The following is a 57671-nucleotide window of genomic DNA, read 5'->3' as shown; positions in this document are numbered from 1 at the left end:
ATTAGTAATGCTAAAAACCAAGGTTTATCACCCCAAGAATTTGAGCGAGATCAACCTAATTATCGCGGACGGGTGATTGCCCAAGTATACAATTTATATCAAGATAAGTTAGCACAAAACAACGCTCTTGACTTTGACGATTTAATCCTTGTACCTACGAGATTATTTCAACAAAACGAGCAAGTATTGGGTTACTGGCATCGCAAGTTTCGTCATATACTCGTAGATGAATATCAGGATACAAACCGCACTCAGTATCAACTTATTAATTTATTAGTGACTAATGGCGAAACTAAAAAGAGCGAATGGGAATGGGAAAATCGCTCAGTTTTTGTTGTCGGCGATGCAGACCAATCAATTTACAGCTTTCGGATGGCAGATTTCACCATCTTGCTAGGATTTCAGGAAGACTTTGGCGATGGTTTGGTAGATGATGACACCCGGACGATGGTTAAGCTGGAGGAAAACTATCGTTCTTGTGAAAACATTTTGCAAGCGGCTAATGAACTGATTGAAAATAACACCCAACGGATTGATAAAGTCCTGAAAGCGACGCGGGGGACGGGCGAACAGATTACTTGTCACAAAGCCGATGAAGAACTTGCAGAAGCGGCATTTGTAATTAATCAAATTAGCACTTTAGAACAGCAAAATCCAGAGTTGAACTGGGGTAGTTTTGCCATACTTTATCGGACGAATGCCCAATCTCGTCCCTTTGAAGAATTGTTGGTGAAATATCAAATTCCTTACACAGTTGTGGGGGGAATGAGGTTTTACGATCGCAAAGAAATTAAAGATGTCGTTGCTTATTTAAGAGCGATAAATAATCCAGCTGATACAGTCAGTTTATTACGAGTTATTAATACTCCCCGGCGGGGAATTGGCAAAACCACTATTGACGCTTTGGTAAACGCCTCTCAGCAACTAGGGACAACTCTGTGGGAAATACTTAGTGATGAAACATCAGTTAATACATTAGCTGGACGGGCGACAAAAGCTGTAAATAGCTTTGCCGAAATGATTAGCCGTTGGCAAGGACAAGTCGCTACGCTTCCGGTAACTGAGGTTTTGCAAGGAATATTAGAAGACTCTGGTTACGTTCAAGACTTGATGAATCAAGGCACAGATGAAGCCACAGATCGGGTACAAAACGTCCAGGAACTTTATAACGCTGCACTGCAATTTCAAGAAGAAAACGAAGAGATTTCTCTGCGAGATTTTTTAAGTAGTGCCGCCCTTAGTTCCGATTTGGATAACTTAAAAGAAGGACAGACAGCCGTTTCTTTGATGACTTTGCACGCTTCCAAAGGTTTAGAATTTCCCGTAGTATTTTTGGTAGGATTAGAACAAGGGCTATTTCCCGGCTACCGTTCCCTAAGCGATCCGGCATCTTTGGAAGAAGAACGCCGCTTGTGTTATGTGGGGATTACTCGCGCCCAAGAGAGGTTGTATTTATCACACGCGCGGGAACGCCGTTTGTATGGTTCCCGCGAACCTGCTGTGCGATCGCAATTTCTCGACGAATTGCCAGAAGAATTATTAACTACTCAACGCCTGAGTCGTCAAAGTTATACTAAAAGTGCCTCTACTCCCAATGGAAAACAAGACACAAAGCAGAATTGGCAAGTAGGCGATCGAGTATTACATAAAACTTTTGGACTTGGTGAAATCACCCATGTCTTCGGAACGGGTAGTAAGATGTCTGTAGCTATTAAATTTGCTAGCTTAGGACAAAAAATTGTTGACCCCAGAGTAGCGCAGTTGCAACGAGTAGAGTAAGAGGTTATAAACGACCAAATAGACTACTATATTTTGATGGTGCGTTGCTACAGAACAAGCTGTGTCAACTACAGAAGAAGCATTTATAGTTCCAGAACATCCTGTAGTAACTAAAACTAGTTCATTTGTAACTCCAGAACCTGCTGGACTAACTAAAAACTTGTTCATTAATAAGTTAGGAAGAAGTTTTATTAACTGAAATTCCTATTTTACTTATCATTTTTGGACTTTTTATAATTAATCATTAAATTTATTAAATCCAACTTTAGTTTTACTTATCTAAAAACGAGTTATTTGTAACTAAAACACCAACATTTATAAGTTGAGCTTAGGTTGTATTAACTCTAGCTTTTTCTGAACTTATCAATTGTTTTTCATATTTCAATTTCTTCAAAGTGTTCAACAGTGGGAAATGGCTCATAAAAATGATGCAGAAGTTTTTTCCACTCTTGATACTCAGCAGAACTTCTAAATCCTACAGTATGAGATTCTAAAGTTTTCCATCTAACAAGTAATAAGTATTTACCTTGGACTTCTATGCATTTATGCAATTCATGGAATAAATATCCGTCCATTGAAGAAATAAAATTAGAAGCTTTTTTGAAACTAGCTTCAAAATCGGATTCTAGACCAGGTTTAACAAGAAGCATCACTGCCTCAAGAATCATAAAGTTTTACGGTGATAATTAAGCTGATGTTATTTAGTATAAAGTAAACGTGATGTCTAGGACGATTTGCTAGATTTTTCCAAACGGTAAAACTTTCTGGCTCCGCACCTTTTTTAATATATTTCACCGCTTCAAAATTTCTTTGCGTCTAATAGATATACTTGCTTTTACTAATTCTGGTTCATCTTGTCCAATAATATCAGCAATTTCCTGAGATAATTGCCTAGCACCATCAAGATTTCCTTGATCAATGAGCCTAAATAACTCATGTAGACGATCTTTAATTTCTTGTGGACGTGCTGGGACACCCATGAGGTCTTCTAAAATACGATTGCTATCTCTCCCAAAAGAACTCTCTGGTCTTTTAGCAACAACACCTTTGTCTGTTTTTTCTAAAATGTAAATTCCTTCAGGCTTGACTTGGCTGATTACTTGAGGCGAATGGGTAGTGACAATAAATTGGCAATTGGGGAATGTTCTTGTCAACGCCGGAATAATTTCTCGTTGCCATTTGGGGTGTAGGTGGAGTTCAATTTCATCAATTAAAACAACACCACTACCTTGGAGTGGATCTGGTAAACTGGGGTTAGTGATCGCCAATCGTCTTGCTAAATCTCCCACCATTGCCAACAAGCATTTCTCGCCATCAGATAGCTGATTGATTGTAAGTTCTTCACCTTGTTTTCGCACAGTCATTCGCAGGGGTGAACGCCGTACCCGTAAGTTAGAAAACCCTGGAATTAATGAATAAATAGATTGTCTTACTGCTTCTAGCTGGTGGGTTTTAAATTCAGGGTTATCCCGCCTTTCTTCATTTTCTAAATCTTCCAACGATCTAAACCATTGAAAGAATCTATGGAAACTAATTTGTACTCCGTTTAGTGCTTGAGCGTAAGCATCTATCTGTTTCAATAAATGCGTTTCTGTAATCTCCATGTCAATCCCAAGAACCGAACGTTTAACCGGGTAATAAACTGCTAGAGGCAAGTTAAACTTAGGATTTGCTTTCAACTGACGGTAAATATCTTGAGAAACTGCATTTAACTCTGCATTTTCTTTGTTTGGCTCTTCACTGCGTTCTTTACTAAAGTTTGTAAAAAACCAGCTTATTTCCCTTGATTGCAAAAAAACTTTAATCTCATTATGCGTCTCCTGATGTCCGTTTGTAATATCGTCTTCACTGAATGAACGCTCTTTTATATCCGGTTCTCCCGGAATAAATTTCTCGTATTCATTATGATTGTTAGAACGGGAATACAAGTTACTTATAAATAGCTGGGTTCCCTTTATTGATTTTGGATATGCAATCTCCTTTAGGAACTGTGACAAAAGAATAGCCAGACAGTCAAGAATACTAGATTTTCCCACGCCGTTAATACCAATCAGTGCCGTTGGAATCGTTTGATCGAACTCTAGCGTTAAATCGCCGATTCCACGGAAGGATTGCATTTTCAAGCGCTTGACTTTCATAGTTTTAACAACGCTGAATGTAATTTACTAAAGCTAATCAAAAGCAGACTTGACATAATCAACTGCAAAAGGGGTGATTTTTTCGACAAGATTATTAATCACAACTCGTTCATATTCAGTCCAAATTCTGGGATGACCAAAAATGCAGGGTTGTAAAATTCCCCAAAGTTGACTATCCTGGCGGATATGGGCATGAATAAGGGCGCGATGTCCAAAATTTTTCTGTTCAAATTCCCGATTCAATACTTGAGGTTCAGCAGTTTCTACATCTTCGACAAAGATTGAAGGTTCAGCACGTAGCGCAGCCGCAAACATCGGATCTTCATCTATTAAAGATGGGGGTTGTGCTTCCCATTTTTCATTATAAACAGTAGGTACATCTGGAGTACGAATCCAACAAAAGGCAACTCTACCAAGGTTATTCTGTGGATTGTGCAGGTAGATAAAACATCTATCAGATTGCAAAAAATCGCTTACAGCTGGTAAAAGCGCAGAAAATATAGCGTCTGGTTTTTGAGATGATTCTACAATATTTTTGAGTTCAGAAGGAAGTTCTTGCTGAGTCATATAACTAAGCTGATTTTAATTGAATAATACCTTTATCAAAAACACGATTATTAGTAGCGATCGCACTTATTTCTATTCTATCTTTATACACTTCATAAGAGGCAAAACTTAAGTCACTGGTAGAATATCCTGTCCACTCAGAACGCCCTACAGGACGATTACCAGCACCCGCACCACAAATTAAGTAAGTTGTACCATCAATAGCATGAGTGCGTTCATAACTATGTTCGTGACCATTGATGTAAAGTTGAACACCGTATTTTTGAAATAGAGGAGTGAAAGTTTTAATAAAATCTTGATTATTCCCATACTGACCCGATGAATAAATCGGATGATGACCAAACACTACTTTCCAAGGAGCATTACTCAGACTTAATTCTTTTTCTAACCAAGATAGCTGGTTTTTCCAATCAGCATTACTGTTAGTATCTAACGCAAAAAATTGCACAGTTCCACGGCGAAATGTATAGTAACGTCCCTTCATATTAAAGCCAGCATACTTGACTTGGGGATCGCCATTGTCAGTACGAATATCGTGATTACCTAAACAAGCCTGAAATTTCACACCTTGTTTCAGTAAAGGTTGATAAGGACGCTCAAAAACTGCATTAATTTTCTCAATTTCGCCGTTATTGTAAATGTTGTCTCCAGCTAAAACGACTAAATCATAAGGATTTTTCTGATGATACGCATTCATCGCTCTAGCTACAGCATACTGTCCTTTAGCCCCAGTTCCCGTATCTGCCACAGACACAAAACGTAATAACAAGTCTTTTTTGGCTGGGTTAGCGGCTATAGCTGTTGTTGAATCGCTAATATCAGCACTTTGATGATTTTGATGAGCAAACATCCAGCTTAAAAATCCTGTACTAATGGCGCTGATGCTACTTAAAAATACAAATTGACGGCGTTTGAGTTTCATAAATCACCAAATTTAATAAATAGTCAGTTTAGCGGAAACAATGAGCAATGAAGTGATACATTAAGGCAAAAGAAGGCAGCACCAGTAATAATGTACGTTGTTTGTCTTTGATTCGCTGCTTTTGGTGAAAGTTCCATGTCACAAGACAATCAGTCAAAACCGACGGATGAGCAGATAACTCAACCTCCCCAAAAACCTTACCAGAGAGTTCAGCCATTTTGGAAGACTAAAATTATCCAACTTCTCCAAGGAACGATTGGGGTTTTAGAAGTAACGGTGGAGAAACTGGAGACAGCACCCCCACCTGGTACTGAGGAAAAACCTGGTTTTTTTCAGCAGCTTCAGTTGTGGTGGGGTGGGCTGTTAAGGACAATCCGCTTGTTTTTACCATCAAATTTGTCAACAAAGTTATCAGATACAGCTTTGACGGGAATTGTTACTGGAATTGCTGTAATTCTCGTTTGGACAACTACGACTATCTTTACTGGTAAACCTACGGAAGTAGCAACTGTTCCTCCGGTTGAAGAGGTTCCGATACCAACACCAACGGTAACTACTCCACCGGAGTCAGTCGCACCAGAACCACAGCCACCAGAGGAAATTACGCCGCCGCCAGAAGTACAAACTACGCCACCAACGCCGGAACCGGAACCGGAACCAATTCCTACGCCAACGCCAATCCCGACACCAACGCCGACACCAATCATAGAATTGACACCTGAACAAGCCTTGATTGCGGCTATTGAAAATCAGGTAGTCGAAATTAGCGATCGCATTGCCTCTGGTCTGATAAAGTCAATTCAAGCTAACTTCCGTACAAGTAACTTGACTGTCAAAATTAGTGATGATTGGTACACTCTCAATGAATCTCAGCAAGACAAACTAGCTGCAAAGATATTACAACGCTCTCAAGAACTTGATTTTACTCATTTAGAAATTCTCGATTCCCAAAATAGGCTAATAGCTCGTAACCCGGTTGTTGGGACTGAGATAGTGATTTTTAAACGACAAACAGCAAGTTAAAATAATTCGTAATTCGTAATTTAGACGTTTTACTTTAAGGATTTATGTTAGACAACGTTTCGCTATTGCTCAAAGCTTGTGAAAGCTTAAACATCAGCTATGAAATTCTTCATCCATCTGAAAACTTAATCAAAATAAAATTGAATAGTAAACAGCATTATTTTTGTAACTATAGCACTCCGTTACTTAATCAAGCAGTAGCACACCTTATCAAAGACAAAGAATACACTTATCATGTTTTAAATAAAAAAGTTAACCTTCCTCGGACAGTAGGTTTTCTTTCCCCTTTTTGTGACAGCCAATATAAAATTTACTTAAAATTTCCAACTATTCAAGATATCGTATTAAAAATAAAAGAAAATTTTGAAACACCAGTGATTATTAAAAGAAATTCTGGTGCGAGCGGACATAATGTCTTTTTATGTGAAAATACAAATGAAATTGAAACTGCTTTAAAAGAAATTTTTAATATCAATAATAAGTATGATTACGTCGCTCTTGCTCAAGAATTTATTCACATCAAATCTGAATATAGAGCGGTTTTCTTAAATAAAGAGTTAGTTTTGCTTTATGAAAAAGATATAACTGACGCCAAATTTGTCGGTAATCTCAGTCCTCTACACTGGGATGGTGCGAAAGCCAAATATATCAACGAGCCACAAATACTATCAGAGATTGCTAATTTTGCTCAACCAGTTTTTGAAGAGTTAGACCTTGATTATGGTGGTTTTGATATCGTATTAGATCGAGATAATCAATATTGGTTAATTGAAATCAACTCTCACCCAAATTTTGGCATTTTTATTAGAGACAATGGAGAGGAGCCTGTGTTGAAAATTTTTGAAAAAATGCTCATTAGCCTAGCCTCAAACTGAGGAAAGAGACAAGGGGATAGGCAATACTATTCGGTTAAGGTTGTTTGATGAAAATTCTAGATCGCAAAGATACGATAAATCATCACAAATACGCGATAAACCGCCGTCTCTACGAAAGACTGATTATTGTAAAAACGGCGATTCATCGCGTCTCTTGCTTAACTCCTAACTCACCACTCTCACTGCCTGAGTTGGTATCCATACAGTAAAAATCGAGCCAATACTTACAGTTGATTCTACTTCAATTCGACCTCGATGGAGTTCTACAAGTTGTTTAGTTAAAGCTAGTCCCAGCCCTGTGCCTTCGTAGCGGCGGCGATAGGGTGTATCGAGTTGCTGAAATTTCTCAAACAGTAATGGTAATTGTTCTTCAGGAATGCCAATTCCAGTATCTTCCACTTGAAAAATAGCAGTATTATCTTCCACCCAAAGACGTAAGGTAACGCTGCCACTTTCAGGGGTAAATTTAATCGCATTAGTTAACAGATTCCAGAGAATTTGTTTTACTCGTTCAGCATCGGCGGTAAAGCGATCGCGCCTAGTATCGATTTGCAAATCAAGTTTCAGATTAATTTGTTCGCTTGTTGCTTTTTTTCGCAGTGACTTTATAGCATTTTCGGCAACATTCACCAAAGAAAATTCCGAAATATTTAAAGCTGTTTTACCAGCCTCGATTTGCGATAAATCAAGAATGTCATTAATCATTTCTAATAAATGTTCTCCACTGTCGTGGATTTTTTGCAGATAACTCCGTTGTCGTTGACTCAATTCACCCAAAGGCCAGCGTAATAACGTCGAAGACATCCCAATAACATAAGTTAAAGGCGTGAGCAATTCATGACTGATAGTAGCGAGAAACTCACTTCTGATTCGGCTAGCAGCTTCAGCAGCGAGGAGAGCATCGCGTAAGGCCAATGTGCGCTCAATAACTCGTTGTTCGAGATTTTGTTTTTCTTGGGTGAGGGTTTGCATTAATTCAGCTTGGTGAATAGCGATCGCTAATTGTTCTGCGATCGCAATCAGCAAGTTTTTTTCGCTATCATTCCACTGATGTGGGCGATCGCACTGATGAGCAATCAGCAATCCCCACAGTTTATCCTCAAACATAATCGGTGCAGCCAACTTAGCCCTAACTTGGCATTCCCTTAAAAAATTTAACAAACACTCTTCCAGAGCATAAGTTTTTTCGACATCATCCACAGCTAAAGTAAAGCCTTGGCGATACTTCTCCCAACACTGAGAGGTGCGGATAAAGCAATTTTTTTCCGTGTAATTCAACACCGATGTAATAGCATCTGTAGCACGGGCTTCATAGACAATATAACCTCCATTCTTTTGGCAGTCTCTTGGTAGAGGTTGATTATTGACTGATACAAAAGGTGAGTGTTTACCGTTGTTCTCGTGTATAGAAAAATAGATTTCAGCAGGTTCCCTAACTGATAGTTCCATATCTGTTGGTAGTGCTGTTTCATTGAGGGGAATAGTGTCAGACTGATATTGTTGAGCCTTAACTTGGGAACCTGCAAATTTATAGATTACTAATCTGTCTAATTCTAGAAACTCACGCACCTGTGTAATTGCCGTTGCCATAATCACGGGCAAATCCAAGCTTTTGCGGATCTGTGTTGTTACCTGATTTAATAGCCGCTCTTGGGAAATCTGTTTTTTTAAAGCATCTTCCACTGGCTGACAGATATAAACTGCCGGCCCAATTGGGCTTGGATCTGCTATTATTTCTTGGTTTGGCTGAGTTAGGAGATATTCTAATAACAACAGCGAGAATTGACTTTGAAGCGTAGCATCATTAGGTCTAATAATTTGCCGATAGCGTTCGAGATTTTGGTGAGTATAAGAATCGCACTCAAACAAATCTCTCAATTCGTAGATAAAAGAAGCGATCGCCTCCAAATTAAACGTCAACTGAGCATTGAGTGCTAAGTGAGTGCTGAGTGGGGAGTTAGGAGTGCTGAGTGGGGAGTAAATTCCTTGCTCCCCTATTCCCTGGCTCCCCTGCTCCTCCTCAAATCCTACCAAGAGCGCACTAAACTGCTCAGAAACCACTAGCGTAAACCTTTGCCTTTGCCACTCCACAGGTATGCAAATCCGCATCAGCACAGCTTCTGTCAGTACCACGGCACTTTCCACCCTTTGAGCCATCTGTTCTAACAATTCCCCAAGCTGATTAAATACAACAATAGGCAAGGTTCGAGAAAAGCTCAAATCAGGAGAACTAAGCATTTTCAATCATTTTGGTGAGAGGGGGCTGAATCCGGGGAAAAAAGTTTATTTTGATTATCTACTAACCAACAATTTTAAAACGGTAAGACAGGATTATGCATCGTACAAGTAGCACATCGGGTGGATGGAATCAGTCAGAGGGTTTAATTTTTCTAGAACAAACTCCAGCGCCTTTCGTATTGATTACGGCTGCTGATACCGACATTCAAACCTTGGCAGCTGCGGTTACAAAGTTACCTGTAAGCTTTCCGGCATTAAGAGTCGCCAACCTGTTGCAGTTACAGCAACAATTAAGTATAGATACCTATGGAGAGCAAGTTTTAGAACTTGCCCAAGTAATTATTTTGCGCCTAATAGGAGGACGCTCCTACTGGAGTTATGGCTTAGAAGTAGTACAAGAAATTGTGCAACGTAATGGTAGAACTCTTATTGTAATGCCAGGGGATGACGCTTTTGATCCCGATTTAATTTCCCAGTCTACTGTGCCCTTGGGTGTTGTTAACCAGGTATGGCAGTATTTTAGCGAAGGTGGCGTAGAAAATTTCGTTAATGCTTTGCAATTTATCTCTGACAGTTGCTTGTCAACTGCATACAATCCCCTGCCACCGCGGCCAATTCCGCGTGTGGGATTGTATGAATGGGGAGTGGGGAGTGGGGAGTGGGGACAAGGGAGACAAGGGGGACAAGGAGAATTAGAGACTTATTCATCCGCCTCGGAACTGGATTCATCCACCTCAGAATCTCAAATCTCTCAATCCCCAATCCCCAGTCCCCAGTCCCCAGTCCCCAAAATTGGCATCCTTTTCTACCGCGCTCATTATTTAGCGGGAAACACTAAAGTAATTGATGCTTTATGCGAAGCTTTGGTACAGAAAAATTTACAACCAGTGCCAGTGTTTGTTTCCTCATTGCGCGAACCAGATGTACAAGTTGAGTTGAGTGAATTTTTTCAACCCAAAGAAGCTGAATCAATCGCTGTGCTGCTAAATACCACCAGTTTTTCTCTAGCACGCTTAGAAAGCGAAACACCCCAAACCGACCTGTGGCAAAAATTAGATGTGCCTGTGTTGCAGGTAATCCTCAGTGGCGGATCAATTGAGCAGTGGGAATCACAGTTTCAAGGGCTTTCTCCCCGCGATATTGGGATGAATGTGGCGCTACCAGAAGTAGATGGGCGGATTATTACTCGTGCTGTGTCTTTTAAAGCATTGCAAACTCGTAATCCTCATTTAGAGACAGATGTGGTAATTTATGAACCAGTGAGCGATCGCATCGAATTCGTTGCTAAACTAGCAGCAAATTGGGCGCGTCTACGTTCCAAACCACCCCAAGAACGGCGAATTGCCCTGATTCTGGCAAACTACCCCAACCGCAATGGCCGCCTCGCCAATGGTGTGGGACTAGATACCCCAGCTAGTTGTGTAGAAATCCTGCAAGGTTTACATCAGGCTGGGTATGAAGTAGAAAATCCACCTGTCCAAGGAGACGAGTTGATTCAACGGCTGACAGATGGTGTAACTAACGATCCGGAAGGTAGAGAATGGCTTCCGGTACACCAAAGTGTTTCTTGGGAAGAATATCAAGAATATTTCGCTTCATTACCGCCAGCAGTGCAGCAGGGTATTAGTGAACGATGGGGACTGGGGCAGGGAGCTCTTAGCTGGGGAGAAGAGTTTTCACCTCTGCCCCCTGCACCCCGCCCCTCTGCCTCTTTCCCCGTTCCCGGAATTCAACTCGGCAACATCTTCGTGGGAATTCAGCCAGCAAGGGGTTATGATAATGACCCCAGTTTGAATTATCATGCGCCGGATTTAGAACCAACTCATGCTTATTTAGCTTTCTACTATTGGGTCAGAGAATGTTTTGGTGCTGATGCTGTAGTTCATGTGGGAAAACACGGAAATCTAGAATGGCTACCGGGTAAAAGTGTGGCTTTATCGAGTAATTGTTATCCAGAAGTAGCTTTCGGCGCGCTTCCCCATCTGTACCCGTTTATTGTCAACGATCCTGGTGAAGGTTCCCAAGCCAAACGTCGCGCTCAAGCGGTGATTATAGATCATCTCACGCCGCCGATGACTCGTGCGGAACTTTACGGTTCTTTGCAACAGTTAGAAAATTTAATTGATGAGTATTATGAAGCAGACAGTTTAGATCCTTCGCGTTTGCCAGTAATTCGCGATCGCATCCACGAACTGGTAATTAAAGAAAATTTACACCAGGATTTGGGGATTCAAAACGAAGAAATTTTGAATTTTGAATTTTTAATTTTGAATTCCATAGGTGGCTATCTTTGTGAATTGAAAGAAGCCCAAATCCGCGATGGATTGCACATTTTTGGGCAATGTCCCCAAGGACGGCAACTCCGAGACTTAATAGTAGCGATCGCTCGCATACCCAATCGCCATTCTTCAGGTATTACCCGTGCCATAGCTCAAGATTGGGGTCTAGACTTCGATCCCCTCACAGCAGATTTGTCAATGCCTAGTGGTGAATACTCAATAGTGAATGGCACAGAATGCCGTACCATCGGCGATATTGTCGAAGTCTTAGAAGAACACGCCGCCCTTTTAGTAGAAAAACTAATAAATCAGGACTCAGAATTCAGAATTCAGAATCCAGAATTTAGAAATCAGGAATCTTGTAGAGACGCGATTTATCGCGTCTCTACCTGGATACGCGATCGCCTACTTCCAGCTTTACAAAAAACCCACGAAGAAATCACCCATTTATTACACGGACTCGATGGCGGATATGTCCCCAGCGCTCCATCTGGCGCACCCACACGTGGCCGCCCAGAAGTTCTCCCAACAGGAAGAAACTTTTATTCTGTCGATATTCGCGCCATTCCCACAGAAACAGCTTGGGATATCGGGAGAAAAGCCGCTGAAACCTTGGTTGAATATTACACTCAAGAGCATGGTGAGTATCCCAAAACACTAGGTTTATCAATGTGGGGAACAGCCACCATGAGAACTGGGGGTGATGATATAGCCGAAGCCTTGGCTTTACTCGGAGTTCAACCTGTATGGGATGGTGCAGCACGGCGAGTAGTAGATTTTGAAATTTTGCCTTTAGCGATTTTGGGGCGTCCCCGTGTAGATGTCACCTTGCGAATTTCGGGATTCTTCCGCGATGCTTTTCCCAACTTAATTGACTTATTCGATCAAGCGGTATCAGCAGTGGCAGACTTGGATGAACCGCCAGAACAAAATCCCCTAGCGGATGCAGTTCGCCAAGAAACTGATTTGTGGACAAGCCAAGGTTTAACTTTAGAACAAGCCGTGGTGCGATCGCGCTATCGCATCTTTGGTTCTCGTCCAGGTGCTTACGGCGCCGGACTCCAAGGTTTAATCGAATCGCAAAACTGGACAGATGACCAAGATTTAGCCCGCGCCTACATTAACTGGAGTTCTTACGCCTACTCTTCGGGAGCAGGGGCAGGGGAAGTAGGGGGGGCAGGGGAAGTAGGGGGAGCAGGGGAGGATAAAATTTCCCCCCAGTCCCCAGTCCCCAGTCCCCAGTCCCCAATGCCCAATACCGAAGCCTTCAAACAACGCTTGGCCCAAATGCAAGTTGTCCTGCACAATCAAGATAACCGCGAACACGACCTACTTGATTCTGATGATTATTACCAATTTCAGGGTGGCTTAACAGCGGCGGTGCGTTCTCTACAGGGAAAAAATCCCCAAACTTATTTTGGTGATAATTCTATACCCGCCCAACCACGAGTCCGCCAACTGAAAGAAGAAATTGCACGGGTGTATCGTTCTCGCGTAGTTAATCCTAAGTGGATTGCGGGAGTCATGCGCCACGGTTACAAAGGTGCCTTTGAAATGGCGGCGACTGTAGATTTTTTATTCGCCTATGATGCAACAGCTAAATGTGTCGAAGATTATATGTATCAAGGCATAGTAGAAGCTTATTTACTCGATCCAGTTGTGTCAGAATTTATTCAGGAAAAGAACCCTTATGCTCTGCGTGATATTGCTGAAAAATTATTAGAAGCACACAAGCGCAATTTGTGGGAGGATGTAAATATAGGAACATTAGAAGCTTTGAGGAACCTAGTACATCAAGCTGAAGCAGTTATCGAAGAAAAATCAATGGTGTAGGAAAGAAATATGGAGAATCTTGCGTATTTGCACCTAGCTTTCGCCTACGAAGACAGCACACCCAGTGAATTGGTCTCCCTAAGTTCTTTGTTTAAGGACGCAGCTGCACCAGACTGGAAACGGCTTTCAGGTAGGGCTTGGAAGTATATGTTGCCCCTTGCTCTGTCTTTATCTATTCTTGGCGCTGTCAGCAGCGTCATGGCACTAGAAAAAGGCGATCAAGGCCCTTCTGTCAGAAATCTACAACAAAAGTTAAAAACAGCAGGTTTTTACCAAGCTTCTGTTACCCAAGTATATGACGTATCCACACAAGAAGCTGTGCGGCGCTTCCAAAAGGCCGCTGGTTTACCAGTGGACGGCGTTGTTGGAGCAAGCACCCTGCAAAAATTAGAAAGTTGGCAAGCGAAAAAGGCTACAACTGTGGCTACACAAGCTAAAAGAACTACTGCTGTAAGCGCACAAGCCAAAAATTCCAGCACTGCTAGTTCAGCCACCAGCAAGCGCCACAATCCCAACTACCTTGCTAAAGGAGATGAAGGTGAAGATGTCAGAGCTTTGCAAGAACGGTTAAGAGTCGCAGGCTTTTATTACGGAAACGCCACAGGCATATTTGGCCCAATTACCGAAGAATCTGTGAAGCGATTCCAAGATTCTTACAAATTAAGCGTTGATGGAATTGCAGGCCCAGCAACATTAAGTAAATTGCCGGGAATTGGCATCGGTGATGGAGAAGAGGCTCCCAAAAAGGTAGTCAATCGAGACAAACTTCGTGTAGGCGATCGCGGTGAGCCAGTTAGAATTGTTCAAGAACAATTGATCCAGGCAGGATATTTAGAGGGAGAGCCAAATGGCTACTATGGCCCCTATACTGCTGATGCTGTAAAGAGATTTCAGGCAGCTAACTTCTTGACAGCAAGTGGTGTTGCTGGCCCAACTACGCGAGCTAAGTTATATAGCTCAGTTAATACTACTAGTAAAAGCGAATTTAATACCTTAGAAATTCAAACCCGACTACGGGAGCGGGGATTTTATAAAGGCAAGCTCAATGGTGTGATGGCAGATGACACCAAAAAAGCGATTAAACAAGCCCAAGAATTCTACGGCATCAGTCTCAAGGATCTTAAAAGCGGACGCTTTTAACATCCGCTTTGGTGTCGTTAGTATCAGTTCCCAACTGGTTGCTTGCCTCCAATAACAGCAAATTACGAACTGCTCAGATTCCATTTATTTGGTTAATTTGAGTAGTTTCGTCTTATAGCAAAAGCCTTGGTGATTAGGACATCAACAGATGATAAAACTTAGACACAAAAAGACTTTTCACCCAGTCCCCAGTCCCCAGTTCCCAGTCCCTTGCTATATTTATTCACCCAAGTGCTAAAGCGGCATCAGCGCCCGTTGGCACTTGGGACACACTGCATGAATGGTCATTTGACAGTCCAGTAAGTGAAAACCTTCTTTTTGAGCGGTTTTTGACCCAATTTTTAAAATTGAGTCATTTTTAAACTCAATAGTTGAGTTGCATCGAACACAAATTAAGTGATGGTGATGGTGGGGATAGGGCTGGTTGATCTCATAATGCTTATGTCCCTCGCCCAATTCTAGTTCCCGTAAAATTCCCATCCTTGCCATCAACTTCAAAGTTCGATAAATAGTTGACAGACTGATCCCTTCACCATCAGTTTCTAGCCGATGATAAAGATCCTCCGCACTCAGATGTTCACCTTGCGGAAGTTCTTGAAAAATGTGTAAAATTGTTTCGCGCTGGGGAGTTAAACGCCAGCCTCGGTCGTTCAATTCTGCCTTAAGTGAAGTAGTTGTGTAGACAGTCATACTAATATTTCTCAACAAATATCGTTAATTGAGAATATAACAAATCTTTTGAGCAATTTGCAACAATCATTGCTTATTGACAATATTTACTAAATAATTAAGAATAATTTATAAAATCTTGCTCAAAATTCAAGTAATAAGCTGTAGTGCATTTAATTTGCATACAGCTAATAGTTAGGATGTTTGTAACGATTACATCCCTTGACTTTGAATTTTGAATGAGTGAATTTTGAATTGCTGAGTTTATCCCCACCTTTAAGATATCTGAGCAAAGGTTTAGGGAAACTCTTGTACAATTAAATACAAATTATTTGCTACAAGCTTCTAAGAGACTTTTGACCTGGGGATCAAATCAGCCCTTTGTCCTTAGTCATTTGTCAAGTGTAGTTTTATAATGACAAATGACTAATGACAAATGACTAACTTAAAGACTCCAAATAGTCGCGGATGAGGTTGCGGCGCTTGGGTTGACGTAGCTTTTGCAAAGCCTTGGATTCAATTTGGCGGACTCGTTCGCGCGATAAGTCAAGAGCGCGGCCAATTTCCGCTAAAGAATAAGGATGACCATCTGCTAAACCAAACCGCATCAGAATTACATCGCGCTCCCGGCTAGTCAAATCTGACAGAAGATGATGCAAATCTCTTTGTAAAGATTCTCGCATTAACATCTCTTCTGGAGTTACACTGTCAGTTTCGAGCAATTCGCCTAACTCAGTGTCTTTATCTTTTCCTACTTTGGTTTCCAAAGAAACGGAGCGAGGTACCCGCAACAAAACTTCTCGTACTTGGGTCGGTGTCATCTCTAACTCAGTTGCTAAATCTTCCAGAGTTGGGGTGCGACCTTTTTCTTGAGCAATTTTGCGTTGAGCTTTTTTGATTTTGTTTAACTTTTCGGTGATGTGAACTGGTAGGCGAATCGTGCGACTAGAAGTAGCGATCGCCCGTGTAATACCTTGACGAATCCACCAGTAAGCATAGGTACTGAAGCGATAACCCTTAGTTGGGTCAAATTTTTCTACAGCCCGCTCCAAACCTAATGTACCTTCTTGGACTAAATCCAACAATTCCAAACCACGATTTTGATACTTCTTAGCAACAGACACAACTAAGCGAAGATTCGCCTTAATCATGTGTTCTTTTGCTTGGAGTCCTTGGGACTGAACTTGCTCCAACTCTTCTACAGTCAACTTGGCGATTTCAGCCCAGCGACGTTTGCCATCTGCCAAAGTCGGCCTGAGATCGGATAAAACTATATCAGCAGTAGCAGCCCATCTTTCCAAAGATGGCCGATGTCCAAGTTCCGAGGTAAGACGTTCTTGAACTTCAATTAACCGAAGATAGGGCGTAATCACTGCATCCCCAAGCTTTGCGGCGTTAGCAAGTACTATCCGCATCCGCAAGTAGCGTTGGACTTTTTGAGCTTCTGAAACCTCTTCATCGCGCCCCAACAAGCGAACCCGACCAATTTCTTGAAGATATAGACGTACTAGGTCTGTACTCCGACGGTTAGTGCTAGCAGCAAAGTTAGCATTGTCAACAGAAGCCATCTCTAGCTCCTGTAGGTCATCTACCGATAACTCACTGTCATCAACCGTGAGATCCGAGTCCAAAGCCTGGCTAGACTTTTTGGTGTTGTAGGGGGCGTCTGCATAAAAAGATGTTGCTGGCATAAAGATCGTCTCAATGGCTCCAGGTAACAATAGATTTCGGTCAGCTTAGATTACGGTCAGCTATTCAACTGTTGCTATTGTTCCCGCGATTAACGATGAACTAACATGGTTGAACGTTCCCTTACAATTTTTTTAGAAATTAACTGTAAGGGTTTTATTGGATACAGGATTACTGAACTTAATCGGCTGCTAAACTTTTGATTAAACCAATAGCTATTTAAATCCACAGCTAGGTTTTCAATATTTCAACTACTTAGTTAATATTTCAACCTTGATGGTTTTTTGATAGTAACTTTTGTAACACAGTATAAACATCCTTCAGTGAATGTCATCTTTATAATTGGCATAGTCACATTTACATGGCTAAAAAGTAATATCCTGACGATTTACCAATTTTTTCTCAGGATTATTCAGGTATAAGTAGAACTAATAGAAATCACGGAAGTGATTAGCATTAACGGCAAAAATTCTCTCGACACGGAAATAGAAGATGCGGATAAATTATCAAATCCTCTCTCCGTGTCCCCGCATCCTCTTGTATGTCAGCTTTAACCTGCCAATTTCAATTTGACAGACTACTACAGCAAAGTGCTGAGTTGTGAGTTCTGTTAGCGGAAGCGGGGCGTTTAGCCCGTGCTGAGTTCTGAGTAACTAGTTGTTTCAAAACTTTGAGCAATCAACACTGTTTTAACCGATTGTGACTACAGCTATAACTAGTAGTTGTACTCTGGCTTGATATCTCGCAACATCAGTTCATCAAGTGCTTGTCCGGGTGTGATTTCGCCTTGAAGTAACCGATAAACTTGCTCGGTAATTGGGACTGCGATGTTTTGTTGCTTGGCTCGTTGCATCAAAACTCGGCAAGTGTTTACTCCTTCAGCAGTTCCTTGTAAATTTGCGAGAGTTTCTGTAAGTGACTTACCACCAGCTAGCTGGTAGCCGACTTGGTAATTGCGACTTAAGGGACTATTGCACGTTGCTAACAAATCTCCTAGACCCGATAAACCATAAAATGTTTCCGTCTTTGCACCCCAGTTGTTGCCGATGCGAACCATTTCTGTAAGTCCACGGGTAACTAAAGCAGCTTTGGCATTGGTTCCCAGTTGTAAACCATCGCACACACCAGCTGCGATCGCAATCACATTTTTCAGTGTTCCCCCCAGTTCCACGCCCAAGGGATCGGGATTGGTATATACTCGGAAACGATGAGAAGAAAATACTAACTGCACTACTTCCGCAGCCGTGGGAATATTACTGGCTACCACCGTGGCTGCTGGTAATTCCATTTGAATTTCTTTTGATAAATTAGGCCCAGACAAAACAACCACTGGATGGTTAGGGAATATTGTTTGCCAAATTTGTGACGGCGTGCAGGTGGTTTGGGGATCTAAGCCTTTCGTCGCTGTCACAAAAATTGTTTCTGGAGAAAGGGGGAAAGACTCAACTTGGGAAGCAACATCTCTCACACCAATCATTGAGATAGCGGACAGGACTATTTGGACATCTTTTAAAACTGCTTGGATTTGGGAACCTTGACGCGACCACACGCGCACCTGATGACCATTTGCAGCGGCGAGATTTGCCAGAGATGCACCCCAAGCACCTGCACCAAGAATTGCAACGGAAAGTTTTGTGTTGGAGTACATCTGCTCACTCATAATTCCTAATTCCTAACTCCTAACTTTTGAGCGTGGGTAACGTTCCATCAATTCCCTGACTTGTTCTGCATGATATGAGCTTCTTGTCAATGGTGAAGAAACAACTTGTAAAAATCCGATTTCTTCGCCGAATGCCTTCCAGTCAGCAAATTGTTCTGGATTGACAAATTCGTTTACCTGCAAGTGTTTTTGACTGGGTTGGAGATATTGCCCAATTGTCAAAATGTCGCAATCCACAGATCGTAAGTCTTGCATGACTTGGCGGATTTCGGCATCAGTTTCACCAAGTCCAACCATGATCCCGGATTTAGTGTATGTGCTAGGAGAAAGTTTGCGAGTGCGCTGCAATAATTCTAATGTGCGATCGTAGTTTCCTTGGGGACGCACCCGGCGATATAGGCGTGGAACAGTTTCGGTATTGTGGTTTAATACCTCTGGCGCCGCTTGTAGAATCGACTCTAGAGCATTCCAATTACCGCATAAGTCAGGAATTAGCACCTCAATTGTGGTGTTGGGTGAAACAGAGTTAACTGCATCAATACACGCCATAAACTGAGATGCACCACCATCAAGCAAGTCATCTCGGTTTACAGAAGTGATGACTACATGATTAAGGTTCATGCGGCGAACAGCTTGGGCTAGTCGTGTAGGTTCCGTAGGGTCTAGTGGTTTGGGTTTTTTCTCAAAATCAATATCGCAGTAGGGACAAGCGCGTGTACAAGCCGGACCCATAATCAAAAACGTGGCAGTACCAGCATTGAAGCATTCACCAATATTCGGACAGGACGCTTCCTCACAAACTGTATTGAGGGCTAAATCCTGCAAAATATCTTTAACGTTACCAATGCGCTCACGTCCAGGAGCTTTTACCCGCAACCAGTCTGGTTTTACAGTCACAATCCGCTTTTACCACTAGAGTTATACAAACTTAATCCTAGCAAGCAAAGTCTTTGATGAAGCGATCGTGTATGGATGTAATTCTGCTATTTGTCACAGGTTGTGATATTCTTAATTTACAATGCCGTTTTTATGGCGGGATGTGGCGCAGCTTGGTAGCGCACTTCGTTCGGGACGAAGGGGCCGCTGGTTCGAATCCAGTCATCCCGATTGTACATTTGTAGAGCGACAAATTATTTGACCGTGGCGACAAGTTATTTGTCAAATTCTCTCCTATGAACTTAAATATAGCTGATTTTATTTAAGTTTAAGCAGTACCGCCCAAAGTCGTGTACTTAAAGATTTCAATCCCTAATAGGGATTTTATTTGATTGCGATTTAAAGTAAATGGCATCTGTCAACCTCACAATTCAAGTTTCAATCCCTAATAGGGATTTTATTTGATTGCGATTCCACCCGATATAAGAGAATTTCCTGTTGATGTTTCAATCCCTAATAGGGATTTTATTTGATTGCGATAGTTACCGCCATTGGCAGTACGTATGCTAATTAGTTTCAATCCCTAATAGGGATTTTATTTGATTGCGATCTCCAACATCACCACCCATATTAGACAAAGAGATGTTTCAATCCCTAATAGGGATTTTATTTGATTGCGATTTGGGGCCTGCAATTCGATTTGTAACTGAACTAGTTTCAATCCCTAATAGGGATTTTATTTGATTGCGATTTAAGAAAGATGCTGGAAATGTACGGACACTTTTGTTTCAATCCCTAATAGGGATTTTATTTGATTGCGATGGAAAATCTACTCTCCAATCAGGCTTATTATTCTTCTGTTTCAATCCCTAATAGGGATTTTATTTGATTGCGACTTACCCTGAGCGGGTTTCGGCGCTTCCATTAGATGTTTCAATCCCTAATAGGGATTTTATTTGATTGCGATGTTATGGTTGATTGGTTAAATGTGTGGGGTTATCGGTTTCAATCCCTAATAGGGATTTTATTTGATTGCGATCCTGCCCCCCTGCCCCCCTGCTTCCTTTACTGGCACAGTTTCAATCCCTAATAGGGATTTTATTTGATTGCGATTCACGGTTTGCACAAAACAAAATTGGGCGGCAGGTGCGTTTCAATCCCTAATAGGGATTTTATTTGATTGCGATCATAAGTTTCCCACTTCAGAGTTTTAGCAAGTGGGTTTCAATCCCTAATAGGGATTTTATTTGATTGCGATGGTGCTTTTTCTCTATGTTCAAAAGGAATAAATGTTTCAATCCCTAATAGGGATTTTATTTGATTGCGATGCAAGCGTCTGAAAGCCCTGTATTATTTTGTTTTCAAGGTTCAATAGCGCGAATGCAAAATCATAACATAGGGACTGGCAATTGTGCTAACTGTAAATAGCTGAAAGTCAGTTTATATAAGGTGCGCGGATGGTTTCAAGTGCTAAAGCTCTCAAATTCTTGCAGATACGGCAATCTAGCCATTTTTGTAGTTACCCCTTCACCAACACCTACCCATTCGCGCACTTGGCAAAAAACTAGTCTAAATTACTTAAAATTTTTCCTTAGCAGCTAACATCTGTAAAATCTTTTCTACACGATCTAACTCTCCAACAATTCGCCGAATTGGGTGAGGCCAAACCTTGACAAGGGTAGGGGTTGCAGAAACCTGATTTAGTTCTGCTTGTTCTGGATGACTTAAAACATCAATCACCTTCAGAGTATAAGGGTGTCCGAGCGATCGCTCTAACAATTCGTGTAAATTTTGCAGAATGCGTTCAGTAGAACTGCTATGTCCTGCAACAAACAAGCGGAGAACATAGCCTTGGGTAATGGCTTCTTTTTTTTGTACTATTACTGGTTGGTGATATTTTGGCACAGGTTCAGAAAGGTCTAGACGGACAATTAAATCGTGATCCTCCCAAAGCTGCCCAAATGACGAATGATAGGTTGTTAACACCATGCGATCGCACAATCCCTCTTGCCAAGGAGCTGCTTGCCATACTAATTCCCCTGTGCCAAAAATAGCATTAAGCAAAGTTTGGTGTCTAATTACAGCCGGATAAGCTTCAGCAAAAGTTCGCACTTGTTGAGTACGCGGATCTAACCAATTGTCAATAGTTGCAGTATAACAAGGCACTAAAAAGTGCGGTGGCTCTGGTAAATCTAAGATTTCTTGCAAAGCCGAGCACAAATGCAAATGCCATCGACCTTGCTTGCTAGGGTCGATGCAGTAAATTAAATCTCCTCCAGGTGTAAATAGCGCAATGCCTTTAAACAGCTGGGGTGTAGATAGTTTATTTGTCGTCAATTTATTCACACAGGTTAGGGAACTAAAAGTAAAAATTCTCTCTTTTACCTTTTACCTTAGCTATAACCTCAACCAGGATCGCAAAGATATTTGGGATTAGATACTCGAAGATGAGGGAGCAGAGGGGGTAGAGGGGGTAGGGAAGCAGGGGAGCAGGGGGATAAGGGAGACAAGGGGGAATTATTGAATAAATCTTTCCCTTGTCTCCCTTGTCTCTTCTCAATGCCCAATGCCCTTCAGGAGTGCTGAGTGCTGAGTCCTGAGTGGGGAATCTCACTTCTTTACTCAGCACTCGGGAGAATCTAGAACAGTACAAGCGTACTCAACCTGAGTGGGGAATCTCACTTCTTTACTCAGCACTCGGAACTCGAAACTCGGAACTGTTTTGCCCCATGCCCAATGCCCAATCGTTAAACTCGACCTCGGAGAAACTGTGCCATTTCGTTAGGAGTTGGTGACATTTCCAAAGCAGTTTCTTCAGTGATTCGTCCGTCTTGATAGAGATTCAGCAATGACTGATTCATCGTAATCATGCCGTCAAAACCAGCTTGTTTCATCAGCTCGCCAATTTCATCATACTTACCGTCTTTGATCCATTCCTTAATCGCCTCAGTATTGATCAGCACATCATGGAAAGCAGCCCGCTTCCCGTCAGTTGTGCGACACAAACCTTGAGCAATTACTGCCACTAAAGACTCAGAAATTGCCACCCGCATTGCATCTTGTTCATCACCAGAATAAAGGTTGAGAATCCGCTCAATGGTTTTGACAGCGCTATTGGTGTGCAGGGTTCCCATGACTAAGTGACCGGTCTGAGCAGCTTTTAGGGCGGTGTTAACTGTTTCCTTGTCCCGCATTTCCCCCACCAGAATCAAATCTGGGTCTTCCCGCAAAGCTGCTTTCAAAGCGTTGTCAAATTTCCGGGTATGCATTCCCACTTCCCGCTGTTTGACTAAAGACTTGCGACTTTGATGGACAAATTCTATTGGGTCTTCAATGGTGATGATATGTTTGGCCATTTCCTTATTGATGTAGTCAATCATCGCTGCCATTGTGGTGGACTTACCAGAACCAGTGGGCCCCGTCACCAAAATTAAACCTTTATGGTGATGACAAATATCCCGAAAAATTGGAGGTAATCTTAACTGTTCCATAGTTAAGATTTTTAGCGGAATCAACCGCAACACCATTGCAGGCCCTTTGAGAGAGCCAAAAACATTAATCCGCACGCGAGCAAATTCGTATTGAGTTGCTCCGTCAAATTCTAAGGATTCTTCAAAGCGCTGAATTTCTCCCTCACTCATCACCTCCCGCAACCAACTCATAAAAGTTTCTTTATCTGTTTCTGGATAATCTCCTGATTGAATTTCTCCCCGGCTGCGAAAGCGGGGTGGTTCACCCACACCCAAGTGCAAGTCAGAATATCCTTGATCGTAAGCTTCTCTGATTAACTTCTCTAAAGTGAGTTCTGAACTGCTGTTTTGAGGGCGAACTGAATTAGGTATTGGCGGTGGACTACCCGGACGATGACCTGCAACAGGCAAATTAGTACCCCTATCCATTGACATATCGAGTGTTTGTGTCATCTGCCGCTGCGTACTAAAGGTTGGGGTTGGCGGTGGTGGTGGCGGCATTGGTGGTAGATTACGTCCGGCAGCAGAGTTAGAATTTAATGGAGACTGTGATTCTGTCATATATCTTCACATTTGGCAGTTAAAAAGTTGAATTAACGAGAAGTAAAGTCACTTGCTTTAATGACTTTTGGAGAATGCTTGTCTGCAAGCCTTAGCGGTGATAGAAGGCGATTGAAACTCTAGAACCACGGTCAATCTATCTCATCCACCTCAATTGGTATCTTTTATTTCCTAAGATTTCATACTCAGAATATTTAGATAGATTATTTAACCTGTGTAAACTGGTTTAACACATCTAAGGACTCAAAAGACCTCAGGAAATAAACGGAGATAAATGAGTATTTTTTAGCACTTTTATTTTTAAAGTAAATATTCTCGTGACTTAGATGAGAAATTTATCCCAGGCATGGGCACGAATTGCCAGCAATTAACAGCACAAATACTAGCAGATCATTTATTCAGCCTGTATAGGAATTATGAGAAAGACTACTATTTTTTATAAGAAATGTTAAGTTGAATAGGAGTGATATCGTGGGGATCAAGGTGAAAAGCTCATACCTTTTAGGTTCTATACCTGAAGGTAGATGCAGTAAACAAGTTTTTTTAATAAATAGAAAATTGATTTTATATCTATAATTACAAAAAATTTACTGTAAACTTTAGTAAACAAATGCTCATTTTTCCAATTAGTTTTTATATACTAAATTTCAACTGAAACAATTCAGTTTACTCGCAAAAAGTGAGATATTACTGAAATTAAAATTTGTTGTGTATTTTTGGGAGGAAAAGTCATGGTTTCTGCTCAAAGCTCTAATCAAGGAAAGACCTACTCCTTGTTGATGATTAAAAGCTTTTTAATATGGACTTTTACATTAGCAGTATGTTTGTTGGTTGTGGGTTTTCCACTAGTTGTCTTGATGGCTACGGTCGGATGTCTGTTGTCGATTATCTTGCAATCTGTGATGCCTGTTAGTGCGGTTTTGCTTGTAGCAGGCGCTCTAATAATGTTTAATGTTATGGCAGTTGTATTGGCTGCGGGTGTGCTAACTGTTAAGGGAGTTCATCCTAGTGAAGTTAAATGGTTAAGCTGGCTGCATGGAGAGGCAGACCAAATGCAGGCTACTGTTTATGCTGCTTGCCCTCTAACTTGTGAGATTAAATAGTTATTACAGGTTAATTAGACAAACAGTGCGTCTGCCCGGTTAAGCCGGGTTTTTTCATGGTTTTTATAATTTGAACTTTTAAATAGTCATTACAGGTTAATTAGATAAACAATGCATTTGCCCGGTTAAGCCGGGTTTTTTTATATCTTGTGTGATTTATCCATTAATATTTATGGTTTATGTGAGGATTGACCGCCGACTATTGACCATAGACCATTGACTGTAGACCATTGACTATAGATGGTAAATTACAGATGACTAATGACTAATCAAAAACGCGTTTGCATTATCTTAGGTACTCGCCCAGAAGCGATTAAACTCGCTCCAGTGATTCAAGTTTTCCAAAAGTCTTCAGAATTTCAGTTGCAAGTAATTCTAACTGGACAGCATCGGGAGATGGTTGAGCAAGTTATGCAACTGTTTAATATCAAGTCGGATTATAACTTGGAAATTATGCAGGTTCAGCAATCTCTAAATGATATTACCTGCCGTAGTTTACAAGGGTTAGAAAAATTATTTAAGGTAGAAAAGCCAGATTTAGTAATTGTGCAAGGAGACACTACCACAGCTTTTGCCGCAGCTTTAGCAGCTTTTTATCAAAAAATTCCTGTTGGTCATGTAGAAGCAGGGTTAAGAACTGATAATATCTTCAATCCTTATCCAGAAGAAGCTAATCGCCGATTGATTTCTCAAATTACTCAGTTGCACTTTGCGCCGACTCCTTGGGCTGTGGAAAATTTGCATCGTTCTGGTGTTTTGGGTGAAATTCACATGACGGGCAACACGGTAATTGATGCATTGTTAAATGTTGCTGCAACCCAAGTAGTTTGTGATGTCCCAGGCTTAGATTGGGAATCATATCGGGTTTTATTAGCAACAGTTCATCGTCGGGAGAATTGGGGAGAACCTCTGTTAGCGATCGCTCAAAGCTTTTTACAAATTTTAGACAAGTTTCCCGATACAGCTTTACTGCTACCATTGCACCGCAATCCGACAGTGCGAGTCCCATTGCAGGAACTTTTAGGGAATCATCCCCGAATTTTCTTGACAGATCCTCTAGATTATGGGGAATTGGTAGGAGCAATTGGGCGATCGCATCTTTTGCTCACTGACTCTGGTGGCTTACAAGAAGAAGCCCCCAGCTTGGGAAAACCAGTACTGGTTTTGAGAGACACCACCGAAAGACCAGAGGCTGTTGTCGCTGGTACAGCCAAACTTGTAGGCACTAACAGTGAGAATATTTTTGCAGCCGCTGCTGAGTTACTCAGTTACTCAGATGCTTATGAAACGATGGCAAACGCCATCAATCCCTTTGGGGATGGTCATGCAGCAGAGCGCATTTTGCAGATTGTACAAAATTACATTTATGGGTAAGGAAGTTCGTAGTAAGGGCTAAAGTCCTTATTTTCTAAGCACTAAAGTGCTTACTACAAACCCTCAAAACTAGGTTAGGCATTGTACTAGCCTTTACCAAACCACAAGATTTTCCAAGGGTAGCTTCTGGCTAAATACCCAGAGCGGATCGAGTTTCTTCCTCCTGCCTCCTGCCCTCTGCCTCCTGCCTTGTAGCTTCTGGCTAAATACCCAGAGCGGATCGAGTTTCGGGGCCCACAACACCATCTGCAAGTAGACCTTTACTTTGCTGAAAGCTTCGGACTCGGCTAACAGTTTCTTGACCGTAAATTCCATCAACTCTGAGATTACCTAAAGCTGTTTGAACGTCTCTGACGAGCAGACCTTTAGAACCAGGAGTAAGAATTATCGAACCGCCAACACCACCGGGTCTAGTCACAGGACGATTGTTAGGTCTATCACCAATCCATCGGGCAAAAATGTATCTACCCGTAGAAAGTCTGGCAAAACCGTTTTCATATCGTTCAATTGCTGGAAGTGTTGCGCCATTTGGTACGCAGTCCACATACGAGTAGTTGGTGCTTGGGCCTGAACGGACGCGTAAACAACTGCCGTTAGTCTTTACATAGGCAGCCGAACTCATTTGAATTTGGGTTACAGCAGCAAATAATACACCGACACCAGCTAAAGTTAACCAAGCCGAAGATTTAAGCAGTTTTTTCCAATTGAATTGAGGTTGAGGAAGATGATAATTAGTGTTTCCAGATGCCTCTTCTTGAGCAATAAACATGTGAGAATATGCAAGATATTCCATAATACGCTCCTTTATATGAAAAAATGAGTACTCGCAGAGAATTACTTGGTCGTTCTCTGTATTTATTCTTAGTATATTTTATATCACTATGTTTTCAAAGTTTTTTATTGATAGCGAAATTATAGCAAAGTGCTGAGTGCTGAGTGCTGAGTGCTGAGTGCTGAGTGCTGAGTGCTGAGTGCTGAGTGCTGAGTGCTGAGTAAAAACCCAGTTGCTTTAAAGCTTTGAGCAATCAACACTGTCCTAACCTATGTGGCTACGGCTATAATAAAAAATAAAATTAGTCAAACAATTCCTGAAAAAATGCGATGTCTACGACGGGTTAGCTCGTCGTAGACATCGCATTTTTAAAATAAATAAAATTTAGTTAAAACTTTTTTACTTAATGGCTTGTCTCTATTTACATCTAAATATGTCAAGCGTATTGTTTGAGTCCAACTAAACTAGCAACCATAGAAGTTAACTCGTCTAAGTCTATCGGCTTGGATTGATATATATCATAACCTGCTAATAATGCACGTTTGCGATCGCCCTCTAAAGTAGATGCTGTCAGAGCAATTGCTGGAATCTTTCTACCTCGCTTTGCTTGCAAATTTCTGATCTTCAAGAGCAGTGAGTAGCCATCTTCATCGGGTAAGCAAATGTCACTAATTAGGATATCTGGTTTAAAAAATGACATTATTTTTAGAGCCTCATCTGCTGAAGCTGCTGCGACCACCTCTCCTTCCTCTAATTCAAAGAGGAAGGTAAGTAATGTTCTCGTATCAGCGTCGTCATCAACAACAAGCAATCGCAGACCTTTAAAAGACATCGATTGATTAGACATTATTCTCACCACTATCAAGCTCAAAGAATTTAAGTAGCAGTTACATCAAAAGGCACGTATTTGTAAATACCATTTGATGCATACTTTACTAAATCTTAAAGGAATTTATTAGCAAGTGTCTGTCCGGTTTCGGACATAGTAACTGTAAAATGATTCATTGGCGATCGCGCTTTGGCTAACTCCCCAGCAACCGAGCAAATTCGTTTTGGATAACTCGATAACACTCGCAGGAAGTTGTTGACAAATCCTCTCGGTTCAGGATGTTAATTTGACCACGCTGATAGCGAATCATTCCGGCTCGGCTGAGGTTGTTAGCCGCTACTGTTACACCGGAGCGCCGTACACCCAGCATCTGGGCGATAAATTCTTGCGTGAGTGGGAATTCGTCTGATTCCAAACGGTCAGATACTGTCAGCAGCCAACGAGCCAGCCGTTCCTCTAGGGTATGAAGACGGTTGCAGGCACAGCTTTGTGTAAGTTCGGTATATATAGCTCGTACATAGCGCAGCAAGAGGTTTTGAATAGCTTTGGCCCGATTGAACTCGGTTCTTAGGACATCTGCATCCATCTGCATTCCAGCGCCCCCAATTTGGACAAACGCTTTTGTGGTTGTTGTATTGCCTCCTAAAATTACTGGGATACCCACCATGCCTTCATTACTCACTATCCCAACTTCCACCGTCGATCCATCTTTCATACAAGTGACTATAGAAATCACTGCATTTTGGGGAAAATAGACTTGTGTAATGGGTTCTCCTGGTTCGTAAATGACTTGCCGAGTGGAAAGCGAAACTAACTTCAGGTGCGGAACAAGGCGCTCATAATCATTAGTTGGCAAAGCCGCGAGTAACTTATTTACTTGCGGCTTAAGAGTGTTGTCGCTCACTGAACATTAAAAGAGAAATTTGATCCTAATACTTTAAATCAAGTTAATTTTGCCAGTCTGTCCGGTTTCGCACACATAGCTCAAAAAATTTTTTTGGCTCGGTTACTGGGCATGAAGCCCAGTAACCGAGCAAATTCGTTTTGTATGACTTGATGACACTCGCAGGAAGTTGCTTCTAAATCCTCTCGGTTCAGGATGCTAATATGACCACGTTGGTAGGTAATCATTCCGGCTCGACTCAGGGTGCTAGCCGCTACTGTCACACCGGAACGACGTACACCGAGCATCTGGGAGAGAAATTCTTGGGTGAGTGGAAAATGTTCTGATTCGAGACGGTCAGAAACTGTGAGTAACCAACGAGCCAGCCGTTCGTCTAGTGTATGGAGACGGTTGCAGGCAGCTCCTTGCGCTAGTTCAGAGTATACAGCTTGTACATAGCGCAGCAGCACGTTTTGAATAGCTCCGCTCCGATTGAACTCGGCTCTCAAGACATCTGCATTCATCTGCATACCAGCGCCCGCAATCTGCACAAAGGATGTTGTGGTTGTGGTGTTGTCTCCTAAAATTACTGGGATACCCACCATCCCTTCATTGCTTACTATCCCAACTTCCGCCGTTGAGCCATCTTCCATAGTGGTGACTATAGAAACCACTGCCTTATCAGGAAAATAGACGTGTGTAATCGGTTCGGCTGCTTCGTAAATGATTTTCTGAACTGGGAGCGGAACTAGCTTGAGATGGGGGACAAGACGTTCATAATCACTCGCTGGTAAAGCTGCGAGCAGCTTATTTGGTGGTTGCTGAAAGAGGCTTTTATCTAATGACATTAGAAGTCACTCTCCTTAAGGTAGGTGACTTTAGAAAAGCCAACTCAGGGCACAAGGAAAGAACTTCAGAATTTAATCCTAATGTCGAAAGGTGTATTCGCTAAAGAAACACGGGGACAATCTAAAAAGCTTAAATGAACAGACTTGTTAGAGTCTGTGCGGTTCCGTACATAAAAGCTTCAAAAAAATTATTTTTGCCGTTTATTGGGCAATAACCCCAATAAACGGACAAATTCATCTTCTATAATCTGATAACATTCGCAGGAGGTTTTTTCTAAAGCCTCTCGATTCAGAATGTTAATCTGACCACGGTGGTAGCTGATGATTCCGGCTTCGCTCAGGATGTTAGCTGCTTCAGTGACACCAGCGCGACGTACACCCAGCATCTGCGAGATAAATTCTTGCGTAAGCGGAAATTCGTCTGATTCCAGACGATCAGAAACTGTTAGTAGCCACCGAGCCAGCCGCCCCTCTAGTTTATGAAGACGATTACAGGCAGATCCTTGTGCTATTTGCGTGTATACAGCTTGTACGTAGCGAAGCAGCACGCTTTGAAGTGCTGTACCCCGATTGAACTCGCTGATGAATATATCCGCATCCATCTGCATTCCAACGCCTGGAATCTGCACAGATGCTGTTGTGGTTGTCGTGTTGTCTCCTAAAATTACGGGCATACCCACCATGCCTTCCTTACTGACTAAACCAACTTCCACAGTCGAGCCATCTTCCATTGTGGTGACTATAGAAACCACTGCCTTATTAGGAAAATATACCTGTGCGATCGGTTCGCCTGGATCATAAAGGATTTGCCGAGTGGAAAGCTGAACTAGCTTTAGGTGGGGAATAAGACGCTGATAATCACTGACTGGCAAAGCTGCAAGCAACTTATTTGCTGGTTGCTCAAGGGCATTTTTGTTTAATGACATTAAAATTCTCCTAAATATAGCTGTCTCTAGAAAAGACAACTCAAGGCATAAGGAGAAAATCAAGAGTCTAGCCCGAATGTCAGAAGGTGTATTTCCTAAAAAAGTTATAGTAATAAATTCAGGTTTTTATACTCATATTTATAATATAACAAAATGAGTTGTTTATAATCAAAAAAATCCAACTAAATTAACTTAATTACATTTGCGATCGCATAAGTAAATGAAATTATATTCGTTAGTCATATTGTTATAGACATGAGCATCGTTGTCAGCGATCGCAGCAAAAAATTCCTGGTTAGACAAGTCCTTAAAATCCCAAGTCTTTGTCATTCCTATCAACTATTGTAAGTCTTTCTAAGTACAACTGTATATTTTAATTAATCCAATAAATAAATTACTTAATATTTAATATAAACATTTATTAAGACTCAATTCCAGAAGAATCTTAATTTTTTGGAAATATTACTTTAACTGGACTGATTTACCGTAGTATTTACTCAGGCTAAAACAGTCTATTTCACAAAAACTCAATAAAAGCAAGTGTTTTCTATTACAATGTTAGATTTTTTATCTACTCAAAACTAGCTTACTTATCCGGTTCATCTATGCAATAATAAAAAACTGTATCCTTAAAATACAATTAATCTATCGATTTTTAGTGGTATAGCAAATTAATATTTGCTGAAAAATTTATATTGGCTTGGTACTAAATTCAGTGTTGTTTGAAGCTAATTTACTTAAAAAATAATAACGCCCTTGAGAAAATGCAAAATCTCCAACAAAAATATCACTGTTCGATTGACTAAATCACAACGTAGAAATATGAAGTATAACCAACTTGGCAAGAGTGACTTAAAAGTTTCGGAAATTTGTCTTGGTACTATGACCTATGGACAGCAAAATACTATTGAAGAAGCCCACGAGCAACTAGATTATTCTATTGCCCAAGGAGTCAATTTTATTGATGCAGCAGAGATGTATCCTGTTCCAACAAGTCATGAAACTTATGGATTAACTGAAACTTATATTGGGGAATGGTTAAAACGTCAACAAAGAGATCGAGTTATTATAGCTACTAAAATTGCTGGCCCTGGTCGAGGTTTTAAATGGGTACGTGGAGGAGCCAAAGCAATCGATCGTGATAATATCAAACAAGCTGTAGATGATAGTTTAAAAAGATTGCAGACAGACTATATCGATTTATATCAAATCCACTGGCCCGACCGCTACGTGCCACGATTTGGGCAAACGGTATTCGATCCAACTCAGGTGAAAGAGACAATTCCTATTGCTGAACAGCTAGCAGTTTTTAACGACGTAATTAAAGCAGGGAAAATTCGCTATCTTGGTTTGAGTAATGAAACCCCTTGGGGAGTCGCCCAATTTAGTAACGCTGCTAAACAATTAGGATTGCCCAAAGTTGTTTCGATTCAAAATGCTTACAACTTGTTGAATCGAGTATTTGATGGAGCTTTAGCAGAAGCAGTTTATTACGAAGAAATTGGGTTACTAGCTTATAGTCCTTTAGCATTTGGCTTCTTAACTGGCAAATATCTAAACGGCAAACCAGAAAAAGCAAGAGTAACTTTGTTTGAAAATTTCGGTCAGCGCTATCTGAAACCGAAAGTCAGTCAAGCCGTATCAGCTTATGTAGAAATTGCCAAGCGCCATCAACTAAGTCCAGCGCATCTAGCCTTAGCATTTGTGCGGAGTCGTTGGTTTGTGCCTAGTACAATTATTGGTGCTACGACATTAGAACAACTTAAAGAGAATTTAGAAAGTGTGAATGTAGTTCTCGACAAAGAAATTTTGGAAAAGTTGGATATAGTTCATATTCAGTCGCCAAACCCAGCACCATAAACAATTAAAAATTAAAAATTAAAAATTAGAGCGTGAATCTGTGAAAGCGATCGCTCACTCTAAAGAATTTTACATCGAGCGATATGCTAAATTCGCTGCGCCTACTCTCGCTGCTGTTTAAACGTAATTTATAATTATGTTTCAAGTGGGAATTTAAACCCCACTTGAAACATAAAATTAAACTTTTTAGGGATTTCCAAGAAATAAATTCTCCCAAAAAACGAACCACAGAGACGCAGAGAACACAGAGAGAGGAGAGATTAAGAGGATTTTTGCGTCAGTTTTGGAATATTTTTTTATTTGGAAGTCCCTTAAAATTACGAATTACGAATTACGACTTTACCGAAGTGAGCCGCACCTTTGAGATAATGATAAGCCTCTCGTGCTTCAGTAAAGGGAAAAACTCGATCGATAATTGGTTTGATTTGATGCTGTTGCATCGCCTGATTCATCGCCTCAAACATTTCTCGACTGCCAACATAAATTCCCTGAACTGTTAAACTCTTAAAAAGTATTGGCATGGGGTCGATCTCATTTCCTCTGCCAGATAAGACGCCAATCAAACTAATACGTCCCCCAATACGAACTGCTTGCAGTGATTTTGGCAGAGTACCTGCACCGCCTACCTCAACTACATGATCTACACCTGTGCGATTGGTTAATTGATAAACTTGCTTTTCCCAATCTGGTGTTGTTTTGTAATTGATTGTCTCGTCAGCACCAAGCTGTTTCGCTCGTGCCAACTTTTCATCACTGCTGGAAGTAATAATCGCTCTAGCACCATGTATTTTGGCAAACTGGAGAGCAAAAATTGAAACTCCTCCAGTACCGAGTAATAAAACACTATCACCTGCACCAATATTGCCTTTTGTCACTAGTCCGTGCCAAGCTGTGACTGCTGCACAGGTTAAAGTTGCGCCTTCGATGTAGGATAAGTGGTCAGGTAATATTATTAAACCATCTTGGTGTAATAAGACATATTCAGCCAGCATTCCATCGATACCACCTCCCAAATCGGATTTCATTTTCTCTTTGGTTAAAGAGGCATAAATCCAGTCTTGAAAGAAAATACCAGCGACGCGATCGCCTATTTTCACCCGTGTCACACCTTCCCCTATCGCCACAACTTCTCCCGCACCGTCAGACATGGGAATTAACGGATATTTCTGTCCAGCACCGTAAGCTCCTTGGGCGACAAGCAGATCGCGATAATTTAAAGATGTTGCCTTCACTTGAATCAGAACTTGTCCAGCTGCGGGTTTTGGTTCAGGGCGATCGACTAATGCCAGGGCATCAATTCCGGCGTTGCTTTGAATTTCGTAAGCTTTCATGGATGTACTTGTTCTAGCTACAACTTTGGTATTGTAGCTAGGGTAAAAAAGAATCTAGAGACGTAGCAAGTGCTACGTCTCTAGAGCATCGATTCAGTAATCAAAAACCTAACCCCCCAGCCCCCTTCCCTACTAGCGTTGGGCAGGGTGGTTTCATACGAAAAAAGAAAAATACATAAGTCTTGATTTCTCGTGAAAGTGGCATGGCTTTTTCCCTCACTTCCATTCCTCTCCCCCCGTGGGGGAGAGGCTTTGAAACCCAGTTTTAATTTTTCTTTGCTTGTATGAAACCACCCTGCTTCCCTACTAGCGTTGGGGGAGCTAAACTCCCCTCTCCTACGAGGAGAGGGGTAGGGGGAGAGGTTCTTCAAGGATTACTGAATTGGTGTCCTAGAAGGGTTTTGGATAACGCATATTTAATTTCACTAGTAGGGTTGCCCTCATCCCCTAACCCTTTCTCCCATATTGGGAGAAGGGGAACTGGATGCTACAGAGAATCTATGAACTGCTGTACTTTTTCTAAAAGTGGCTGATATTCAATTTGCTCTGCTAACTCTTGGGCATTTTGGTAGCACGATCGCGCCATTTTTTTGCGTTTCGTCGTGGCGTAAACGTTTCCCATATTTAGCAAAGTTGAAATTTCTCCGAGATTATCGCCCAGTTCTTGATAAATCACAATGCCTTGCTTGTAGAACTTCATTGCTCGGCGATGCTCTGCCAGGGTGCTGTAGGTAAAACCAATGTTGTGAAGGGTTGTTGCCTCACCAGAGCGATCGCTGATTGCTCGACGTGCCAAAAGAACTTGATTGTAGAGCAATAGCGCTTGTTTCGGTTTTCCTAAATCACCATAGATTGAGGCAATATTATTCAAAGTGGTTGCTTCTCCAACCAAATTCTTGACAGCTCGTTGAATTGGCAGTGCTGCTTGAAAAAATTCTAGAGCTTGCTCAAACTTGCCTAAGACATTGTAAGCAAACCCAATACCATTTAGTGTTGTTGCCTCACCAGAAAAGTCACCTAACAATCGCCGCATCCTCAAAATTTGCTGTTGTAGCAACAGTGCCCGTTTCGGTTCTCCTAAGCGGGTATAAATTAGGGCTATATCATTAAGAGTAGAAACTTCATTTCGGGTATCTTGCGATCGCCTAAAGATTGGCAGTGCTTTGTCAAAATATTCCAATGCTTGCGAAAAGCGTCCAAGACGGCTGTAGGTAGAACCCAGATTGCTAAGTGCAGCTGCTTGTGCTGGCGCGTTGCCAATTTCAACAGCAACCGAAAGCGCCTGATGAAAGCGTTCTAATGCTTTTTGAGGTTGCCAGCAACTGAGGTGAGTTAAACCGAGGTCGTTTAATGTATAACCTTCTCTGGCTCGGTCTGGAATTGCTCTAGCCAAGTCTAAATTCTTGGTTGCAATATCGAGAGACTCTTGAAATTTCCCCCGTTGGTAGTAGCGGTTTGCTTCGTCACGACGTTGTTCCCATTCTTTGACTTGATTTAAAGGTTGCGTCATCTGACCTCAGTTGCATTCTGCGATAAGTAGGTAGGACATCTCTTGGGAATGAACCCCTCTTAGGTTTCCCAAATTTTAACCTCGATCTTCTATCTTTAGATATAAGACGTAAACAGATAAGTATGCTATTTTTTCATATTTACAGGAATATTTATGAAGCAATTAATACAAATGCTGTAGGGGCGCATAGCAGTGCATACGTGTCAACTTAAGCCGAAAACTATATCAGACAGGCGTTTTGCAAATCCCTCACGCCCTCATCCCCTAACCCCTTCTCCCTTGTGAGAAGGGGAATTGAATGTCTAGCTCCCCTCTCTCTTGGGAGAGGGGCTGGGGGTGAGGGCAAAATGTTTTCACCAAGCGGGTTTAGCGTTAAATTGACACCAATGATAGCAGTGCGCCCTCAGATTCCCGGTTTATTTCAAAAGTCGGGAATCTTGTTGTTACATTGGTATTTTGAACTCAATCGTTGCCGCAACCACAAGGCCAGTAAAGGCAATGCCAGTTAATAACCTTGCTCGGCATTATAAATCAAGCCTTTGGGCTGTAACCCAGTTAGTGCAACCTGAAGACTTCCACCCCTTGAAAGTCCTTATGTTTAGCAGTTGGTTCGCCAATGATTCTGTAGGCTGCGGTTGTGAATCGTTTTGAGCCGCCAAATTAAATTAAACAGTGGCAAGATTTTTGGGTAGGAGACTGATAGTTTTAAGATTGCAAAATGTAAAGAGAATCATCCAAATCTTGAGGAATATAGAGTCTTAGTAGTAGTCTTGCAGTTTCTATCTCAGGCATGGTATCAGAGTAGGAAGATAAACGCTACTTTAAACAAGCGTGTTTTTTTCCAAACATTAATATAATGCTCTTACTATGAGCATCTACCAATCTCTGAAAAAATCTTATACACCAGATCGTCGGCGTGAAAATGACTGGCGGTTATTTTTGCGTTTGGTGCCTTATGCCCGTCGTAACGGGCGGCTACTGGCGCTGTCGATGTGCCTACTCGTACCGATCGCACTAGCTAATGCCTTACAACCTTTCTTGATTGGCCAAGTAATCTCCCTAATTCGTAACGAACCAAGCACTTACGAATTTTTCAGGAATCGTCCCTTCTCGCAAGGGCTAAATATCCTAGAGGGATCACTGGTAATTGCGATCGCCATCCAATTGCTGTTGACAGGTTTCCAAGGTTATATAGTCCAAAAGTTAGGGCAACAAATCACCGCAGCAATTCGCCAAGACTTATTTCAGCATGTAACATCTCTAGCAGTGCGCTTTTTTGACCGCACACCTGTAGGTAAATTAATTACCAGAATCACCAGCGATGTGGAAGTGTTAGGCGATGTCTTTTCTACTGGGGCAGTTGGCATTATATCTGATTTGTTTTTAATGCTGGTGACTTTGGGTTTAATGTTTTCCATCCAGTGGCAACTTTCTTGCTTGCTGTTATTGATGCTGTTACCAACTAGCTGGGTAATTGTTTACATTCAAAAACAGTACCGCAAAGCCAATTACAAAGGGCGAGAAGAACTTTCGATCCTGAATTCACAGCTACAAGAAAATGTGCTTGGTATTAACGTCGTGCAGTTGTTCCGTAGAGAAAAATTTAATGCCGAATTGTTTCGTGCTACGAACAGCAACTACACTGAGCAAATGGATAAAACCATCTTTTATGATTCATTTGTTTCAGCAACCTTAGAATGGATTGGACTGATTGCGATCGCAGGTGTTTTGTGCGTGGGTGGTTGGTTGCTGTTAGGAAAAAACTTGACTTTCGGGACTTTATCTACATTTGTATTGTATGCCCAGCGATTATTTGACCCTTTAAGGGCTTTTGCGGAAAAATTTACAGTAATTCAAGCTGGTTTCACTGCCATTGAACGCGTAGGCGATATATTAGATGAACCAATAGAAATTCGCGATCGCGCCAATGTCCGCTTCTCAATATTTGATGCTAAATTTGGCTACATCGACGAAATCCTGGCAAATCTAGAATCCCCAGACCTCACTTCCCCCCCAGAACTGGGAGAAATTCGTTTTGATCGCGTCTGGTTTGCTTACAAAAATGATGATTACGTAATTAAAGACTTAGATTTCATTATTCATCCTGGTGAAAAAATTGCATTAGTTGGTCCCACCGGTGCGGGTAAAACTTCGATTATCCGTCTTTTGTGCCGCCTCTACGAACCCACCCAAGGACGCATTCTCATAGATGGCGTAGACATTCGGGAAGTACCGCAAGCAGAACTGCGGCGTTACATGGCAGTAATTTTACAAGAAGGCTTTTTGTTTGCTGGCGATGTTAAAAGCAACATTTCTTTAGGAGATGGCTATACCATTGAACAGATTCAACAAGCAGCCGAAGAAACCAACATTGCTCAGTTTATAGAAGAATTACCCCAAGGTTATGATACTCAACTTCGAGAACGGGGCACAAATATTTCTAGCGGTCAAAAGCAACTTTTAGCCTTTGCGCGGGCTGCCATTCGCAATCCGCAAATTTTGGTATTAGATGAGGCTACCGCTAGTTTGGATGTTGGCACAGAAGCTTCAGTACAAGAGGCATTAAACCAGCTTTTGCTCAGACGTACCGCCATTATTATTGCTCACCGCTTGTCAACAATTCGCAATGTAGACCGGATTTTTGTTCTCAAGCGTGGCGAATTAATCGAACAAGGAAGTCACGATCAACTCCTGCAACAAGGAGGGCTTTATGCCACTTTACATAACTTGCAGATGTTGGGAAGTTAGACGAGAGATAGTCAAAAACTCACATTTACTACAAAAATGACTTAATTTTGCGGAATATGTAACAGAGTTTGTGTTGACAATAAAGAAAAGCCTTGTTGTGACGTAGTTAATGAAACTGGATTTACAGAAGTTTTATCAGGCTTGCAACCCTAGCAAGACTTTGGCTGTCGAAAATGCTGAGGATCGAAAGTACTATATTGATTTTTCCTCAGTGCGAGGTGGCAGGATTATTGAGGAGTTAAAGGAGAATATTACATTTTTCTCACCTGAAGGCCCTACCTGCGAATTATTTACAGGACACATCGGCTGCGGGAAATCTACAGAATTGCTCAGGCTGAAAGCAGAATTAGAGCAATCAGACTTTCATGTAGTATATTTTGAATCCAGTCAAGACCTAGAAATGGGTGATGTTGATATCAGTGATATTTTATTAAGCGTAGCTCGCCGAGTTAGTGAAAGTCTCAATAGCTTAGAAAAACTGGAAATTCCTGAACCCCAAGGTCTGAAAAAAATCCTTCAAGGAGCCGCTAAACTGTTGATGACAGAAGTTGAAGTTTCTGCCGAAGCATCAATTCCTGGCATTGGTAAAGTTTCTGCGAGTACTGAGGGTAAGTTTGCCGCCGAAGCGAAAATTCCAGGTATTGGAGAACTGAAAGCAAATGAGAAAGAAGGAGTATCAGTGGTGGCACTAGGCATTGGCAAAATTACAGCCAAAACCAAAAATAGCCCTGAACTTCGCAACAAGTTAAGAGAATACTTAGGGCCGCGTACAAAAGGCATTATAGATGTAATTAATGACGAACTACTCGAACCTGCCATCATTAAACTGAAGCAACACGGCAAAAAAGGACTAGTGGTAATTGTCGATAATCTCGATCGCGTTGAGACTGCTAACAAGTCTTGGGGACGACCTCAGCCTGAATATCTATTTGTAGATCGGGGAGAACAATTAACTCAACTCAAGTGCCACGTGGTTTACACCATGCCTTTAGAGTTGATGTTTTCCAACGACTTGAGCAGGTTAACACAGCGATTTATGGTCTATCCAAAAGTGTTACCGATGGTGCCAGTACAATTACGCGATGGCAGTGAATGCGCTGAAGGTATGGCACTATTGGCACAGATGATCCTAGCAAGAGCTTATCCTGATAATCAGCCAGAGGAGCGCCTCGGCTGGATTGCAGAGATTTTTGATACTCCAGAAACATTAGAAAGACTCTGCCGAATTAGTGGCGGTCATGTCCGCGAATTACTCAGACTGCTCAACGATTGGATCAAAAAGGAAAGAAAACTGCCTTTATCGCGTGTGGGGTTAGAAACTGTAATTAGAGCCTACTGCAATCAAATGACCTTAGCAATCACAGATGATGAGTGGAACTTGTTGCGCCAAGTACAACAGCGGAAATGGGTAAGCGGCGATGATGGATACCGAATTTTGGTACACAGTCGATTCGTCTATGAGTACCGAGACACTCAGGGGTCTTGGTTTGAAATTAATCCGATTTTGGCAGAAGCACCAGGGTTGCAGCTTTAAGTTAAAAGTTAGAAGTTAGGAGTGAGGAGTTAAGAGTTATTATTCTCCTCCTGCTCCGACTTTCCCCATCTATAAGCGAGGTCTAGTCATGAGTCATCCACAGCCACTCGCAACCAATAACGAAAATTCTTTACAGGAATTAATATGGGCGATCGCTACTTCTCAAGAAGAATTTTCCCTGATTTTAGCACTTTGTAATGGAGCTAGTTTGCGAAGGCGTTTGGTGCAAAGTCTGCAAGCGTCGAGCGATTTGAAAATTCGGGAGATAGTTTTAGATAAGTCGATTAAGACATTTTTCCAGACTATCCAAAATTTACTCGGTTCTGAGCATCCCCAGGCGCTGGTAGTATCTGGTTTAGAATCGGTCAGCAAGCTAGAACAAGTGCTGAGTGGTGCAAATCAGGTCAGGGAGGAGTTTAGAAAAAATTTTCACTTCCCGTTAGTGTTGTGGGTAACGGATGACGTGCTGCACAAACTCATGCGATTAGCACCAGATTTACACAGTTGGAGTACTATCGTTGAATTTGCGATCGCCACTGATGATTTAATTGATTTTATCCAGCAAACTGCTGATGAAGTCTTTGAAAAAGTTTTAGCGGCTGGTGCAGGCAGATATCTCGATAGTACGGCGCTGAATTTACAAGTTGGCTCTCCACGCCGAGTTGAGTTAGAGTCAGCATGGCATGATTTACAAAATCGTCGTTTGAGTTTGAATCCAGAACTGGAAGCGAGTTTAGAATTTATGCTCGGTCGAGCGAATTCTAGTTCACTGGAATTGTCAGGGCAATATTACGAGCGTAGTTTAGCACTTTTTGTCAACGATTCTCCATCACCCCGCTTTCTAGAACGACGCGCCTGTTTACTTTACTCTCTAGGACTTTGGTGGCGTACCTATGCAGTGTTACATCACCCCGAACGCGATCGTGCTACTGGTTTTGCTAAAAATTATTTTCAGGAATGTATTGAGGTATTTGAGCAAGCTAATCGCCAAGATTTGGTAGCAAAATTTATCAATGCTTTGGGTTCTGTACTGCAAGATTTGCAACAGTGGGAAGAGTTGGAGGCTGTTGCTAACAAAGCAATTGCGTTGCATCAAACCTATCCTAATCAGTTTAAACTAGCCAGAGCTTATAGCTTTCTGGCTGAGGTGCTAATTGCTAAATTCGCTTGGAATGAGGCAAAGCAAACAGCCGAACAAGCGCTTTCTCTGCTGGATAGCGTGCAAATAGATACATCTGCGCCAGTCTCAGAAGAGATGAAAGCAGATTTAGATTGGGAAAGGTCGTATCATCAGGGTTGGTATTTGTTTGCGTTAGCGCGATCGCAATCTGCACTCAATCAACCAGAAGCAGCACTGCAAACTTTAGAAACTGCCAGAACAGAAACCAAAGCACAATACGATCCAGAGCTTTATATTCAGATTTTGGCAGAGTTACGAGCAAACTACTTTAAAAAAGGTGAATATGGAACTGCATTTCATCTTAAACAAGAACAGCGATCGCTTGAACAGCAATATGGTTTCCGTGCTTTCATTGGTGCAGGTAGGTTACAAGCACAACAAACAGTAAATAACCCAGCTTTAGCATCCGTTGAACAACAAGAAACAGTAGCCACAGAAATTGCTGCTTCTGGAAGACAGCAAGATATTAATCGCCTGATCGAGCGCATGGGTCAACATGACCGCAAACTAACAATTATTCATGGGCAATCAGGTGTTGGTAAAAGTTCAATTTTACAGGCTGGATTAATCCCTGCATTGAAACAGAGATCCATTGGTGTTCGTGATGTTTTGCCTGTTTTACAGCAAGTTTATCCAGATTGGATTATAGAATTAGGCAACAGTTTACGAGATGCTATTTCTGATTTACCACGTATTCCTTATGAAGGCAGAAGCTATGAATACTCTCCTCCCTTAAGAGAAGACACAGCAGGGGAAAAGTCTATTCTCAAGCAATTAGAAAAACATGATGATTATAACCTGCTAACAGTTTTAATCTTCGATCAATTTGAAGAATTTTTCTTCATTTATAATGATCCAAGCAATAGACGAAAATTTTACGAGTTTTTACGTAACTGTCTAGATATTCCTTATATAAAGGTTATCTTGTCTTTACGCGAAGATTATCTCCATTATTTATTAGAATGTAATAATCGGCTGGCAAACTTTGATGTTATTAGTAACAATATTTTAGATAAAGATATTCTCTATTATTTGGATAACTTTTCATTAGAAGACGCTAAATTAATTATTCAAAACTTAACTCAAAAAAGCCAGTCAGTTTTAGAAGCACCATTAATTGATGAATTGGTAAAGGATTTAGCTAGAGACTTAGGCGAAGTACGCCCCATTGAATTGCAAGTAGTAGGAGCGCAATTACAAACAGAAAAAATAACGAAGCTAGAACAGTATCAGCAACATGGCCCTAAAGAAAAGTTTGTTGGGCGATTTTTAGAAGAAATTGTCCAAGACTGCGGTTCTGATAATGAACAGATAGCCAAACTAGTTTTATATTTGCTTACAGATGAAAAGAATACCCGCCCTTTAAAAACTCGTGCTGATTTGGAATTAGAGTTAGATGTAAAAACTGAAAAACTCGACTTAATTTTAGAAATTTTAGTGAAATCAGGATTAGTGTTAAGAGTGCCAGCATCACCTGCTGACCGCTATCAACTAGTACATGATTATTTAGTGCCATTTGTGCGCCAGCAACAATCAGCTAGCTTAATTGCTGAGTTGGAAAAAGAGAGAGAACAACGAAAGTTAACAGAAGCGAAGCTGAATGAAGTTCTTAAACAGCAACTTCTAGAAACACGTAGAGGCTTAGTCTGGAAAGTAGCATTAGGTGTAATTACTGGTGGATTAGCAATATTCTTACCACTTTTGTGGATAAATCAAAATAATGTCCAACTGATATCATTGAATAATGAAGCAAAAGGGCTGCTAAAATCGAACCAAGATTTAGAGGCACTGGTAAAAAGTTTAAAAGCAAGCAGACGATTGCAACAGTGGTGGTCAGTTGGGGTTAAGCCTGAAACCCAAATGCAAGTAGTTACGACACTACAAGATATAGTCTATACCATAAAACAACGTAATACTTTAGAGGGTTATAACGATAGTGTAACCTGCGTGAATTTTAGCCCTGACGGTGAGAAAGTAGTTTCTGGAAGTGAAGATGGGACAGTAAAACTGTGGAGTCGAGATGGCAAAGAAATTAAAACTTTCAAAGCACATGACAAGAAAATTACTAGTATCAGCTTCAGCCCTGATAGCCAGAAGTTTGTTTCAGGTAGTGAAGATAAAACTATAAAAATTTGGAGTTTAGACGGTAAAGAAATCAAAAAATTTGCAGGGCATACAGAAGAGATTACTAGCGTTAGTTTCAGTCCAGATGGGAAGAAAGCGATCTCTGGTAGTAAAGACTGGATGATCAAACTGTGGAGTCTAGATGGCAGAGAAATTCAAAACTTTGCTGGACATAAGGGGAGTATCACCAGTGTTAGTTTTAGTCCAGATGGCAAGCAAATTGTTTCTGCCAGTGAGGACAACACCATAAAACTATGGGGTCTGAATGGTAAAGAGATTAAAACAATTGATAATAATGTAAGAGTTACTAGCGTTAGTTTTGTCCCTAATGCTCAGGGTCTTCTCTCATTAAGTAATAGTTATTCAGTAAGTAAACTGTGGCGACGTGATGGAACTTTAGTGACTAACAAGGACATATATATACTAAATGGAAGGTATCCTACTTCTCCAAATTTGATAAATGTTAGTCCTAATGGTCAGATTTTTGCTTTAAGTTTTGAGAGTTTTGTACAAGTACAACCTTGGAATAAAGAAAATTGGTGGGACACAGAGAATATCTTAAAGCTTGAAGGGCATAAAAATAATATTACTAGCATGAGTTTCAGTTATGACAGCAAATGGCTCGCCTCTGCCAGTGAGGATAAAACCGTGAAACTTTGGAGTGTGGAAAACGGGGATTGGAAAACCCCTGATAATGGTACACTCAGAAAAGTCAGAAAAGTTAATTTTAGTCCAGATGGTAAGCTAATTGCCTCTATTAATGAAAACTATAAAGTCAAACTCAGGCAGCGTAATGGCACTCAGAAAATAACCTTGCTAGGCAGTAATTCCGCAATCGGTTTCAGCACTAACAGTCAAATTTTAGCCTCTGCCAGTCAGGACAGTACAGTGCAACTGTGGGGGCATGATGGTACTTTTATCATAACTCTCCAAGGTGAGCCTGTTAAAGGGAGTTATAGTCCTGATGGGCAAAAAATTGCTCTGGTCAGAAATGATAACACAGTACAACTATGGGCAAGTGATCGCAAAGCGATCGCAACTTTTAAAGGTCACAAAGATAGCATCTATGAAATCAGTTTCAGTGCAGATGGACAAACCCTTGCAACACGCAGTCAAGATAAAACTATTAAAATCTGGCGAGGGGATGGCAGTTTAATCACAACCATTAAAGATGATAGTCAAATTACTTTTTCTGATGATCAAGAGCAAAGAAAAAGTATGGATTTAAGTCCAAATGGCAAAAATTTAGCTATTTGGAACGCTGAGAATACAGTAAAATTTCTTCGACAAGACGGCAAAATAACAAGAACTATTAGGTCTGATAACCTTATGTCGGTTACTTTTAGCCCTAATGGTGAGATAGTAGCTATTTCAAAAAGAGATGATGATAATCAGAGAGTAGAACTGTGGCAGATTGATGGCAGTTTGCTCACAACCTTGAAAAAACAGAACAAAACAGACTACATAAATGTCACAGGTTTTACTTCTGACAGTCAAACAATAGTCACTAAAGAGCAAAATGAGAAAGTGACTCTCTGGAAGCTAGATGGCTCTGTACTTTCAACTTTTGATAAACAAGTAAATAGTTTCAGCCCTGATTACCAAACTTTAGTGACTTTTGAGGATAATAATAGGCTAAAACTTTTGCGGCGCGATGGCAAACTAATCAGCAATATTCAACTTAAAACAGAAAGGTTCAGTCCAGATATCTATAATCAATATCCAAAAATCAGTTTTAGCCCAGATGGACAAATATTAGCCATACAAACCAATGAACACACTTTAGAAATCTGGCGAGCTGACGGTACTTTCCTCAAAATTTTCCCTAGTCTAAGTAATCCAGAGATTGAGCGATTTAACTATTTTTCCCTTGAGCAGCACATGAGTTTTAGCTCAGATAGTCATACTATAGCTATCCGCACGGGTGAGAATGCCGTACAATTCTGGAAACTTGATCACAAGACAAGTACAAAATTATCCTTGCTAAATACTATCAACGGCAAAAACAATTGGGTTGAACAGGTAAAATATATCTCCAACAACCAGACAATAGCAATTGTCGGGGGTAATGACACAGTAAAACTTTGGCAGCTGACTCGTGAACTAAACAAAGAAGCACAATTGTTAAAGACTTTGTTAGGTCATAGTAATGAAATCACAAGTGTGAGTATTAGCCCCAATGGCCAGTTAATTGCCTCAGCCAGTAAGGATAAAACTGTAAAACTTTGGCAGCGTGATGGCAAGCTACTTTATACCTTTAAAGGGCATACCAAACAGGTTAACGATGTTAGTTTTAGCCTAGATGGTAAGCTGATTGCCTCAGTTAGTGATGATAAAACTGTTCTACTCTGGCGACCTGACGGTAAAGTAATTAAGACCTTTAACGAACACGGTAATGCAGTCACAAGTGTGAATTTCAGTCCCAACGGTGAGACAATAGCCTCTGCTAGTAAAGACAACACTGTGAAACTCTGGAGCGTGAACGGTAAAGAAACCAAAAGTTTGACAACTTTAACCAGCGATGAGCCTGTTACTAGTGTCAGCTTCAGCCCCGATGGCAAGATAATAGCCTCAGCTAGCGCTCAAAAAGTGAAACTCTGGAGTTTGGATGGCACTTTATTAACAACTTTTGAGCGCTTTGGCAGTCAGAATGTGACTTTTAGTCCAGATGGTAAGAGTATTGCAAGCGGGGGTGATAGAGCTTCAGTTTGGGATTTTGACTTAAATCAACTTCTCAAACGCGGTTGTGATGAGGCGCATGATTATCTGAAGAATAACCCAAAAGCGGGGAGCGATCGCTATCTTTGTGACGACATCTACAAAAAAAAGTGAAAGCTCAAGGTGTCTTATTTAGAGTCAAATAAAACACCTTTAAATTAATCTAAAATTGATTGACCTACCACTTTTGGCGCATCAACCCGCAAACTCAACTGCTCACAGCGCACATTTAACCAAGGCTGACCTAAGCCTATTCCAGAAAAAGGACTTTCGACAGGGATTTCTAACTTAGAACCAATCAAACCCAACATAGACTCAAATTCAGCAGGGAATATTAGCAAATCAGCACCCTTAGTGCTGAAACTAGAAGCACTTAATCGCTGTCTCCATGCCAAGCTTTGTTGATTATACTTAAGACTGCACAATTTCCGGTTTTCCTGATGCACAGTAACATACTTTCCTTGTTCCCATGTAAACTTGGCTAGTTCCTTTGGTAGTCCCCAAATTTCTCGACCACCAGCCACCGAATCAGCATTATCTACATAAATGTGAGAAATCCAAGCGCCGATTTTTCTCTGGTAATTAACCAAAGCTGGGACAACAATTAACTCGCTGTACTCCAGTACCGAGCCTGACTTGTAATTAGATAAATACACGCTAGCAAAGGTTTTACCAGGCCATACAGAAATAATTTCTAACTCTAAGGGAATCAAAGGGCGCACTTGGTCAATATTTACCAAATGTAGAGTTTGGATAGCATAACCTTGAAGTGTCCAAGGTGCTTGTGGATATGGCATAAGAGATTAACCGGACTTATATAACTACCTAATTCCTAACGCCTAACTTATTAAAAAAAATCCCCACTCAGGCATTTGTCTGAGTGGGTAATTATAAGGTGGGACAAGATAATCTTCCCAAAAGAACTAGAGGAATTATTTGCTCTCTGTAAAATCAGCGTCAATCACATCGTCGCCGTTACTAGAACTAGAGGAACTGCTACTATCTTGAGGTTCACCACCAGATGTAGCACCGGCACCAGCACCGGCACTGGCACTAGCACCAGCTTGTTGATAGATGTTGCTACCAACAGCGAATAACGCTTGTTGTAATTCTGGGGTGAGCTTCTTGATTTGCTCATCGTCTTCTTTAGCAACTGCTTCCCGCAGTTCTTTTACTAAACCTTCGACTTTAGTCTTGTCAGCATCAGGAACTTTATCGCCCAACTCTTGTAACTGCTTTTCAGCTTGGTATGCCAAAGAATCGGCTTGGTTCTTGCGTTCAATCTTTTCACGCCGCTCTTTGTCAGATGAAGCGTTCTGTTCAGCTTCTCTTACCATCCGGTCAACGTCATTTTTATCCAGGGTAGAAGCGCCAGTTATGCTGATGGACTGTTCTTTACTAGTACCTTTGTCCTTAGCGGTGACATTAAGGATACCGTTAGCGTCAATGTCGAACACCACTTCAATTTGAGGGACGCCACGTGGTGCAGGAGGAATACCATCGAGGCGGAAGGTTCCCAAGCTCTTGTTATCGTTAGAGAATTCGCGTTCACCTTGAAGGACGTGAATTTCTACGTTGGTTTGTCCATCCACAGCCGTGGAGAAAACTTCAGATTTTTTGGTGGGAATTGTGGTGTTGCGGGGGATAATTTTGGTCATCACGCCGCCCAATGTTTCCACACCCAAAGATAGAGGTGTCACGTCTAACAGCAAGATGCCAGTTACATCACCAGCCAGTACTCCGGCTTGAATAGCTGCACCAACTGCTACGACTTCATCAGGGTTAACGCTTTGATTGGGGTCTTTACCCAATACCTGCTTCACAATCTGTTGGACTGCGGGAATCCGCGTAGAACCACCAACTAACACCACTTCATCAATATCGCCTTTGTTTAACTTGGCATCCCGAAGGGCGTTTTCCACAGGAATACGGCAACGGTCGATTAAGTCAGAACAAAGTTCTTCAAACTGAGCGCGAGTTAGGGTTGTATCCAGGTGCTTGGGCCCATCCTGGGTTGCAGTGATAAATGGTAGGTTGATTTCTGCTTGGGTAACGCTAGAAAGCTCAATTTTGGCTTTTTCTCCAGCTTCCGTAAGACGTTGTAAAGCTTGTTTATCTTTCCGTAGGTCAATACCTTCAGCTTTCTTGAACTTCTCAGCTAAGAAGTCAACTATTTTTTTATCGAAGTCGTCACCACCAAGGTGGGTATCACCAGATGTGGCTAGTACTTCAAAAACTCCGTCTCCTACTTCCAGCACGGATACGTCGAAGGTACCACCACCAAGGTCAAATACGAGGATAGTTTCGTTACTCTTCTTGTCAAATCCATAAGCCAAAGAAGCAGCTGTAGGCTCGTTGATAATCCGTAGAACTTCAATCCCGGCAATTTTCCCAGCGTCTTTTGTCGCTTGCCGTTGCGAGTCGTTGAAGTATGCCGGAACGGTGATTACAGCTTGGGTTACAGTTTCACCCAGGTATTTGCTGGCATCTTCAACTAGTTTGCGAAGAACTTTTGCAGAAATTTCTTCAGGAGCAAACGGTTTACCAGCTATCGGACAATCTAATTTGACATTGCCATTGCTGCTAAGAACTTTGTAAGAAACTTCTGTAGCTTCGTTACCCACTTCATCGTAGCGGCGACCGATAAAGCGTTTGACTGAGTAAAACGTATTTTCGGGGTTCATCACCGCCTGACGTTTGGCGATTTGACCAACCAAGTTGTCGCCATTTTTCGCAAATGCGACTACTGATGGCGTTGTCCGAAAACCTTCAGCATTAGCAATTACCGTGGGTTTACCACCTTCCATCACTGCCACGCAGGAGTTCGTTGTTCCTAAGTCAATTCCAACTACTTTTGCCATTTTAGGTGCTGGCTCCGTATAACTACAAATGAATGAATGAGAATATAAAGCACTAAATTTTGAACCAACAGGGTCAAGAAATCAGCTAGTTCAGCATCAATACCTTTGGTTTGGCTTTCCTGGGGTTAGAACTCCAGATTATGCTGATATATATACTGAAGCTTAGTGATAGCCAGTCCATGAAGGGTGGTTTCCCGAACCTTGCTTGGGACGGTTAAACTAACTAAATTTTGTTTTTAGTTGGTTCATGGATTAATTTGTCTTCACTCTGTCTAATGTAGAAGAATTAATACTTTCAGTAATTAGGGTGAACCGTAACGTCTGAGTGGTGTTTGCCGTCTTTTAAGGCAATAAACTACAGAAGGACTGGAGATTGGGGATGGGGCATGGGGCATGAGGAGAGAATAATAACTCAGCACTCAGCACTCAGCACTTAGAAGTTACTCAATCCCAGAAAAAAGAGTTTCCCAGTCAATCACAGGTGGTCTTTGTCCTTGGTTGACTATTTCAAAAATTTTCCTAGAGCTATTTGGCTGAAAAAGGCATTCTACACAAGCGTTTGCGACATCAATCCGGCTGGCATCACCCGAAAGTGTATCCCCAGTGCCTATGACCACACCGTATTTACCCCCAGTTTTTGCCTTCAGGAGGGTGTTGAGGTCGTATGAGGTATAGGGGCCGTCAATGAGGCGTCCTGGGCGGATAATGGTGTAGGGTAATCCTGAATTAATAATGAACTCTTCGCCTTTTTGTTTGGCATCCAACACGCCAAAACCATTAAGAATACTAAAAGGAAACTGATTTTTACGGAGAATTCCACAAGAAGAGACAAAAACGAATCGCTTCAAATTCTGGGGTGCTGCTGCTACTAGATTGCTGACACCTTGAGCATCAATTTTTGCCGGACTATTCTTTGCTTTTGCTTCACTAGATTTGGGATTAAGGAAAATAATTCCCCATTCAATCAAGTTTGGGGGTTGCTCAAACTCCCATCGTGCAGAGGGAAAGGCAGTGGTTCCGGTACAATTTATAATGTGGGTAACACCTGGCATTGCAGCTGGCAGTGTAGCTGGCTGACGGATGTCACCAACGGCAATTTCCACTCTCTGGTTAAACATTTCTTCAGCTTTTGCAGAATTGCGTGTCAGGACACGAACTTTCACGCCCTTTTCTAGTAACTTGCCTACCACCAGTTGCCCCACTCCACCAGTGGCACCAGCAACTAGTACCAAATCTTCAACTGAATCAAAAGAAGTCATAAAGTGCTTTTAAGATAGTCTATTGCTAATCTACCGAAAAAAATGCGATCGCCTACCGAGATTAAAAATTTTGCTATTGTAATTACAATCCCGATTCGAGTAGCAAAATCAGCACAATCATTAATTTGCGATCGCCATACCTATTAATAAAAGTCAGCGCAAGTATTTTTCAACCGATCGCTGCGATCGCAGTTAGAGGGGAATTGCCCCTGAATTGTTCGGTTCTACCACTGTCACCAGTATACAAATAGCTATAACCTCTTAGATAGTAGTGAAATGTCTAACCTAGACGCTGTTAGTCGCTCTTGAGTTAAGGGGTGAAAGCCTGTGTACCAATGGATATTGCCAAGCCTAAGCGGAATCTTGGCTGAAAATCAATCAAGTGTGGCAGAATGTTCACCTGCTAAAGCAGAGCAGCAGTGGCGTATCAGCCTCGCAGCGACAGAACATTTGCTATTAAATACTTTAGCAGACCCTTCAGTTGACACAACCCAAGGATTAGTTTTAGCTGCACCAGCACCCTTGTTTAGTCAACCAAAATTGACTCAAAGTTTACAAACAGTAACTTTTACAGCAAAACCATTTAACCCTTTGGCGCTGATGCCATTTCAGATGCCAGGTACGATACCTGCGGTAGACTACGCCAACGCATCTGTAAATGAAGACATTGCTGCCCATGATTCGGTACTTCCTTTACTACCTGCCGATCCTCTAGGTGCAGAACAGTTTTGCTTGGTTTTTACAGATAAATTTAGATTAGTGCTGGTTTTAGCAACCCACAAAAACGGTAAAAAAACTTTTTCATTTTCTTTTGAGCCAGAGATAGTGCAGCAGGCTTGGCGATCGCTAGGGGCACGAGTAATGCTGGCTAATCCAGAATTTTTTGCCCGCTTGGACGCATTAGTAGAACAGTATTCTCCGGTAGCACCAGACTACCGTATGATGATTCACTTTAGTCAGTTATTGCTTCAGGAATTAACAGAACCAGAAGAGACTAGAGACTCTTTACTAGGGACTGGGGACGAAGTAGGGGAGCAGGGGAGCAGAGGAGCAGGGGAGCAGGGAAGAAGAGTTTTCCCCAATCCTCAATGCCCAATGCCCAATGCCCATTACTCCTTATCCCAAGAGGGGGCCTCACCTTCCCCAAATCCTGATGTAGAATTGCTCCAAGCCTTCGCTCACGAAGTTCGCACACCTTTAACAACTATTCGCACCATGACTCGTCTGCTGTTAAAGCGGCGAGACTTAGATGCTAGCGCGATCAATCGTTTAAAAATTATCGATCACGAGTGTACCGAGCAAATTGACCGCATGGAATTGCTGTTTAAGGCCGCAGAACTAGAAACTACTGCCTCAGCAAAATCGTCAAAAACTCAACTCACGCCGATGTCTTTAGATCAAGTGTTGCAGCAGAGCATTCCCCGTTGGGAACAAGCAGCGCATCGGCGGAACTTAACTTTAAATGTTGTTTTACCCCAGCAACTACCGACAGTGGTAAGTAATCCTACCATGCTGGATCAGGTTCTTACTGGTTTGATGGAAAATTTTACTCGCAGCTTACCCGCTGGTAGCCATATTCAAGTACAAGTAATCCCAGCTGGAGATCAACTCAAGTTACAATTATCGCCGCAATTCCGGTGCAAAGATTCAAATAAAGCCACCATACCTGCAACGCCACCAATTCGCAAAGCTCTAGGTCAACTGCTGATGTTCCAACCAGAAACAGGTACAATTAGTTTGAATATCGCTGCAACCAAGCATTTGTTTCAGGCGATCGGTGGCAAACTAATTGTGCGCCAGCGTCCACACTATGGGGAAGTGATGACGATTTTCCTGCCTTTAGAAGTTAGCAATAAACAGAAACCGACAGTCAAGAATTAGAGATATAGCAATCCTATTTAAGTTGTGAAAATTTTTGTTATGGTCGTCCTTGGTCATTCGTCCTTTGTCATTTGCGGCTACAACGGACTAATGACTAATGACTAATGATTAATGATATGAAACAAAGTACTTTTCCACGCATCTAACAAATATTTCCACACCCATCGCCAAGGCGGTTTCGTCAAAATCAAACCGGGGATGATGATGGGGATATGCTAAGTCTTTCGCGGGGTTAGCAGAACCCAGAAAGAAATAACAACCAGGAACCTCTTCTAAGAAAAATGACATATCTTCAGCAGCCATAGTTTGACATTCTGGCACAATCCCTAGAGGAGTTTCTACCACTTCTTCTGCCACAGATCGCACTAGTTCTGCTATTTTAATATCATTAATTACTGGTGGATAAAGTGACCAATATTCTAAGTCATAATTTGCACCATGACTCTGACAAATTCCAGCAATAATCTGCTCGACACGCTGGTTAAAAAAGCCTTTCAAACTAGGATTAAAATACCTAACAGTAGCACTCATTCTCGCTGTATCAGCAATTACATTGCGTTTGGTTCCAGCGTGAAGTTCTCCCACTGTCACTACTGCTGAATCAATCGGATTAACATTCCGAGCGACAATGGTTTGCAAAGCATTTACGATTTGGGCAGCAACAACAACGGAGTCAACAGTTTGATGGGGTAGTGCGCCGTGTCCACCTTTGCCCAAAATTGTGCAGTTAAAGCACTCCACAGCTGCCATCAACGCCCCAGCACGCACACCCACTGTTCCTAAAGGCAAATTATTCCACAAGTGCAAACCAATAATCGCGTCAACATCTGGATTTTTCAAAACTCCAGCTTCAATCATCGGCTTTGCGCCTCCTGGTGATTCTTCCGCTGGCTGAAAGATAATTTTTACGATACCAGAGAAGTCTTGGCGATGCTGCTGGAGATAGTAAGCTGTACCTAAAGCGATCGCTGTATGTCCATCATGTCCACAAGCGTGCATCACTCCATCATGCTGCGATTTGTACGGCACTTCGTTAAGTTCTTGGATTGGCAAAGCATCCATATCCGCACGAATCGCTAAAACTTTTGGATTTTGGATTGTTTCTGAATCTTCCCCTTTACCTTTGATGGTGGCAACAATGCCAGTGTGGGCAATGCCAGTTTTATGCTCAATTCCCCATTCTTGCAGCTTTTGTGATACAAACTCAGCAGTCAGTTTTTCTTGAAAACCCAACTCTGGTTGTTGATGCAAACGCCGCCGCCACTCTACTAATTGCGGTTGCAATGAGCGGATTGAAAGTCGCATGCGAGATAGATCAACAGAAGAGGGATTGGGAAAGGTGGAAACCATTATGAAGACAAACTAGTTTAAGTACAGCTAATACCATTTTTTGAATTGGTATAACTGAGATTATTTTCCTAGTTTAACGTGACTTGGATCAGTCTTCAGTAAGGAGGTACTCAGCACTGAGTGCGGTCAAAGAGCCTCTAGTTGATGGCTGTTAATTTTCTCTCTAGGTCAAATAAAAATCCGTGGATATACTCTTCAGTCCATTCCGCACCGTAGAAGCGTTTAAACATCCCTCGCGCTGGGTCTTTTTCAGCCCGATATCGCAGGTATCGCAGTTGGGCTTGCTCAATGGCTACTAAATTTTGGGAATCTGTTACAGCTTCTGCCTGCTCCACGAAATCTAGATAGGCTTTCAAATAGTCTTTGAAAGCGGCAAACACCTGAGTTTCTACAACAGCTGTTTCTTGAGGACGAGTCCATAGAAAAGCGGGAGAGAAAAAAGGCTGTGCTTCTTCTGGAAAATCTCCTCCCCAAGACAGATGTTGTTGGTGGGTGTGGAAAATAGGCAGAATTGGTTCAGTATATTTCGCCTGATATGCTACATCGTCCCGAAATAGGGGCTGCATATCCAAAGCAATTAGATGTCCTCCTGGCAATGTCACCAAATCTGCCCCAAAAAAGGGTAAATCGTAGTTGAGACGGGGAAAAATCACAAAATTCAGCACTTGCAGCGAATTGCCACCCTGGACGTGAGCTGCCCGAATTTGCCGCAATTTTGCAGTTTGAAAGGCATAACTGGTGGTGACAACCTCTTCTTGATTCTTTCCCTTGCCCACAACAGCACTCTTGGACTCAAACCCAGTGGGGATAGGATAGGGCTGTAAATCCAAGCGCGATCGCATATAGGTGATCGCATAATCGAGAAATGGCTGATAGAGTGTCACGTCGCTTTGCTCCGAATTCAAAATTCAAAATTCAAAATTTAAAATTAATAATCCCCAATGCCCAATGGTTATCTTTTGCTGCCACTAACTGCTAGGGGAACAGCATCTTCAAATAAGAATTCATGGAGAAAGCGCTCTGCCCATTCATGACCAAAGTAACTGCTAAACAAACCAGATGCTGGATCGCGGTCTGCACTATATTGGTCATAGTCTTTTTGGGCTTTGATAATCCGCTGGATATCTTCAGGGTCTTGCAGCGGTTTGGCATCTGCTAACATTTGCCAATACAAGTTTAAATAATCTTGAAACGCTTCAAAGACTCGCGTTGCCACTGTTTCGGGATCTGTTTTGGCAAACAATAGGTATTTAGAAAAATACTGGTTGGCATCGTAAAACTTCATTTCTAAGTTTTGCGCCAAATCCGGGTATTTATCATGGAGAGATTTTAGCGGAACTATATATTTTTTTTGATAATCTTCATCCTGAAATAAAGGTTGAAAGTCAAGCACAATCAGGTTTTTGACTTTGCCAAAGGATAAAAAGTCAATTCCTAACAGAGGTAGATCGTAGTGATGACTGGGATAAACCACACTGTTAAAAATTTGAGCGCTTTCCCCAGCATCAATGTAGGTATAGCGAATTTTCCGCAACTCTTGAGATTGGTAACACCAACTGCGAATAGTTGCTGGGTTTCTGCCGCGATCGCTAACTTTGAATTCCAAACCAGGGGGAATGACCCTACTTTGTAAATCAAACCGCTGAAATAGCTCTTTTTCTAAAAATTCCAGGAAAGGCTTATACATGGAGCATGATTTATTAACCCTTGCATGAAAATAATTGATGGCGATCGTGCACGTCTCATTTATGAGAAACAAAGCAACATTCCTTAATGGGGCATGGGGATTGGGGATTAGGGATTAGGAATTAAAAAGAGGTAGAGGGGAAAACTCTTCTCCCTTGCTCCCTGCTCCCTGCTCCCTGCTCCCTGCTCCCTGCTCCCTGCTCCCCAGTCCCCAGTCCCTATTAACGCCTAGCATGATTGCGACCGATCATTAGCTCCAGGACTTCTTGGGAAACACAGCGACGCTCAGAACAATAAGTCATCAAGTTGATTCCGTTCATCATTCGTACTGTACTGACTCTGACACGAAAATCATCCGTAACAAACCAACAACGTTCCTGACCTTGATTATTGTCATAGTCAGTATCAATCGTCAGCACTCCATCATCAGCAAACTGATATCGGCTCACAACTGGAATGCTCTCAACATAGCCTTGGTTGCGAATCAGTTTTCCAGAACGCCTCGTTTCGTCGGGAACATCAACCAAAATCGCAGCATTATCGGTATTCGGTAGTCTGGTATCTAGGTTAGCCTGCCATGCAAAGCTAGCACCGCCTGTTGCTTTAGTCGGGTCTATCCCTTGGGCTTTACAAACTTCTTGGACTTTCAGATCGTCCTTTTCCATGACTTTTATAATCAAATTCGACTCCCCCGACTCATCCGCCGCCGAGTCAAAATGATGAACGGAGCGTTCCGTAAACCATGTACCCTCACTTTTACGAAAGAAGTCGATCATTGTCAAAGGCGGTATTATATGCATCTGTTTTGAAACCTCGTTTGATCAAATTTTGGCTTTATTAATACTGAGTGATGAGATGAAGTCCCGATTTAGCTAAAGTGTAGAATAACTCCAAAAGTGATATTTTAATCAGCTGATGACAAATAGTGAAATTCAACTTATTACTAGCGATGCCTACGGCAACGGCTTTGCCGAACGCCCCAGTCCAACTCCAGAAATCTTAACAGCCCTCAAAGCTGGAATCCCTGTGGATTCGATAGATTTGTACCAATTCAATTTGAGGGAAGTCGATTTACGACAAGCTAACTTGAGTAAAGCCAAGCTACTAGGAGCCGATCTCAGTGAAGTGGTCTTGAGTAATGTCGATTTGAGTGGGGCTGATTTACGAGGCGCTAATCTGCGAGGAGCCGATTTGAGTGGGGCTAATTTACAGGGAGCCTATTTAAACCGTGCTGACCTCCAACAAGCAAATCTCAGTGGTGCAAATTTGCAGGGAGCCAAACTCCAAGTAGCGCGTTATGATTCACAAACGAAATGGCCCCAAGAATATAATTACAAAACTTCTGGAGCGGTAGGACCAGGTGCTAATCTCAATGGTGCTTTTCTCAATACAGCTTCTTTACGAAATGCAGATTTACAAGGTGCTAATCTGCGTGGAGCCTACCTAAGTGGCGCTGACTTGACAGGAGCCAATTTACAAGGTGCTTATTTGAGTGGTGCTGATTTGACAAAAGCTTATTTGACAGGAGCTTGCTTGCGAAATGCTCGATTGACAGGAGCCGATTTGCGGGATACAGACTTGCGAGCAACCGACCTGAGTGATGCACAGATGGAGAATCTTCTAAGTATCGCTGGGGCAGATTTTACTCTTGCTCAAGGACTCACAGAAACAACTAAAGCTATGCTTTCCAGCCGTCCACATTCAGAACTCGACGTTTGGAACGCCTATACCCGCGCAACAACTCGTGAAAGTTTGAGTGCTTGACCGTACCAATTTTAGATTTTAGATTTTAGATGCAAGCCGCGCTGCTTATAGGCGAAATAAATCCAAAATTGTTTGACCAATTGTTCTGTAGTGAGTTTATAACGGCTGCCAGTTCTTTTTCAGGAGTGCTAAAAATGTCGCGTATCCTTCGGAAAAACTGGGCGGATCGGGTAGGACATATTGTGGAAATTCTTTATACGATCGCCAAGGTTCCGAAGCATTATGCCGCAAATATAAAGCAGATTCTGAGGAACCTGGTAGTCGCCAAGTCATTTGACCAGCTTGTATATCAGTCACAAATGCCTCCTCATCTAGAAAAAGTTGATCTTTTCTTCCAGATTTTGGCAGATTAACCGGATATTTTAGTCAAGTTTAAGGTAAAATAAAATATTTACTATTTAACTATTTATCTGATAAGTTTTCTCACGATAATTGCATTGCGGGCAAATCCAAACCGCTATTGTGGCAATAGGTCTTCTAAAGCAGCTCCAACAACTCGGTGATCCTCATCCTGTCTGAGTTGGTTGAGGGCCGCTTTGGCTTCTGGTTCGTCAAATCGTTTGAGGGCATAGCTAACTCGCACGCGCATCCGCCAAGATTCATCATTCACCAACGTTAGTATCTGGGATAATGCCGCAGTATGTTGGCTAGAGTTAGCTAGTAAGCCAAGTGCATCAACAGAAGATTCCTGAACTGTGAAATCTTCATCTTTTAAACCCTGAACGCATATATCAAATAGTTCTTCAGGGCAATCCATTTCAGCGATCGCAGCCAAAATGCTCCGCCTAACTAGCCAGTGGTCATCCTGATAATATGCCAAAACTAGATGAGAAACTGCGACTCTGCCAAATAGCGATAAAGAATTTGCCGCCTCAGCCCGCACGTTGGGAGTATCATCAAATTTCATAATTTGCATCAAAGCCGCAAAAGATTCCGCTGATTGTTGATTACCCAAACCTCTAGCCACAAAAGAACGCACTAAAAATTCGGAGTCATGAAGTTTACTTGTGAGCAGAGGAACTGCAACTTCTGATTCATAATCATTAAGGGCAGCGATCGCCTTCAAACGATAGTGAAAATCTGGGTTCTTCAGTTCAGCTTGGATTTTATGGATTTCCATAAGTGCATTTGGTACAGCTATTCTTTATTTTAGGGCATTGGACATGGGGGATTGGGCATTGGAAAAGAAGAGGCAGGAGGCAGGAGGCAGAAGGCAGGAGGCAGATCGCTTTTAGCGTCTCCCCTTGGGAGAAGGCAGAAGTTCTTTAATTTTGAATTTTGAATTGATTTGTCCCCCTTGTCCCCATGCCCTTGAGGAGTGCTGAGTGCTGAGTGCTGAGTGGGGAATCTCACTTCTTTACTCAGCACGGGCTAAACGCCCCGCTTCCGCTAACGGAACTCGAAACTCGGA

The 57671-nt window shown here is 41.8% G+C and carries 42 protein-coding genes, 1 tRNA gene and 1 CRISPR repeat array (1 of these 44 running past the window's edge); of the genes, 15 read left to right on the top strand and 28 right to left on the bottom strand.

All coding sequences use genetic code 11. From position 1 onward, the window contains the following. Window positions 1-1779, top strand: the 3' portion of a protein-coding gene (gene pcrA, locus V7K41_RS23215) for a DNA helicase PcrA (protein WP_334852244.1). It extends 546 nt beyond the left edge of the window; 1779 of the gene's 2325 nt are visible here — the last part of the coding sequence; its start codon lies off the left edge, out of view; the stop codon is at window positions 1777-1779. A gap of 374 nt (window positions 1780-2153) precedes the next feature. Here pcrA and V7K41_RS23210 read toward each other — a convergent pair whose 3' ends face one another. From V7K41_RS23210 to V7K41_RS23195, 4 genes are all read right to left on the bottom strand, one after another. Further along, complete coding sequence (locus tag V7K41_RS23210) at window positions 2154-2447, bottom strand: antibiotic biosynthesis monooxygenase family protein (RefSeq protein ID WP_334852025.1); 294 nt, start codon at window positions 2445-2447, stop codon at window positions 2154-2156. A gap of 123 nt (window positions 2448-2570) precedes the next feature. After that, on the bottom strand, window positions 2571-3917 hold the full coding sequence (locus V7K41_RS23205) for an AAA family ATPase (RefSeq protein ID WP_334852023.1): 1347 nt from the start codon (window positions 3915-3917) through the stop codon (window positions 2571-2573). 33 nt (window positions 3918-3950) lie between these two features. Continuing rightward, on the bottom strand, window positions 3951-4484 hold the full coding sequence (locus V7K41_RS23200) for a GAF domain-containing protein (RefSeq protein WP_334852021.1): 534 nt from the start codon (window positions 4482-4484) through the stop codon (window positions 3951-3953). A 4-nt stretch (window positions 4485-4488) separates the two neighbouring features. Continuing rightward, on the bottom strand, window positions 4489-5406 hold the full coding sequence (locus V7K41_RS23195) for a metallophosphoesterase family protein (RefSeq protein ID WP_334852019.1): 918 nt from the start codon (window positions 5404-5406) through the stop codon (window positions 4489-4491). 135 nt (window positions 5407-5541) lie between these two features. On the opposite strand from V7K41_RS23195, the gene V7K41_RS23190 reads away from it, so the two are divergent. Both V7K41_RS23190 and V7K41_RS23185 read left to right on the top strand, forming a co-directional pair. Beyond that, the gene (locus V7K41_RS23190) at window positions 5542-6429 is read left to right on the top strand and encodes a hypothetical protein (protein WP_334852017.1); all 888 of its coding nucleotides are present in this window, start codon (window positions 5542-5544) and stop codon (window positions 6427-6429) included. Window positions 6430-6473: 44 nt separating this feature from the next. Continuing rightward, the gene (locus V7K41_RS23185) at window positions 6474-7304 is read left to right on the top strand and encodes an ATP-grasp domain-containing protein (RefSeq protein WP_334852016.1); all 831 of its coding nucleotides are present in this window, start codon (window positions 6474-6476) and stop codon (window positions 7302-7304) included. 165 nt (window positions 7305-7469) lie between these two features. Here the strand turns inward: V7K41_RS23185 and V7K41_RS23180 are convergent, their stop codons facing one another. Next, a complete protein-coding gene (locus tag V7K41_RS23180; RefSeq protein WP_334852014.1) occupies window positions 7470-9542 on the bottom strand; it encodes a GAF domain-containing sensor histidine kinase in 2073 nt (690 codons plus the stop codon). Window positions 9543-9637: 95 nt separating this feature from the next. Between V7K41_RS23180 and cobN the strand changes: the two genes are divergently transcribed. Both cobN and V7K41_RS23170 read left to right on the top strand, forming a co-directional pair. Next, a complete protein-coding gene (cobN, locus tag V7K41_RS23175) occupies window positions 9638-13654 on the top strand; it encodes a cobaltochelatase subunit CobN (RefSeq protein WP_334852012.1) in 4017 nt (1338 codons plus the stop codon). Between the two features lie 9 nt (window positions 13655-13663). Beyond that, entirely contained in the window at window positions 13664-14794 is a 1131-nt protein-coding gene (locus V7K41_RS23170; RefSeq protein WP_334852010.1) for a peptidoglycan-binding domain-containing protein, read from the top strand. A 234-nt stretch (window positions 14795-15028) separates the two neighbouring features. Here the strand turns inward: V7K41_RS23170 and V7K41_RS23165 are convergent, their stop codons facing one another. The 4 genes from V7K41_RS23165 to lipA all read right to left on the bottom strand — a co-directional run bounded on the left by V7K41_RS23165 (window position 15029) and on the right by lipA (window position 19709). After that, on the bottom strand, window positions 15029-15484 hold the full coding sequence (locus V7K41_RS23165) for a Fur family transcriptional regulator (protein ID WP_292844215.1): 456 nt from the start codon (window positions 15482-15484) through the stop codon (window positions 15029-15031). 419 nt (window positions 15485-15903) lie between these two features. Then, window positions 15904-17154 carry an RNA polymerase sigma factor SigC gene (gene sigC, locus V7K41_RS23160; RefSeq protein ID WP_334852009.1) on the bottom strand — a complete coding sequence of 417 codons (1251 nt, stop codon included), beginning with the start codon at window positions 17152-17154 and terminating at the stop codon, window positions 15904-15906. Window positions 17155-17867: 713 nt separating this feature from the next. Further along, complete coding sequence (locus V7K41_RS23155) at window positions 17868-18800, bottom strand: NAD(P)H-dependent glycerol-3-phosphate dehydrogenase (protein WP_334852243.1); 933 nt, start codon at window positions 18798-18800, stop codon at window positions 17868-17870. A 24-nt stretch (window positions 18801-18824) separates the two neighbouring features. Further along, window positions 18825-19709 (bottom strand): lipoyl synthase, encoded by an 885-nt coding sequence (lipA, locus tag V7K41_RS23150; protein WP_334852008.1) that lies wholly within the window; start codon window positions 19707-19709, stop codon window positions 18825-18827. Window positions 19710-19845: 136 nt separating this feature from the next. Between lipA and V7K41_RS23145 the strand changes: the two genes are divergently transcribed. Beyond that, window positions 19846-19919 (top strand) — tRNA-Pro (locus V7K41_RS23145). A 131-nt stretch (window positions 19920-20050) separates the two neighbouring features. Continuing rightward, window positions 20051-21016: a CRISPR direct-repeat array (repeat unit 37 nt; unit sequence GTTTCAATCCCTAATAGGGATTTTATTTGATTGCGAT). Between the two features lie 250 nt (window positions 21017-21266). Here the strand turns inward: V7K41_RS23145 and V7K41_RS23140 are convergent. Next, window positions 21267-22034, bottom strand: coding sequence for a circadian clock KaiB family protein (locus tag V7K41_RS23140; RefSeq protein WP_334852006.1), 768 nt, complete (start codon window positions 22032-22034; stop codon window positions 21267-21269). 401 nt (window positions 22035-22435) lie between these two features. Then, on the bottom strand, window positions 22436-23719 hold the full coding sequence (locus V7K41_RS23135) for a type IV pilus twitching motility protein PilT (protein ID WP_334852004.1): 1284 nt from the start codon (window positions 23717-23719) through the stop codon (window positions 22436-22438). 731 nt (window positions 23720-24450) lie between these two features. Between V7K41_RS23135 and V7K41_RS23130 the strand changes: the two genes are divergently transcribed. Beyond that, window positions 24451-24822, top strand: a complete 372-nt coding sequence (locus V7K41_RS23130; protein ID WP_094349008.1) for a hypothetical protein — start codon at window positions 24451-24453, stop codon at window positions 24820-24822. A gap of 261 nt (window positions 24823-25083) precedes the next feature. Next, window positions 25084-26196, top strand: coding sequence for a non-hydrolyzing UDP-N-acetylglucosamine 2-epimerase (gene wecB, locus V7K41_RS23125; protein ID WP_334852002.1), 1113 nt, complete (start codon window positions 25084-25086; stop codon window positions 26194-26196). A 202-nt stretch (window positions 26197-26398) separates the two neighbouring features. On the opposite strand, the gene V7K41_RS23120 is transcribed toward wecB, so the two are convergent. From V7K41_RS23120 to V7K41_RS23095, 6 genes are all read right to left on the bottom strand, one after another. Beyond that, window positions 26399-26989, bottom strand: a complete 591-nt coding sequence (locus V7K41_RS23120) for a peptidoglycan-binding protein (protein WP_334852000.1) — start codon at window positions 26987-26989, stop codon at window positions 26399-26401. A gap of 415 nt (window positions 26990-27404) precedes the next feature. Next, on the bottom strand, window positions 27405-27815 hold the full coding sequence (locus V7K41_RS23115) for a response regulator (RefSeq protein WP_334851998.1): 411 nt from the start codon (window positions 27813-27815) through the stop codon (window positions 27405-27407). 175 nt (window positions 27816-27990) lie between these two features. Further along, a complete protein-coding gene (locus V7K41_RS23110) occupies window positions 27991-28701 on the bottom strand; it encodes a Crp/Fnr family transcriptional regulator (protein ID WP_334851996.1) in 711 nt (236 codons plus the stop codon). Window positions 28702-28781: 80 nt separating this feature from the next. Further along, a complete protein-coding gene (locus V7K41_RS23105) occupies window positions 28782-29528 on the bottom strand; it encodes a Crp/Fnr family transcriptional regulator (RefSeq protein ID WP_334851994.1) in 747 nt (248 codons plus the stop codon). A 188-nt stretch (window positions 29529-29716) separates the two neighbouring features. Further along, the gene (locus tag V7K41_RS23100; protein ID WP_334851992.1) at window positions 29717-30454 is read right to left on the bottom strand and encodes a Crp/Fnr family transcriptional regulator; all 738 of its coding nucleotides are present in this window, start codon (window positions 30452-30454) and stop codon (window positions 29717-29719) included. 192 nt (window positions 30455-30646) lie between these two features. Then, on the bottom strand, window positions 30647-30784 hold the full coding sequence (locus V7K41_RS23095; RefSeq protein WP_334851990.1) for a hypothetical protein: 138 nt from the start codon (window positions 30782-30784) through the stop codon (window positions 30647-30649). 492 nt (window positions 30785-31276) lie between these two features. Here V7K41_RS23095 and V7K41_RS23090 point away from each other — a divergent pair, with 492 nt between their 5' ends. After that, a complete protein-coding gene (locus V7K41_RS23090; protein ID WP_334851988.1) occupies window positions 31277-32314 on the top strand; it encodes an NADP(H)-dependent aldo-keto reductase in 1038 nt (345 codons plus the stop codon). Window positions 32315-32631: 317 nt separating this feature from the next. On the opposite strand, the gene V7K41_RS23085 is transcribed toward V7K41_RS23090, so the two are convergent. After that, on the bottom strand, window positions 32632-33645 hold the full coding sequence (locus tag V7K41_RS23085; RefSeq protein ID WP_334851986.1) for a zinc-dependent alcohol dehydrogenase family protein: 1014 nt from the start codon (window positions 33643-33645) through the stop codon (window positions 32632-32634). A 487-nt stretch (window positions 33646-34132) separates the two neighbouring features. After that, window positions 34133-35155 carry a tetratricopeptide repeat protein gene (locus tag V7K41_RS23080; protein ID WP_334851984.1) on the bottom strand — a complete coding sequence of 341 codons (1023 nt, stop codon included), beginning with the start codon at window positions 35153-35155 and terminating at the stop codon, window positions 34133-34135. A gap of 347 nt (window positions 35156-35502) precedes the next feature. Between V7K41_RS23080 and V7K41_RS23075 the strand changes: the two genes are divergently transcribed. The 4 genes from V7K41_RS23075 (at window position 35503) to V7K41_RS23060 (ending at window position 45573) form a co-directional block, all read left to right on the top strand. After that, the gene (locus V7K41_RS23075) at window positions 35503-35664 is read left to right on the top strand and encodes a hypothetical protein (RefSeq protein ID WP_334851982.1); all 162 of its coding nucleotides are present in this window, start codon (window positions 35503-35505) and stop codon (window positions 35662-35664) included. Between the two features lie 358 nt (window positions 35665-36022). After that, window positions 36023-37903, top strand: a complete 1881-nt coding sequence (locus V7K41_RS23070; RefSeq protein WP_334851980.1) for an ABC transporter ATP-binding protein — start codon at window positions 36023-36025, stop codon at window positions 37901-37903. A gap of 109 nt (window positions 37904-38012) precedes the next feature. Then, window positions 38013-39437 (top strand): ATP-binding protein, encoded by a 1425-nt coding sequence (locus V7K41_RS23065; protein ID WP_334851978.1) that lies wholly within the window; start codon window positions 38013-38015, stop codon window positions 39435-39437. A gap of 88 nt (window positions 39438-39525) precedes the next feature. Continuing rightward, window positions 39526-45573 (top strand): nSTAND1 domain-containing NTPase, encoded by a 6048-nt coding sequence (locus V7K41_RS23060; RefSeq protein WP_334851976.1) that lies wholly within the window; start codon window positions 39526-39528, stop codon window positions 45571-45573. A 44-nt stretch (window positions 45574-45617) separates the two neighbouring features. Here V7K41_RS23060 and V7K41_RS23055 read toward each other — a convergent pair whose 3' ends face one another. The 3 genes from V7K41_RS23055 to V7K41_RS23045 all read right to left on the bottom strand — a co-directional run bounded on the left by V7K41_RS23055 (window position 45618) and on the right by V7K41_RS23045 (window position 49579). Continuing rightward, on the bottom strand, window positions 45618-46256 hold the full coding sequence (locus V7K41_RS23055; RefSeq protein WP_334851974.1) for an acetoacetate decarboxylase family protein: 639 nt from the start codon (window positions 46254-46256) through the stop codon (window positions 45618-45620). Window positions 46257-46391: 135 nt separating this feature from the next. Continuing rightward, on the bottom strand, window positions 46392-48320 hold the full coding sequence (dnaK, locus tag V7K41_RS23050) for a molecular chaperone DnaK (RefSeq protein ID WP_334851972.1): 1929 nt from the start codon (window positions 48318-48320) through the stop codon (window positions 46392-46394). Window positions 48321-48760: 440 nt separating this feature from the next. After that, complete coding sequence (locus tag V7K41_RS23045; RefSeq protein WP_334851970.1) at window positions 48761-49579, bottom strand: SDR family oxidoreductase; 819 nt, start codon at window positions 49577-49579, stop codon at window positions 48761-48763. Window positions 49580-49906: 327 nt separating this feature from the next. Between V7K41_RS23045 and V7K41_RS23040 the strand changes: the two genes are divergently transcribed. Further along, on the top strand, window positions 49907-51460 hold the full coding sequence (locus V7K41_RS23040; RefSeq protein ID WP_334851968.1) for a sensor histidine kinase: 1554 nt from the start codon (window positions 49907-49909) through the stop codon (window positions 51458-51460). Between the two features lie 108 nt (window positions 51461-51568). On the opposite strand, the gene V7K41_RS23035 is transcribed toward V7K41_RS23040, so the two are convergent. The 4 genes from V7K41_RS23035 to V7K41_RS23020 form a co-directional block, all read right to left on the bottom strand. Further along, window positions 51569-52810: a M20 family metallopeptidase gene (locus V7K41_RS23035; protein WP_334851966.1), complete on the bottom strand. Its 1242-nt coding sequence runs from the start codon at window positions 52808-52810 to the stop codon at window positions 51569-51571. Between the two features lie 137 nt (window positions 52811-52947). Further along, window positions 52948-53694 (bottom strand): phycoerythrobilin:ferredoxin oxidoreductase, encoded by a 747-nt coding sequence (locus V7K41_RS23030; RefSeq protein WP_334851964.1) that lies wholly within the window; start codon window positions 53692-53694, stop codon window positions 52948-52950. Between the two features lie 68 nt (window positions 53695-53762). Then, window positions 53763-54497, bottom strand: coding sequence for a 15,16-dihydrobiliverdin:ferredoxin oxidoreductase (locus V7K41_RS23025; protein ID WP_334851962.1), 735 nt, complete (start codon window positions 54495-54497; stop codon window positions 53763-53765). 220 nt (window positions 54498-54717) lie between these two features. After that, complete coding sequence (locus V7K41_RS23020) at window positions 54718-55296, bottom strand: phycobiliprotein lyase (protein ID WP_334851961.1); 579 nt, start codon at window positions 55294-55296, stop codon at window positions 54718-54720. Between the two features lie 115 nt (window positions 55297-55411). On the opposite strand from V7K41_RS23020, the gene V7K41_RS23015 reads away from it, so the two are divergent. Then, complete coding sequence (locus tag V7K41_RS23015; protein WP_334851959.1) at window positions 55412-56260, top strand: pentapeptide repeat-containing protein; 849 nt, start codon at window positions 55412-55414, stop codon at window positions 56258-56260. A 96-nt stretch (window positions 56261-56356) separates the two neighbouring features. On the opposite strand, the gene V7K41_RS23010 is transcribed toward V7K41_RS23015, so the two are convergent. Next, on the bottom strand, window positions 56357-56557 hold the full coding sequence (locus V7K41_RS23010) for a hypothetical protein (protein ID WP_334851957.1): 201 nt from the start codon (window positions 56555-56557) through the stop codon (window positions 56357-56359). 160 nt (window positions 56558-56717) lie between these two features. Beyond that, window positions 56718-57380 carry a HEAT repeat domain-containing protein gene (locus V7K41_RS23005; protein ID WP_322709565.1) on the bottom strand — a complete coding sequence of 221 codons (663 nt, stop codon included), beginning with the start codon at window positions 57378-57380 and terminating at the stop codon, window positions 56718-56720. Window positions 57381-57671: the final 291 nt, after the last annotated feature.

Source organism: Nostoc sp. (genome assembly GCF_036917415.1).
Classification (GTDB): Bacteria; Cyanobacteriota; Cyanobacteriia; order Cyanobacteriales; family Nostocaceae; genus Nostoc.
The sequence above is the reverse complement of the archived record's forward strand: the minus strand, read 5'-3'. Positions and strand labels throughout refer to the sequence as shown.

What these genes read in the sequence shown, in the direction of transcription:
- V7K41_RS23100 (WP_334851992.1), bottom strand. Translation starts at nt 30,454, where the DNA reads ATGTCATTAAACAAAAATGCCCTTGAGCAACCAGCAAATAAGTTGCTT.
- cobN (WP_334852012.1), top strand. Translation starts at nt 9,638, where the DNA reads ATGCATCGTACAAGTAGCACATCGGGTGGATGGAATCAGTCAGAGGGT.
- V7K41_RS23035 (WP_334851966.1), bottom strand. Translation starts at nt 52,810, where the DNA reads ATGGTTTCCACCTTTCCCAATCCCTCTTCTGTTGATCTATCTCGCATG.
- V7K41_RS23095 (WP_334851990.1), bottom strand. Translation starts at nt 30,784, where the DNA reads ATGACAAAGACTTGGGATTTTAAGGACTTGTCTAACCAGGAATTTTTT.
- V7K41_RS23055 (WP_334851974.1), bottom strand. Translation starts at nt 46,256, where the DNA reads ATGCCATATCCACAAGCACCTTGGACACTTCAAGGTTATGCTATCCAA.
- V7K41_RS23070 (WP_334851980.1), top strand. Translation starts at nt 36,023, where the DNA reads ATGAGCATCTACCAATCTCTGAAAAAATCTTATACACCAGATCGTCGG.
- V7K41_RS23155 (WP_334852243.1), bottom strand. Translation starts at nt 18,800, where the DNA reads ATGTACTCCAACACAAAACTTTCCGTTGCAATTCTTGGTGCAGGTGCT.
- V7K41_RS23135 (WP_334852004.1), bottom strand. Translation starts at nt 23,719, where the DNA reads ATGACAGAATCACAGTCTCCATTAAATTCTAACTCTGCTGCCGGACGT.
- V7K41_RS23115 (WP_334851998.1), bottom strand. Translation starts at nt 27,815, where the DNA reads ATGTCTAATCAATCGATGTCTTTTAAAGGTCTGCGATTGCTTGTTGTT.
- V7K41_RS23190 (WP_334852017.1), top strand. Translation starts at nt 5,542, where the DNA reads ATGTCACAAGACAATCAGTCAAAACCGACGGATGAGCAGATAACTCAA.
- V7K41_RS23120 (WP_334852000.1), bottom strand. Translation starts at nt 26,989, where the DNA reads ATGGAATATCTTGCATATTCTCACATGTTTATTGCTCAAGAAGAGGCA.
- V7K41_RS23105 (WP_334851994.1), bottom strand. Translation starts at nt 29,528, where the DNA reads ATGTCATTAGATAAAAGCCTCTTTCAGCAACCACCAAATAAGCTGCTC.
- V7K41_RS23090 (WP_334851988.1), top strand. Translation starts at nt 31,277, where the DNA reads ATGAAGTATAACCAACTTGGCAAGAGTGACTTAAAAGTTTCGGAAATT.
- V7K41_RS23210 (WP_334852025.1), bottom strand. Translation starts at nt 2,447, where the DNA reads ATGATTCTTGAGGCAGTGATGCTTCTTGTTAAACCTGGTCTAGAATCC.
- dnaK (WP_334851972.1), bottom strand. Translation starts at nt 48,320, where the DNA reads ATGGCAAAAGTAGTTGGAATTGACTTAGGAACAACGAACTCCTGCGTG.
- V7K41_RS23200 (WP_334852021.1), bottom strand. Translation starts at nt 4,484, where the DNA reads ATGACTCAGCAAGAACTTCCTTCTGAACTCAAAAATATTGTAGAATCA.
- V7K41_RS23085 (WP_334851986.1), bottom strand. Translation starts at nt 33,645, where the DNA reads ATGAAAGCTTACGAAATTCAAAGCAACGCCGGAATTGATGCCCTGGCA.
- V7K41_RS23045 (WP_334851970.1), bottom strand. Translation starts at nt 49,579, where the DNA reads ATGACTTCTTTTGATTCAGTTGAAGATTTGGTACTAGTTGCTGGTGCC.
- V7K41_RS23005 (WP_322709565.1), bottom strand. Translation starts at nt 57,380, where the DNA reads ATGGAAATCCATAAAATCCAAGCTGAACTGAAGAACCCAGATTTTCAC.
- sigC (WP_334852009.1), bottom strand. Translation starts at nt 17,154, where the DNA reads ATGCCAGCAACATCTTTTTATGCAGACGCCCCCTACAACACCAAAAAG.
- V7K41_RS23205 (WP_334852023.1), bottom strand. Translation starts at nt 3,917, where the DNA reads ATGAAAGTCAAGCGCTTGAAAATGCAATCCTTCCGTGGAATCGGCGAT.
- V7K41_RS23015 (WP_334851959.1), top strand. Translation starts at nt 55,412, where the DNA reads ATGACAAATAGTGAAATTCAACTTATTACTAGCGATGCCTACGGCAAC.
- V7K41_RS23185 (WP_334852016.1), top strand. Translation starts at nt 6,474, where the DNA reads ATGTTAGACAACGTTTCGCTATTGCTCAAAGCTTGTGAAAGCTTAAAC.
- V7K41_RS23080 (WP_334851984.1), bottom strand. Translation starts at nt 35,155, where the DNA reads ATGACGCAACCTTTAAATCAAGTCAAAGAATGGGAACAACGTCGTGAC.
- wecB (WP_334852002.1), top strand. Translation starts at nt 25,084, where the DNA reads ATGACTAATCAAAAACGCGTTTGCATTATCTTAGGTACTCGCCCAGAA.
- V7K41_RS23025 (WP_334851962.1), bottom strand. Translation starts at nt 54,497, where the DNA reads ATGTATAAGCCTTTCCTGGAATTTTTAGAAAAAGAGCTATTTCAGCGG.
- V7K41_RS23065 (WP_334851978.1), top strand. Translation starts at nt 38,013, where the DNA reads ATGAAACTGGATTTACAGAAGTTTTATCAGGCTTGCAACCCTAGCAAG.
- V7K41_RS23180 (WP_334852014.1), bottom strand. Translation starts at nt 9,542, where the DNA reads ATGCTTAGTTCTCCTGATTTGAGCTTTTCTCGAACCTTGCCTATTGTT.
- V7K41_RS23020 (WP_334851961.1), bottom strand. Translation starts at nt 55,296, where the DNA reads ATGCATATAATACCGCCTTTGACAATGATCGACTTCTTTCGTAAAAGT.
- V7K41_RS23075 (WP_334851982.1), top strand. Translation starts at nt 35,503, where the DNA reads ATGTTTTCACCAAGCGGGTTTAGCGTTAAATTGACACCAATGATAGCA.
- V7K41_RS23130 (WP_094349008.1), top strand. Translation starts at nt 24,451, where the DNA reads ATGGTTTCTGCTCAAAGCTCTAATCAAGGAAAGACCTACTCCTTGTTG.
- V7K41_RS23165 (WP_292844215.1), bottom strand. Translation starts at nt 15,484, where the DNA reads ATGACTGTCTACACAACTACTTCACTTAAGGCAGAATTGAACGACCGA.
- V7K41_RS23170 (WP_334852010.1), top strand. Translation starts at nt 13,664, where the DNA reads ATGGAGAATCTTGCGTATTTGCACCTAGCTTTCGCCTACGAAGACAGC.
- V7K41_RS23060 (WP_334851976.1), top strand. Translation starts at nt 39,526, where the DNA reads ATGAGTCATCCACAGCCACTCGCAACCAATAACGAAAATTCTTTACAG.
- V7K41_RS23195 (WP_334852019.1), bottom strand. Translation starts at nt 5,406, where the DNA reads ATGAAACTCAAACGCCGTCAATTTGTATTTTTAAGTAGCATCAGCGCC.